Origin of the sequence: Mesorhizobium sp. WSM4313, from assembly GCF_002294725.1 — a bacterium.
GTDB lineage: Bacteria > Pseudomonadota > Alphaproteobacteria > Rhizobiales > Rhizobiaceae > Mesorhizobium.
Window position 1 is genome coordinate 1 of the sequence record NZ_NSFT01000001.1, and the last position, 55,191, is coordinate 55,191.

Below are 55,191 nucleotides of genomic sequence, written 5' to 3' on the forward strand. Positions count from 1 at the left end.
TAGTTCTGCATTATCATGTCCACGCCTCTTCCTGTGGTGCGGGGTCTGCTTGGAACAGCCCCGTGCAACTGTTCAGGTTGATGGTTCACCGGTGGGAAGGGACCGAGCCATGCCACGGCCTGTCCGAGAGGACGACCAGGATTCATTCGGTCTCCTTCCCACTTCAACCATACACCAGAACCAACACACAGGATTTCTATGGTCTGCGCCGCGTCGCTTCGCTCCTTGCTCCGCCATAGAATGACGAGGTTGGGGCAGCTTCGACAATCCCCTGCGTTTGCGCAGATTTCACGGAAATGAATGGAAAATCTTGCACCCTATGTCAGGGCACCGGTTGAATATTATCACGCCTAAGATTCTTCCTGGCGCGAAAGCAGACGCCGCAGCATTGGCTCGATGCGCGACAGCTCGTCGAGATGCGCGGCCGACAGTTCGGCCAGGCGATCGTCGGCCAAAGGGGTGAGCTGCAGCAAGACGCGGCGATGATCGCTCTTGTCCTGATCGCGGATGACCAGTCCTGCCTCGGCAAGGCGGTTCACCAGTTCCACCGCGCTGTGATGGCGGATGCGCAGCCGCTCGGCGAGATCGCCCACCGCCACCGGTCCGCCGCCTGGAAATCCCTTGATCGCCAGCAGCGCCTGGTGCTGGCGCGGCGTGAGGCCCGCCTCGTTGGCCTGGACCTGGCTGAATTCGAGAAAGCGGCGGATCAGATAACGGAACTGCGACAGCCGCTGGTAGTCGGCCTGGCTGATGGCGGGACGTTGTTTCGGCGGCGTCATTTCCCGACTTATGGTCTTTTCGTGCAAAAGCTCAACCGGCCGCCGCGATCCCCGTCCAAAATGACGCGGCGCAGCGATTGAAAACAGCCTTGCAGATTTATATCGTGTTACGATATGAGGCCACCTGAAACCGGCGGTCTACGTGCCGTCAGAAAGTTCAGGCTCCCAAAATGAAATCCGCTCACGCCGGCAACGGCCATCTTCGCGACTTCACGACCGATCCGCGCGTGCTGCTCATCGCGGCCATTGCCGTGGTGGTGGCGACCGCCGGGCTCTTCGCCGGCATCGTGCTCCTGCAGCTCATCCGTCTTGCCACCAACATCGCCTATTTCGGTCAGTTCTCGCTGGCCGACCTCAAGCTCGAGGATACGCCGCTTGGGCTTGCCGCGGTGCTCGTGCCGGTGATCGGCGCGCTGATCATCGGACTGATGGCGCGCTTCGGCAGCGAGAAAATCCGCGGCCACGGCATTCCCGAGGCCATCGAGGCGATCCTGCTCGGACGCTCGCGGCTCGATGCCAAGGTCGCGGTGCTGAAGCCGCTGTCGTCGGCGATTTCGATCGGCTCGGGCGGACCGTTCGGCGCCGAAGGCCCGATCATCATGACCGGGGGCGCCATCGGCTCGCTGATCGCGCAAATGCTTCCGGTCAGCGACAATGAGCGCAAGACGCTGCTGGTGGCGGGTGCCGCGGCCGGCATGACGACGGTGTTCGGCACGCCGATCGCCGCCATCATGCTCGCCGTCGAGCTGCTCCTGTTCGAATGGACGCCGCGCAGCTTCATCCCGGTCGCCGTCGCTGCGATCGTCGCGGAAGTCGAGCGCACCCTGCTGCACCTGCCGGGCCCGATCTTCCCGTTCTCCGGAACCATGGAGGCATCGATCGCCGGGCTGGGCGGCTGGGTGCTGGTCGGCATCGCCGCCGGGCTGCTTTCGGGGCTGCTGACGCAATTGGTCTATGCCTGCGAGGACGCCTTCCTGAAGCTGCCGATCCACTGGATGTGGTGGCCGATGATCGGCGGCCTGGTGGTCGGTATCGGCGGCTTGATCGAGCCGCACGCGCTCGGCGTCGGCTATGACAACATCGCCAACATGCTCGACGGCCGCACGGTCGCCACTGCCGCGCTGCTGCTTCTGGTGGTGAAGGCCGTCATCTGGTCGGTGGCGCTGGGTTCGGGAACCTCGGGCGGCGTGCTGGCGCCGCTGCTCATCATGGGCGGCGCGATGGGAGCGGTGCTCTCGGGTATCCTGCCCGAGGCAAGCCCCGGCTTCTGGCCGCTGCTGGCGATGGCGGCGACGATGGGCGGCACCATGCGCGCGCCGCTGACCGCGACCTTCTTCGCCACCGAGCTCACCGGCAACACGCATGTGCTGGTGCCGCTGATCGCGGCTTGCGCCACCGCGCATGCGGTCACCGTGCTGTTGATGAAGCGCTCGATCCTGACCGAGAAAGTGGCGCGGCGCGGACACCATCTCGTGCGCGAATACCGCGTCGATCCATTCGCCTTGACCAGGGTCAAGGAAGTGATGACGACCAAGGTCGAGAGCGTGCCGGCGACGATGACATTGCATGGCGCGGCGACCTTCCTGACCGCGCCGGACACGCGGCATCCGAGCTTCCCGGTGATCGATGAGGCGGGGCATGTGCTCGGCGTCATCGATCCGCCGGCGATCCTGCGCTGGCGCCGTAACGGCAAGCACCGCAAGGCGACGCTGAGGGAGCTGCTGGCCGGCAGCAAGATCACACTGGCCTATCCGGACGAATATCTGGAGGCGCTTTCCGACAAGCTGCTCACCGCCAATGTCTCGCATCTGCCGGTCGTCTCACGCGAGGATGAACGGCTCGTCGGCTATATCGGCTGGAAAGACATGATGCGGGTAAGGTCGAAAAAGCAGGCGGAGGAGCGCGACCGCACTGCATTGCTGAGCTTCGGCGCGAAGCGCAAGGCGCAACAAAACGTCAGCGATAGCGCGGCCTAGGTCGCGGCACCGCCGCGTTTTGCCCAGGCCAACACATAGAGCCTCAGCGCTGATGACAGGTTGGCGTCCCGCGTGCGCGTCTCGTCGATCTCGGCGACCAGAGCCGCGAGCGACAGCGAACGCTGCGCGGCGATGGCGATGAGGTCTTCATAGAAAGGCTGCTCCAGGGAAAAGCTGGTGCGGTGACCGCGGATCGTTACCGAACGTTTTTCGACCGCGGCCATTGCAGGACTCAGCGCTTGCCAGGGTCGTCGGGTTTTTCCCGGCGATGGCCGGCCACGAATTTCTCGGCCTTCTCCGACGTCAGCCGGTCACGCTCGCGCTCTGGCTTCGAGCGGCCGTACAGCGCCCGGTTCTCGCCGGCCCGGCGTTCCTTCTCGGTGCGCGCTTTCTGCTTGCGGGCCTGGCGGAGATTGATGACCTCGCCCATGGCGCCGGGCTACTTCTTGCGGAAGGCGTCGAGCGAAACGACGTCGGCGCCCTTGGCGCCGGTCTCGGCGACCGCCTGCTTCTTTTCGGCCTCGGCGGCCTTCTTCTTGTTTTCCGCCTTCTTCTCGGGAACGACGGCGACCGGTTCGGGGGCCGGAGCCGCGGCCTCGTCTTCGGCGCTTTCCGTCTTGACGTCGAATTCGAGCTCGAAATTGACCGACGGATCGTAGAAGCCGCGCACGGCGGAGAAGGGGATTTCGAGCTTTTCCGGCACGTCGGAGAAGGAAAGCCCGACCTCGAAGCCGGCATCCGTCACCTTGAGGTCCCAGTACTGGAACTGGATGACGATGGTCATCTGCTCCGGATAGCGCTCGCGCAGCCTGGACGAAATGCGCACGCCCGGCGCGCCGGTCAGGAAGGTGATGAAGAAATGATGATTTCCCGGGAGGCCGGTGCGCGCGACCTCGGCCAGGACCTTGCGCATGACACCGCGCAGAGCCTCCTGGGCCAGAATGTCATAGCGGATGTGGTCGTCGGCCATCTGATGGTCGGGTTCCGTTGAATCGTCCGCATAGCTGTAATCAAGCTTGAGCGCGGCGTAAACCGCATATAGGCGCAAAGCCGTGAGGCCAAGAGGGGTGCCGGCGATTTGATGGCTCAGGCGTGAGCGAGCGCAGCCTGCTTGGCGGCTGGCGATTTCCTTCTGGCGAAGGCGCCGAGAAAGGTCCGCACGCCGTTCGTGGCCGAGCGCAGCACCTCTTCCTCGGTGGGCACGCCGCCCAGCATGAAAGTGATCTGAAGCTCGGCGTTGACGAGGGCGAAGAACTGACGCGCCGCGACGTCGGGGTCGCCGATCGACAGGTGGCCGGCGAAGGCAAGCCGGGCAAAGCGCGCGGCAAGCGCCGACCAGGTACGGCCCGGGCCTTGCTCGCGCCATTCGGCAAACAGTTCCGGATAACGCTCGCCTTCGGCCTGGATCAGCTTGCGCAGGAAACGGCCGTCGCGGTTGCAGATGCAGTTGCGATTCATGCGCACGGCGAAGGCGATCAGGTCGGCTTCCAGGTCCGTGGGCTGATCGGGAAAGCTGGCGATGGTGGCGAAGATGCCGGCATTGCAGCGCTCCGTCAGGTCGCGTACGACCGCGACGAACAGCTTTTCCTTGTCGCCATGGTGGTTGTAGACGGTCTGCCGTGAAACGCCGGCCTCGGCCGCGATCAGGTCGATATTGGCGCCGGCATAGCCTTCGCGGCAGAAAACGGAAGCGGCGGCGTCGACCACCGACACGCGCTTGGCCTCGTGGCTGCGTGGCGGGAAAGTGTCAGGAGAAACGCCGTGCTTCATGAAAAATCTATATAGCGGTGATTGACGAATTGGACAAGCCTGTCTAAATTTGTGGACACAATAAAGGAAGCCCGCACGGAAAGGGCGAAGAAATTCGCCCTTGGACGTAGGATTTCCGCGGGATGGAACGTCCTGGGTTCAGACGCCGGCATTTTGCGGCCGCAACCAGATCCGAAAGAGCCTTATCATGAGTCCCAAATTCCTCCGCATTGCGGTCGTGCTCGGCTTGTTGTCCGCGATCGGCCCATTTGCGATCGATATGTATCTTCCCGCGCTGCCTTCGATCGGCCAGGACCTGCATGCCGGCACCGCCGCCGTACAGATGAGCCTTCTGATCTTCTTCCTGTCGATGGGTTTTGGGCAGATCGTCGTCGGCCCGATCTCCGACATGGTCGGCCGCAAGGCGCCGCTTTACGCCGGCCTGGCGCTGTTCATGGTCGGCGGCGTCGGCTCGGCGATGGCGCCGACCATCGAGTGGCTGATCGCCTTCCGCTTTCTGCAAGGTCTCGGCGCCAGCGCCGGCATGGCGGTGCCGCGCGCCATCGTGCGCGACCTGCACACAGGCAACGAGGCCGCCAAGCTGATGTCGCTTCTGATGCTGGTCTTCTCGGTGTCGCCGATCCTGGCGCCGCTGACCGGCAGCCAGATCATCGAGAGCTTCGGCTGGCGCGCCGTGTTCTGGACGGTGACGGGCGCGGCCGCTTTGGCCACTATCCTGCTTGCCACCTCCCTCAAGGAGACGCGGCCAGTCGAAGAGCGCGCCGGCTCATCCTTCGGCACGGCGCTTGCCGGCTACCGCTACCTGATGGGCGACCGCAACTTCCTCGGCCTCGTGGCGATTGCGGGCTTCGGCATTGCGAGCTTCTTCGTCTATCTGTCGAGCTCGTCCTTCATCCTGATCGACCATTACGGCCTGTCGCCGTCGGTCTACAGCGTCTTCTTCTCGATCAACGCGGTCGCGTTCATCGGCATGTCGCAGCTGACCGGGTTGCTGGCCGACCGCTTCGGGTTGAAGCGCGTCGTCTGGGTGGCGGTCACCGGCTATGCCACGGTGATGGTGGCGCTGTTCGCGATCATGGCCTCCGGCGTCGACCGACTCGACGTGATGGCCGCGCTGCTTTTTGTCGGCTACGGTTTCCTCGGCCTCGTCATCCCCACCACCTCGGTGCTGGCGATGGAAGAGCATGGCGAGATCGCCGGCACGGCCTCGGCGCTGATGGGCACGCTGCACTTCGCCATCGGCGCGCTGGCGATGGGCGTCGCCGGTATCTTCTTCGACGGCACGCCGCTGCCGATGGTGGCCGGCATCGCGCTGTGCGCCGTGATCTCCTTCACTCTGGCCAAGCTGACGCTCGGCCGCGCGCGCGAAGCGGTCGAAGCGCCGGCGGAGTAGGACAGCTGTTGAGAAGATAGAAAGGCCGGGTCGATCCCGGCCTTTTTCATGTTCCTGGCGAAGCTGTTTGATCGAGGACGAAGCGCACCCGTTCATCGACCGCAGCAAGGGGCAACGGCATCAGATCGTAGCCGAGCTCCGCATACACGCCCGTCAACGAACGGAATGTGCGCTCGGCTTCCTCGAGCGTTTGCCGGCGCTCCTCGTCCTGCGTGAAAATCTCCGGCCATGGCGGGGCGACGAAGACGCGGCGCGCGTAGCGGAATTTTCCAGCCGCGCTCGTGATGTGGTCCGGCACCGGCAGGCCGCAGAGCCTGAGATAGCCGATCGTGTCGGGCGCGCCGCGGTCGAAGAACACCCGGCCGGGTTCGGTATGCGCGGCGTGCCAGGAGCGCAGCTCCCAAGACAGCATCAGCTCGGCAAAGAACGCGCGCTCCCGCCAGGGAAGGGTAGGGCCGCCGATGGCCATCTGATCGCGGATGATGCCGCGCCCGGCTTCGGGCGCGGTCGCGAAGCCTTGGGCCCGCAGCGCCTCGATCAGCGTGGTCTTGCCGGAGCCGGGGCCGCCGGTCAGCACGAAAAATCGATCGGTATCGTCTTGCATCGCCTGTCCATGGATGATGGGCGGCAAGCCCGCGCATCAGGCGCCGGACGAGCCTTGGCCGTTCGGTTGATTGGGGAGAAGCAAGGAGGGGGAAGGTGGAGGTTTCTGTTGCCAGGTACCTCCGAACCCCGCCTAGAAGTGCGAACCCCTAGGGCTTGATTTGAAGCGTTCGCGCCGCATTAAGCAGCGAGACGAGCTTCCGCATAGTTGTCGTTGGCAACTATAAGTCTAGCCCGATAACGGTGGTACAATGCCGGGCAAAAGTACGATCTTTACACCTTCGTCGATCCTATTTCGCCCCCAGCAAAAGCCGCTCCGTCAGCCAGAGCGGTTTTTGGTGGAGGCGCCGGGTACCGCCCCCGGGTCCGAACGGCTTATTTCATCGCCTGTTTATCGCCATAGTCGGTCAAGCCGACGAACCGTATATAGGGAGCGGCGAGGGAAAAATAAAGGCCAAAACCGGCGCTTAACCGGTTGTGCCAAACGGCAGCCAAGGGTTGACTTGCGCGCCCACTCAATCAAATCTCGCTCCCGGTGAGGAGTCTCTGACCTGGCGCACAGGTTGCGGCGCGCCACAACCCTCATCGATCGGATCAGTGGCGCCGACGAGGGGAAGTTTGATGGCCGACTATCTTGCGGATGTGAAGAAATATGATGCCGGCGCCAGCGCCGACGCGGTCGATAAGATCGTCAAGCATCTGGGCATTGCGCTCAGGAACCGCGATTCCTCGCTGGTGTCCTGCACCGACCCGAAGGAACTCGATCGCGTGCGGGAGAACTGGATCGGCAAGAAGCTCGGCATCGCCGATGCCGCAAAGGCGAATGCCTCGATCGAGAAGACCTGCAAGGCGATGCAGGCCGACAACACCAAGAGCCGCGTGACCTTCTATTATCTGGTTGCCAAGGATCTCGGCAAACTCGGCTCGCTGTAGGGCATAGCCATTCCGGTGGCCGGCACGAAACAGTGCCGGCTCCGTGGGCTTTTGGCGCGATCCGCATTTGCCGCCCGCTTTGCGGTGTTCGACCGGCTGTCGGTCGGGTATGATTGCCTGTCATCCGAATCGAGGCGGAGCCGATGCGCCAATATCTCGACCTGTTGAAGCATGTGCTGGAGACCGGTGCCGACCGTGGCGACCGTACCGGGACAGGCACGCGCTCGGTGTTCGGCTACCAGATGCGCTTCGACCTTTCGCGCGGCTTTCCGGTTACGACCACCAAGAAGCTGCATCTGAAGTCGATCATCCACGAGCTTTTGTGGTTTCTGGCCGGCGACACCAACATCAAATATCTCAACGATCATGGGGTCACCATCTGGGACGAATGGGCCGACGAGAACGGCGATCTCGGACCGGTCTATGGCAAGCAATGGCGCTCATGGCCGGACGGGCGTGGCGGCGAGATCGACCAGATTGCGGGCCTTTTGAAGGAGATACGCCGGAATCCCAACTCGCGCCGGCTGATCGTATCGGCCTGGAACCCGGCCGAAGTCGAGGCGATGGCGCTGCCGCCCTGCCACTGCCTGTTCCAGTTCTATGTTTCGGAAGGCCGGCTCTCGTGCCAGCTTTACCAGCGCTCGGGCGATATTTTCCTCGGCGTGCCGTTCAACATCGCCTCCTATGCCTTGCTCACCCTCATGGTGGCGCAGGTCACCGGGCTGAAGCCCGGCGACTTCGTTCACACGCTGGGCGATGCGCATCTTTATTCGAACCATTTCGAGCAGGCGCGGGAGCAACTGCGGCGCACGCCCAAGGCCTTGCCGACGATGTGGATCAATCCGGAAGTGAAGGACCTCTTCGCCTTCCGCTTCGAGGATTTCCGCCTCGAGAACTATTTCGCGGACGCGAATATCAAGGCGCCTATCGCGGTATGAGCCAGTTTTCGGCCTAGTCGATGCCGACCATGACGTCCGAGGCCTTGATCACCGCATAACCCCCTGCTTGCCCTTCTCGAGCGCGAGGTCGGCGACCGCTTGGTGATTGACACGGTGACTAACGCGTCGCCGCCGATGTCGATCTGACATGCGAAGCGGTGGCTTCCGTTGCCGATCTCGGTCACCTTACCCTTGAGGTGTTGCAGGCGCTGATCTTCATGCGTCTCTCCTTGAGCTTCGCCCTTCCGTTTTGCATTCACCGTAGGCTGAGATCGCGCCGGCGCATAATGCCGCGACAGGTGAAAAGCCTTCCCTTGTTATGTTCATACGGATATATCGGTCCAAGGCCTTTGGCGGCACGGATTTGAAACCAGGGAGAGACTTCATGACGGGCAAGGGTTTCGGGTTGAAGACGATCGCCATTGGCGGTCTGGCGGCAATGCTGATGACGGCGGTGCCGGCGGCCCATGCCGACGACAAGGTCGTCGTGTTTGCCGCGGCCAGCCTCAAGGAAGCGCTCGACGCGGTCAACAAGGCCTGCGAGCCGGAAGTCGGCGAAGCAGCGACCATTTCCTACGCGGCGAGCTCGGCTCTGGCCAAGCAGATCGAAGGCGGCGCGCCGGCCGACATCTTCGTCTCGGCCGACCTCGACTGGATGAAATATCTCTCGGACAAGAAGCTGACCAAGCCTGATACCGAAGTGAAGCTGCTCGGCAACCAGCTCGTGCTGGTGGCACCGAAGGATTCCGCGGTCGAGACCAAGGTCGAGAAGGGCTTCGACCTCGCCAAGCTGATCGGCGACGGCAGGCTTGCCATGGGCGATCTCAAGGCCGTGCCGGCCGGCAAATACGGCAAGGCGGCGTTGGAATCGCTGGGCGTCTGGTCGTCCGTCGAGGGCAAGATCGCGCAGGCCGAGAATGTGCGTGCAGCTCTCAAGCTGGTGTCGACGGGCGAGGCGGCTCTGGGCATCGTCTACGCCACCGACGCGCATGCCGAAAAGGGCGTCAAGGTCGTCGGCACCTTCCCGGAAGATTCGCATCCGCCGATCATCTACCCGATTGCCCAGACCGCCGATTCGAAGGACAAGGATGCGGCGGCCTTCCTGAAATGCGTCGAGTCGGCCAAGGCCGCCGACCTGTTCAAGGAGCAGGGTTTCACGGTGCTCGCACCGAGCAACTGAGAAAGGCCGCGCAAACACAATCATGAACTGGCTGCTGGACCTCACTCCCGACGAATGGAATGCGGTGCGGCTGTCGATCAGGGTGGCGACGGTGGCGATGATCGCCAGCCTGCCGCCGGGCATCCTGATCGCGCTCCTGCTCGCGCGGGGGCGTTTCTGGGGCAAGACGCTGCTCAACGGGCTGGTGCATCTGCCTCTGATCCTGCCGCCGGTGGTGACCGGCTATCTGCTCTTGCTCACCTTCGGCCGGCGCGGCCCGGCCGGCGCCTTCCTTGCCGAGCATTTCGGCATCATCTTCTCGTTCCGCTGGACAGGCGCGGCACTGGCCTGCGGGGTCATGGGCTTTCCGCTGATGGTGCGGGCCATCCGGCTTTCGATCGAGGCTGTCGACCGCAGAATCGAAGCGGCGGCCGGCACGCTTGGCGCCAATCCGCTCTGGGTGTTCGCCACCATCACGCTGCCGCTGATCCTGCCCGGCCTGATCGCCGGCGCGATCCTTTCCTTCGCCAAGGCGATGGGCGAATTCGGCGCCACCATTACCTTCGTCTCCAACATCCCTAACGAAACGCAGACGCTGCCCTCGGCGATCTACACCTTCACACAGGTGCCGGGTGGCGATGAAGGCGCGCTCAGGCTGACGCTGATCTCGATCGTCATCTCGATGGTCGCGCTCATCGCCTCGGAAGTGCTGGCGCGGCGCGTCGGCCGGCGGATGGACATCGAATGACGCTCTCGGTCGACATCAGCCATCGCCTCGGCGATTTCGCCGTGGAAGCCCGTTTCGAGAGCGCCGGCCGGCTGACGGCGCTGTTCGGGCCCTCCGGCTCGGGCAAGTCGACGCTGATCAACCTGATCGCCGGCCTGATCCGTCCGGACAAGGGGCTTATCTCGGTCGATGGCAATGTGCTGGTCGACACCGCCGCGCGCATCTTCGTGCCCATGCACAAGCGGCGCATCGGCATGGTGTTCCAGGATGCGCGGCTGTTCCCGCATATGAGCGTCGCCGGCAATCTGCGCTACGGTCGCTGGTTCACGCCGGCGTCCGAACGCTACGCCAAGATGGATGCGGTGGTCGACCTGCTCGGCATCGGTCACCTGCTCGACCGTCGGCCGGCGAAACTGTCGGGCGGCGAAAAGCAGCGTGTCGCGATCGGCCGCGCGCTGCTTGCCAGCCCGAAACTGCTTCTGATGGACGAGCCGCTCGCATCGCTCGACGAAGCGCGCAAGGCCGAGATCCTGCCCTATATCGAACGGCTACGCGACGAGACGAAGATCCCGATCGTCTATGTCAGCCATTCCGTCGCCGAGGTGGCGCGGCTCGCGAGCGACGTCGTGGTGCTTTCGCAAGGCAAGGTCGCGGCCGCGGGGCCGACCGAGGCGATCATGCAGCGGCTGGATCTGCTGCCGGCGGAGGAGCGCGGCGAGGGCGGAGCGGTGCTCGACACCAAAGTCCTGCGTCACGACGAGGTCTTTGGCATGACGGTGCTTGCCTCGCAGGCCGGCGAGATCCGCGTACCGAAACTGGCGCGGGCGGCGGGTGCTCCGGTGCGCATTCGCATCCGCGCCCGCGACGTGATGGTCGCCGTCGAGAGGCCCGCCGGCCTCAGCGCGCTCAACATCCTGCCGGGAACCATCGTCAGCATGAAACCGGGCGAGGGACCCGAGGTGGAAATCGGCATCGATTGCCGCGGTGCCACTGTCGTCGCGCGGATCACCGAGCAATCGCGGCTGGCGCTTGGTCTCAAGCTGGGAAGCCAGGTCTTCGCGGTCGTCAAGACCGTGAGCTTCGATCGCGCAAACACGGGTGGCGGCTTGCCGGCTGAAGCCGACGTTTGAGGAGTCCGATCATGCCGCTATGTATATTTGGAATAGCGCTTGCTTTCGGCAGGGACTATTGTGGGGCCGTGACGTCCGAGGAGATGAAATGCCGTCGCTGAGCCTGCGGATAAATCTCGACCCCGACGGCCGGATCGGCCCGGGCAAGATCGAGCTTCTCGAGCAGATCGCCGCCTTCGGCTCGATCTCGGCCGCGGCGCGCGGCATGGAGATGTCCTACAAGCATGCCTGGGATCTGGTCGAGGACATGAACCGCGTGTTCGGCAAGCCGCTGGTCGCGGCGCAGACCGGCGGCCGCAAGGGCGGCGGCGCGCAATTGACATCGGCGGGTTTGGCGGTCGTCAGCCGGTTTCGCGCCATAGAGCGCGCCGCTTCGTCGGCCGCCGCCGTCCATATGCAGGCTCTGCAGGCGGAGATCGATGCTGGAGTAGGGAGTAGGGAGTAGGGAGTAGGGGAGTAGGGGAGTAGGGGAGTAGGATGTGACGTCCTGGCCGCCTGCGCATGCGATGTGCGCTCTCTATTGCCTTACTCCCCTACTCCCTTACTCCCCTGATTTTCTCAGCAGATAAATGTCCATGATCCAGCCCTTCTTTCGTCTGGCGTCTTCACGAACCCTTTCGATTTCGGCACCGACGTCGCCCAGGCGTCCGGAGATGACGATCTCGTCGGGCGTGCCGAGATAGGCGCCCCACTGGATAAGGACGTCCTTGTCGGCAAGCGTGTTGAAGGCGCATTTGCCGTCGAGCATGACGACGGTGGAGCCGGCATTGGCTGGCAGTCCTTCTTCGGTTAACCGGCGACCGGTCGTCACCAGGATCGAATCGCCGATGCGGTTGAGCGCGGTCGCGTGGGCGGCGGCCAGCGCCTGGATCGCGGTGATGCCGGGGATGACCTCGAGCTCGAAACCGACATTGCCTCTCAGGCGCACGCGCTCGAGGATGCGCAGCGCGCTGTCATAGAGCGACGGATCGCCCCAGATCAGGAACGCGCCGCAGCCGTCTTCGGCAAGCTCGTCGCGGATCAGCGCCTCATAGATCTCGGCGATCGCCTCGTGCCAGTCGTCGACTGTCACACGATAGGACGATGTCGGTTCGGCCCGAACCGGCACATCGAACTCGACCCGGCGCGATTTCGGATTGGTGACGAAGCGGTCGCAGATCTGCCGGCGCAGATCGGCAAGATCGTTCTTCTTCGCTCCCTTGTCGGGAATGAACAGCGCGTCGGCGCGGTTCAGGCCGTCGATGGCCTGGACCGTCATGTGGTCGGGATTGCCGGCGCCGATGCCGATGACGAGAAGCTTGCGCATGGCGATCTCCTGCCCGATCGGCGACGCGGTGTCCAGAAGTACCCGTATCCGGTGACGAAGGGCTTTGAAACGCTATCTTGAAACGGGTAGATGGAAGAGCGCATCCGGCTGATCCGGGTATCGCGGCACAGAGGAGGGGGTCCATGTTACGCACCGTAACGACCGCAGCGCTTGTAATAACGGCCGCTCCGGCCTTCGCCAATGATTCCGTCGCCGAGCTCGGCACAGGCGGGCTGATCCTGTCGCGCAGCGACGCCGTCGCCATGCAGAGCGAGGATCTTTTCATCTCGCCGGAGAAGGTGACGGTCGACTATGTCTTCCGCAACAACACCGACAAGGATGTCAGCTCCATAGTCGCGTTCCCGATGCCCGACATCGAGGGCGATCCGAACGAGATGCCGGCAATCCCGGAGGCTCAGAGCGATAATTTCCTCGGCTTCGAGGTGACGATCGACGGCGTCGATGCGAAGCCGCAGCTGGAGCAAAAGGCGCTGGCGCTCGGCATCGACATCACCGCTGACCTCAAGGCGCAGAACGTGCCGCTCTATCCATTCGGCGGCGCCGCCAAGGCGGCGCTGGCGAAGCTGCCCAAGGATATCGCCAAGGACTGGGAAGATCGCGGCATCATCATCGAAGATACCGCCGATGACGGCTCGGGCATGCAAACCACCTTTGCGCCGTTCTGGCAGCTGCGCTCGACCTACTGGTGGCGCTCGACCTTCCCAGCCAACAAGGAGGTCCATGTTTCGCACCGCTACAAGCCCAGCGTCGGCGGCACGTCCTCGGTCAGCTTCTTCTATGATGGCCAGTTCCAGGGTCAGTATGCGGCCTACAAGACCCGCTATTGCATGGATCAGACGTTCGAGAACGCGGTGCGCAAGGCGGCCAAGGCGAATCCGGACGGTTATCCGAAATATTACGAGAGCCGCATCGCCTATATCCTGACCACCGGCGGCAACTGGGCGGCCGGGACGATTGGCAATTTCAAGCTCACCATCGACAAGGGCAGCCCGAGCAATCTGGTGTCGTTCTGTGGTGACAATGTAAAAAAGGTCGGCCCGACGACATTCGAGATGACGGCCAAGGATTTCTATCCCGAGCACGATATCGACATCCTCCTGCTGGAGCCGTCGGACAATGGCGGGAACGGCGGCTGATGGATATCGCGATCTATGTCGCCATCGCCGAAAACGGCGTGATCGGCCGCGAAGGCGGCCTGCCGTGGCGGCTTTCCACCGATCTCAAGCGCTTCAAGGCCGACACGATGGGCAAGCCGATCATCATGGGCCGCAAGACCTATGAAGGCATCGGCCGGCCGCTGCCCGGCCGGCTCAATATCGTGGTGACGCGCGACAAGGCCTGGCGCGCCGAGGGCATCGAGGTGGCCCACTCGCTGGATGACGCGATCGCGCTGGCCAGGGTGCGCGGACGCTGCATGGCGGGAGCTGAGGAGGTCTGCGTGGTCGGTGGCGGCGAGATCTATGCCCAGGCCTTGCCGCTTGCCGACCGGCTGCATGTGACCCATGTGCTGGCCAGCGTCGATGGCGATGCGCATTTCCCGCCGATCGATCCAAGTATCTGGCAAGTCGTCAGCGCCGAGGATTTTCCTGCCGGCGAGAAAGACAGCCACGCCACGCGTTACACGGTTTACGAGCGCCGGCGCGACGATCGTTGACGACGACAAAGGGTCGCTACCCGTCCAAATCGCACGGGGACGATGGCACATCGCGTTGAAAGCGGGTCAAGGCGTCCCTATAGAAGAACGGTGTTGCAGCGGCGCGCGTCCAACCGGACGCGCAAGAGGCCGCCGTAATACTTTGATTTTGGGGCATGATTCCTTTTCGAAAACCGATATGGGTTTTCGTGGTCATGCGCTAGGATTGCGCCGCAAGGCCTGAGGGAACCGAAGCGAAAGGACATTCATGCCCTGGAACGACAAGAGCGGTGGCGGCGGCCCATGGGGCGGCGGCGGCAATCAGGGGCCCTGGGGGCAGGGACCGAAAGGGCCAAGCGGCCCGCAGGGTTCGCCCCCCGATCTTGAGGACATCATCCGCCGCGGCCAGGACAGGCTGCGGCGCGCGCTTCCGGGCGGCGGCGGCGCCAGTCCGGCCGTGCTCGGGCTGATCGCGCTGGCCCTCATCGTGCTGTGGGCCTTCAAGGCGATCTATACCGTGCAGCCCGACGAGGTTGCGGTCGAACTGCGCTTCGGCCAGCCGAAGTCCGAGCTTTCGCAGCCGGGCCTGCATTTCCACTGGTGGCCGATCGAAACGGTCGAGACCGCCAAGATCTCCGAGCAGCTCGTCAGCATCGGCGGCGGGTCGAGCAGCGGCTCCGGGCTGATGCTCTCCGGCGACCAGAACATCGTCAACGTGCAGTTCTCGGTCGCCTACCAGGTCTCCGATCCCAAAGCCTATCTGTTCGATGTTTCAGATCCCGACGGCATGCTGACCCAGGTCGCCGAGAGCGCCATGCGCGAAGTCGTCGGCCGGCGGCCGGCGCAGGACATCTTCCGCGACGACCGCCAGGGTATCGCAACCGGGGTGCGCGAGATCATCCAGGGCACGCTCGACGGCTACAAGACCGGTCTCCAGGTCAACGCAGTCTCGATCGAGGACGCAGCGCCCCCGCGCGAGGTGGCCGACGCGTTCGACGAGGTGCAGCGCGCCGAGCAGGACGAGGACAAGTTCGTCGAGCAGGCCAACCAGTATTCCAACCAGAAGCTCGGCCAAGCGCGCGGCCAGGCGGCTCAGGTCCGGGAGGACGCCGCCGCCTACAAGAACCGCGTCGTGCAGGAGGCGGAAGGCGAGGCGCAGCGCTTCATCTCTGTCTACAACGAATATGCCAAGGCGCCCGACGTCACGCGCAAGCGCCTCTACCTCGAAACCATGGAGAAGATCCTGAAGGACTCCAACAAGGTCGTCGTCGAGCAGGGGAACGGTCAGGGCGTGCTGCCTTACCTGCCGCTGCCGGCTTTGCAGCCGAAAGCGCAGCCGGCGCCGGCCCCGCTGGGCGGCGTCACGACGGGAGGCAACCAGTGATGGCCAACCGTCTTCCCATCGTCGCCGTCATCGCGGCTGTCCTTCTGTTCCTGCTCTACTCCGCGGTGTTCGTGGTCAATGCCGGCCAGCAGGCGATCGTGCTCAGGTTCGGCGAGATCATCGACGTCAAGAACGAGCCCGGCATCTACTTCAAGGCGCCGTTCGCCTTCTTCGATGCAGACAGCGTGCAGATGGTCGAGAAGCGGGTGATGCGCTTCGACCTCGACAACATCCGCGTCCAGGTCTCGGGCGGTAAGTTCTACGAGGTCGACGCCTTCATCGCCTACCGCATCTCGGATCCGCGCACGTTCCGCGCGGCGGTGTCCGGTCAGGTTGAACTGGCCGAGGCACGGCTGCGGACACGTCTCGATGCGGCGCTGCGCCGTGTCTATGGCCTGCGCGACTTCGAGGCCGCGCTTTCGGAGGAGCGCGGCGTCATGATGCGCGAGGTGCGTGATCAGCTTCGCCCCGATGCGACCTCGCTCGGCCTCGACATCGAGGATGTGCGCATCCGGCGGACCGACCTGACGGCGGAGGTCTCACAGCAGACCTATGACCGCATGAAGGCCGAGCGCCTGGCGGAAGCCGAGCGTCTGAGGGCGCGCGGCAACGAGGCCGCGCAGCGCATCAGGGCGCGGGCCGACCGCGAGGTCGTCGAGATCGTCGCCGAGGCGCAGAAAGAATCGGAAATCCTGCGCGGTGAAGGCGAGGCGCAGCGCAGCGCGACCTTCGCGGACGCCTATAAGCGCGATCCGGCCTTCTTCGATTTCTATCGCTCGATGAATGCCTACGGCACGGCGCTGGACAGCACCGGAACGACTATGGTGCTCTCGCCCGAATCCGAGTTCTTCCGCTACTTCCGCGATCCGGGCAGCAAGCCTCAGCCCGGACAGCCGGCCGCGCCCGCGACGTCTGCCGCACCGGCCGCGCAACCCAGCACCGCCCAGTAGCGGCGGTGCAGGACTTTGTCGCGGCGATCGGGCTGGTCCTGGTGATAGAGGGCCTGGTCTATGGCGGGTTTCCGGGCCTTGCCCGGAAACTGGCGAGCGAAATGCAGTCGATGCCCGAGAACGCGCTGCGGTTCGGAGGATTGGCGGCAATCGCGGTTGGCGTCGCCATTGTGTGGCTGGTTCGCGGCTGATGAAATTCATTGGTGCCGCGGCGACGGACGATTTATCCTGAGAAGACTGGCATAGCCGCAAACGTGCCGTATTTCTTACCAACATGAACCGAACAGGGCGTCTTTGCGGAAAACGCCTGTCCTTTTCAGACACACCGGGAGGCCACGATGATATCCGACACCCTGTTGCGCGCGGCGCGGCGCATGGTCTTCGCCGGCGCCACCGCATTCGCGGTCGGCATTGTTGCCGTCCCGTCCTTCGTCACGCCGACGATCGCCTCCGACGGGCCGCCCTCGGTCGCCGATCTCGCCGAGCGCCTGCTTGGCGCGGTGGTCAACATCTCGACCTCACAGACGGTGAAAGGCACGGAAGGGCCGGGCGCGGTGCCGATGCCGCAGCTGCCCGAGGGCTCGCCGTTCCAGGACTTCTTCGACGATTTCTTCAAGAACCGTGGCGGCGACAAGGGCGGCGCCGGGCAGAAGGTGCAGTCGCTCGGCTCCGGCTTCGTCGTCGACGCCGAGCAGGGTATTGTGGTGACCAACAACCACGTCATCGCCGATGCCGACGATATCGAGGTCAATTTCTCCGACGGCGTCACGCTGAAGGCGACGCTCGTCGGCACCGACACCAAGACCGATGTCGCGGTGCTGAAGGTCGACCCCAAGGGTCACAAGCTGACGGCGGTGAAATTCGGCGATTCCACCAAGATGCGCGTCGGCGACTGGGTGATGGCGATCGGCAATCCGTTCGGCCTGGGCGGCACGGTGACGGTCGGCATCGTCTCGGCGCGCAACCGCGACATCAATTCCGGCCCCTATGACGACTTCATCCAGACCGACGCCGCCATCAACCGCGGCAATTCCGGCGGCCCGCTGTTCAATGCCGAGGGCGAGGTCATCGGCATCAATACGGCAATCATCTCGCCGTCGGGTGGCTCGATCGGCATCGGTTTTTCCATCCCTTCGCAGCTTGCCGCCGGCGTCGTCGACCAGCTTCGCCAATATGGCGAGACGCGGCGCGGCTGGCTTGGCGTGCGCATCCAGCCGGTGACGGCGGACATCGCCGAAAGCCTCGGCATGGCGACCGCCAAGGGCGCGCTGGTGGCCGGCGTCATCAAGGGCGGGCCGGTCGACAACGGGTCGGTGCAGGCCGGCGACGTCATCATCAAGTTCGACGGCAAGGATATCCATGAAATGCGCGACCTGCCGCGTGTCGTCGCCGAAAGCCCGGTCGGCAAGGCGGTCGACGTCGTCATCGTGCGCAAGGGCGTCGAGCAGACCGTCAAGGTGACGCTCGGACGGCTGGAGGACGGCGAGAAGCTGGCCAGCGGCGAGAACGGCAACACCGACCATGATAAGGGCGACAAGGCGACGCCTCCGGTGTCGACGGCCTCGGTGCTCGGCATGACGGTCGGCGAGCTCAACGACCAGACACGGCAGAAGTTCGGCATCGCGGCCGATGTGTCCGGCGTGGTCATCACCGACGTCGCCAAGAATTCGGCGGCGGCCGAGCGCGGCATCCAGCCCGGCGAGGTGATCACCGAGATCGCGCAGGAATCGGTCGGCACGCCGAAGGACGTGATGGACCGGATCGGCGCGCTGAAGGAGCAGGGCCGCAAGAACGCGCTCTTGATGCTGGCGTCGAAGACCGGCGAACTGCGCTTCGTAACGATCCGGATGGATTGAGTCCGGAACGTCCGGTAACCGATTGGTGTTTCAATGAATAGGGCGGCTAGCGAGCCGCCCTTTTTCGTGCCTGCCAGTCGCGGCGCGACAGCCTGTAGAGGACATGCCGCTTGAGATGCGGATGGCTGTCGGGAACGCTCGGATGATCGAAATCGGCGCCCGCGTCGGCTTGCATGCCGAGTCGCTTCATGACTGCGACCGAACGATGATTGTCGGCGACCGCGAACGATACGATTTCGTCGACGCCAAGCGTTTCGAAGCCATAGGCGAGCCAGGCTTCAGCCGCTTCGGTGACATAGCCCTTGCCCCAGAATTCCGGCGACAGCCGCCAGCCGATCTCGATCGTGCCGTCCGGTAGCGATGGCACATCATCCGTATCCAGGAGACCGACGAAGCCGATGCATTCGCCGGTGGCCGCTATCTCGGCGGCGGCGAAGCCGTAGCCATCCTCCTCGATCCAGCCGCGGAATTCGTCCATCATGGCGTCGGCGGTCGCACGGTCGCGGCGGAACGGGAAGAATTCCATCACGCGCTCGTCGGAGTTGATGCGGTGGAAAAGCGCGCGGTCGCGCTCTTCCCAGTTGCGCAGGATCAGGTGCTCGGTGCGGATCGGCTTCATTCTGAAAACTCATCCCGGCGATAGCCCTGGAGATAGAGCAGCGCGGTCAGATCGCCGTGATCGATGCGGATGCGGGCCTGCTTGGCCACCGTCGGCTTGGCGTGAAGCGCGATGCCAGTGCCGGCAAGACGGATCATATCGAGGTCGTTGGCGCCGTCCCCAACCGAAATCGCGTCCTCGGTGGTCAGTCCGAGCCTCTTCGCGATATCGAGCAGCGCTTCGGCCTTGGCGGCGCGGCCGAGGATCGGCTCGGCCACCATGCCGGTGAACGTGCCGTCTTTCTCGATCAGGTGGTTGGCGCGGTTTTCCTGGAAGCCCAGCATGGCGGCAATGCGGCTGGTGAAGACGTCGAAGCCGCCGGAGACCAGCGCCGTCCAGGCGCCATGGGCGCGCATCGTTTGCACCAGCGCGCGACCGCCGGAGGCGAGCGTCAGCCGGTTGGCGACGATGCGGTCGACCACGGCTGTGTCGAGGCCTTTCAGCAAGGCGACGCGCTCCCGCAAGGCGGGCTCGAAGGCGATCTCGCCATTCATCGAGCGCGCGGTGATCGCCGCCACATGATCCTTGACGCCGATCTCGTCGGCAAGCTCGTCGATGCATTCCTGGTCGATCATGGTCGAATCCATATCGGCGAGCAGGATCTTCTTGCGCCTGCCTTCGGCCGGTTGGACGATGACGTCGACCGGCTCGGAAGCCAGCGCCGCGCGCAGATTGGCGGTCATTTCGCCGATATCCGGCGTCTGCGGCAAAACGAGGTCGCAGGCGACGTCCTCAGCCAGCCAATGAACGGCGCTTGCGCCGGCGGCCCGCAAGGCCATATTCGCAAGCGAGGCCGGCACGGCGCGGGCTTCTGGACGGGACACTAAAGTGGCGATCAGCGGCATCGAAGATTCCGGCAGGCAGGCGGGCGAAGGCCGCATCAAGAACGCGACCCTGATAGCCGGGCCAACCGCCAGCGGCAAGTCGGCGCTGGCGCTCGATCTCGCCGAACGCAATGGCGGGGTCATCGTCAACACCGATTCCATGCAGGGCTATTCGGTGCTCGATGTCCTGACGGCGCGGCCGAGCGCCGCCGAAATGGCACGCGTTCCGCATTTCCTTTACGGCCATGTCCATCCCGCCACCGCCTATTCCACCGGCGCCTGGCTGCGCGACGTGACAAGGCTGATCGACGACGGCGTGCTGTCTGGCCGTCCGGTCGTTTTCGCCGGCGGCACCGGGCTCTATTTCCGTGCGCTGGCCGAAGGTATCTCGGATATGCCGGACATTCCGGCGTCCGTCCGCGAGCGCTGGCGCTACGAGCTCAAGGAGCAAGGGGCCGAAAGGCTGCATCGCCTGCTGATGCACGAGGATTCGGCTATGGCCATGCAACTCAGGCCGACCGACGGCCAGCGTATCGTGCGGGCGCTCGAAGTGCTCGACGCCTCCGGGCGCTCGATCCTCGAATGGCAGGCGGTGCGCGGCCGGCCGCTGATCGATCGCGACAGCGCGCGCTTCCTGGTCATCGAGCCGGACCGCGAGCAACTGGTCCGGCGCATCGAGGCGCGCTTCGACCAGATGCTCGACAAGGGCGCTCTCGACGAAGTGCGTCGACTCACCGCGCTCGGCCTCGACCCGGACCTGCCGGCGATGAAAGCGATCGGCGTGCGGGAGCTGCAGGCGGCGATGGCCGGACAATCGGATTTTCCCGAAGCCATTGAGCGCGCCAAGATCGCGACCCGGCAATATGCCAAGCGTCAGTCGACTTGGTTCAGGCATCAGCTGGGCACGGAGTGGCGCAGGCTGCGGCCGGGCGACGAACCGGCTGTTCAGGACTGATTAAAAGCTTTTTCAATCAGCGCCTTAAAATCGCCGGCTCCAATTCTCGCCAGGGTTGTTCGGATTAACGGTCCGTAAGGTCGGCCGTGCCATAACCTTTGGGGCTACAGTGCGCGGGGAGTTGATGCGTTTCCATAAGGCGGAATCCGCATTTTTCGTCTTTATTTTTGTGATCCTGGCCGCGGGCCTGGTGACCTTCCATGCCTATGGCCAGTTGCAGGACATCGCCGCCGACCTCGATGCCGCATCGCGCGTCGACAAAATCGTCTATCTCAACAAACTTCTGTTCGTCACCGGGGCGCTGCTGGCAACCGCGCTGTTCTTCGGCACCTTCTTCATCTACCCGCTGATCCGCGGCCAGGTGCGGGAAGAAGGCAAGCTCAGGGCCATGACGGTTTCGCTCAGTGCCCGCTCGCAGACGCTCGAGCAGGCGGCGCTCACCGACAGTCTCACCGGAATGCAGAACCGCCGCTATTTCGATGATGCGCTGCGCGAATATCTCCACGAGTTTCGCCGCATCGACAGGCCGGTCGGGCTGATGATCCTCGATCTCGACCATTTCAAGCAGGTCAACGATACGCATGGCCATGACGTCGGCGACGAGGTGCTGAGGGCCGTCGCCACCTGCCTGCGGGGCATGACGCGCTATCACGACGTGGTGGCGCGGCTGGGCGGCGAGGAGTTTGCCGTCGTCACCCCCAACATGGATGTCGAATTGCTCGCCAGGTTCGCCGAGCGCATCCGCAAGGCGGTCGCCAACATGTCGATCATGTCGGGCAATGTGCGGCTGAAGGTCACCACCAGCGTCGGCCTCGCCGTCTGGGACCACAAGGAGAGCGCGGAGGATTTCTACCGCCGCGCCGACCGCCAGCTCTATGAGGCGAAGAAGCAGGGTCGCAACCGCGTCTGCGCCTAAAATTCCGACATGAATTCATGAGGCCGGTCAACTGACGCGCCTTTCTCGACTTCCGGTGCTCACGGACTACATGTCCGCTCCGCTCCGGCTTCTCGAAAGTCACGTCATTCGATCCGGCCTGATGAATTCCTGTTCGGAATTTGGCTGTGCTTGCGAAGTTGGTCGTTCAATCGTTGAGCTGGCGCATGCCGAAGGTCGAGGGCTTCAGGCCGTAGCGCGTGTCGAAGTCGTCGTCCGGCTGCACGCGCGCGGCGGTGGCCGGCTTCTTGTAGTCCGGGTCGCCGGCCTGGCGGGAGGAATCCACAGCCTCAGCGAAGGCCATGGCCTGCTGCGGCTTCGGCACGTTGCGCAGCCGCTCGACGATCATGGCGAGATCGACGTCGTTGCCATCCACGGAAGACTCGACCTTCTCGCCCTTAGCGGTGCCCGGGATGAACTCCTGCGGCAGCTTCTCGAACTTCAGCCGCATGGTGGTCGCCACGCCTTCGCCGAAAGCGATGGCTTCGCGCTGCCCCATCGAGGAGAGGAACGCCAGGGTCGAGGCCGAGGAATCGGCGATTGCCGAGCGGATGATGGCCTGATCCTGCTCGTTGGCAAGCCGCATGGCGAAGAAGGTCGAGCATTGCGACAGGATGGTCGGATCGAGCTCGCCCGGGCGCTGGGTGACGACGCCGAGATAGCAGCCATATTTGCGGCCTTCCTTGGCGATGCGCGACAGCGCGTGCCTTGTCGGCGCGAAGCCGAGACGCGGATCGGCCGGCATGTAGCGATGGGCTTCCTCGCAAAGCAGCAGCAGCTTCAGCCGGCCCTCGCTCCACAGCGCCAGGTCGAAGGCCAGGCGTGCCAGCACCGAGCAGACCGAATTGACGACTTCCGAAGGCATGCCCGCCATCTCGAAGCAGGTGACCGGGCGTCCATGGTTGGGGACGCGGAAAATGTTGCCGATCGTTTCGTGGATGGTGTCCTCGATCAGCCGCGAATTGAACATGAAGCGGTAGCGCGGATCGGCTGCCGCCGATTCGATGCGCGTTTTCAGCGACTTCAAGGTCGGGCGGTCGTTCTTGCTTTCGAGCATGCCCATGCGCTCGTCGATCTGCTTGATGAGATCAGCGACACGGTAGGGCACCGGCGTGTCCGCCGTCAGCGCGTCGCTGCCGCGCCTGACATAGGTGCCGGAATTCGGGTTGCGATAAAGGTTCTTGGCGGCGGGGATTAGGTCGCGCAGGACATCCACTTCCTCGGGCACCGTCTCGCGGCCGCGAAACAGCACTTCGGCGAACTCCTCCAGCCTGAACATCCAGAACGGCAGGTCGAGCGTCTTGGAATCGACCTTCACGCAATATTCCGGCAGCGAGGCGGCGAACTCGTTATGCGGGTCGAGGATGAGCACGCGCAGATCGGGACGCGCCTCGATCGTCTTGCGCAACAGCAGCGAGACAGCTGTCGACTTGCCGACACCGGTGGTGCCGACGATGGCGAAATGACGCGCCAGCGTGTCGTCGATGGCAATATTGGCATCGATCGATTCATCCTGCGACAGGGTACCGATGGTCACCGAATGGCGCCCGGCCAGATCGTAGACCGCCTGCAGGTCGCGGGTTCGGATGCGGTGAGCAATGGCGCCGATATGCGGGTAGGTGGTGATACCACGGTCGAACACCGGCTTGGCGCCGGGCTCGACGCCGTCGCGAACCTCGCCGACCAGTTCGACGCTGACTTCGATCGGATTCTGCCCTTCGTGGTTCCAGGCGCGATCCGATTTACCGATGGCATAGACAAGGCCGACCGTTCGTGTCGAACCGAGATTGATGGAAATCATCTTACCGACCGTCCAAAGGCCGCTGATCGCGCCTTCGGTATCTTCGGCATGGGCACTGATGGTGGCGCGCGCGCCGTCGCATTGCACGACATTGCCCAGAATCCGCTTGTCGTTCTGCTGGATGTTGCGGCGCTCCTGCGAAGTCGGTTCGCCAACGGAGGCTTCGCGTTCGACAAACATGGCTGACCTGATCCCATTCCCCTGAAGCCCCGACCCTACCCAATCGGGGTTAAAGTCAGGTGAGGTCGGATGGTGTAGGCAGCGTTAAGCCCGCCGTGACAATTCGATCGACTGGCCTCTTTCCAGGCTGAGAAAATCCGATATATTGGACGGATGGATGATATATCGAATAGCATTACCGCCACGATCGGCAGGCGGATACGCTCCGAAAGAACGCTGAGGGGCTGGTCGCTTGCCGAATTGGCAGAGCGCTCGGACGTTTCGAAGGCGATGCTGAGCGCCATCGAACGCGGTACGACCAGTCCGACCGCAGCGCTTCTGGTGCGCATCGCGGCGGCCTTCGGCATGACGCTGTCGACGCTGATCGCGCGGGCCGAGATGCAAGGCGGCGGTATTTCGCGCCGGGACGAGCAGCCGATCTGGCAGGATCCGGCAACCGGGTACATCAGGCGGCATCTATCGCCGGCATCGCAGATGCCGCTGGAACTGGTCAGGGTCAGCCTTCCGGCAGGTGCCAAGGTCATTCTGCCGGCGGCGTCCTACGCCTTCATCAAACAGCAGATATGGCTGATCGACGGAAGGCTGGATTTCACCGAGGGCGATGTGGTGCACCGGCTCGAGCCTGGCGACTGCCTGGCGCTGGGCGCGCCCTCGGATTGCGTCTTTCATGCTCCCGGACCGGATGCGGCGGAGTATCTCGTGGCGCTGGTCAGGGACTGACTCCGATGTCTCGCCGGCCAAAACGCTCGCACAACGGCGGGCCGCCGCTCGACGACTATGACGGCCCGCCCTGGGGCAAGGGCGATGCCTACATTTTCCTCGCCTGGCGCGCCGCCCACGACAAGGCTTGGAAGGCGCCAAGCCACGCCGTCATGCTGATGCGGCTGGAGAGAGCCGAACGGCTCGGTCTGACCTACGAGGAATATACGCTCGAGATCCTGGAGCGTGGCCGCCATCTCGGCGAGGACGACGCCGACCGTATCGCCGAAATCAGGCGGGCGCGACGACGCAAACGCATCAGCCATTTCGAATGACCTCGCCAACGACATATCATCACCTGGAGAGCACCAGCATGAACTCCCTTGAAATCCGGGCGCTGAGCGACGATGCGGCGACCATCGCTATGCTCACCGATCTGTTGATCGAGACGGTCGCCGCCGGCGGATCGGTGAGCTTCATGCATCCATTGTCGGCGGAGGCCGCGCGGGAATTCTGGCGCAAGTCGCTTGCCGCGGCGGCGCGCGGCGAAAGGGCGGTGCTGGGCGCATGGCAGGGCGAGGTGCTTGCCGGCACCGTCACGTTGTTGCTCGACTTCCCGCCCAACCAACCGCACCGCGCCGAGATCGCCAAGCTGATGACCGGCCGGAACCATCGCGGCAAAGGCATCGCGACCGCCCTGATGCGGGCGGCGGAGAAACTGGCCGTCGACAAGGGCCGTACGCTGCTGGTGCTGGACACCGCCAGCGAAGAGGGCGCGGCCGGGCTTTATGAGAAACTTGGTTTCACATTGGCCGGTGAGATCCCCGATTTCGCGCTTAAGCCACACGGCGGGCTCACCGGCACCCTCATCTACTGGAAACGGATCGGGGCAGCGGCCGACGCGCTATCCTCAACTTCCGGCCACATGCGACAGAAGCCAACGGCGGAAATCCTGCTCGGCGCCGGAGAGTCGCGACGATGAGGGTCTCGTCAGGAAATGGCCAGACGGGCTCGAAAGCTCGAAATCCGAAAGCCTGACGAGAACCTTGTCCTTGAGGGCCGCGTCGATCAGCGGCCGCGAGCCGAGCAGCGCCCCGGCGCCGACCTTCGCGGCTTCCATAGCGGCGACGAAACTGTCGAAGCGGTGCGAGCGCCGGGGATGGCCGGCAACTCCCGCGGCTGCGAACCATTCCGCCCACATCTCGCGCGCGCCCGCCACCAGGAGAAGCGGCAACGACGTCCACTCGCCACCTTGGGCGAGCGGCGGAGCCGCGACCGGGACAAGCCGCTCGACGGTCAGCCGGTCGGCCTCGCGCCCGGGAAAGGATCCGTTGCCGAAACGTATGTCGAGCGCCGAGCCCGGCTGGTCGTAGTCGGTCGGCCGATGGATGGTCACCAGATCGAGCCGGATCTGCGGCAGCACCTTTGCCAGGTCCGGAAGAGCCGGGACCAGCACCAGCATCGCGAAAGAGATGGGGACGCGGATGCTGACGATCTGCACGGCACGCGGCTCGAACAGCTCGTTCGTGCTGTTGCCGATGGTCGCGAATGCCGACTGGATGTGCGGGAGATAGGCCGCACCTTCCGGCGACAGAGCCACGCCGCGCGCCAGACGCGCGAACAATCGCGTCTTGAGCCGCTCCTCCAGAAAACGGATGTGCTGGCTGACGGCGGCTTGCGTGAGTCCGAGCTCGGCGGCCGCGGCAGTGAAGTTCGACAGGCGGGCGGCCGCCTCGAAACTGCGCAGCCAGTCGAGCGGAGGCATCGTATCGAGAGCTCTTCCAGCCATCAGAAATTTAGCGCCAATACCCGTAAAACGATAATTTGAATTATGCCTCTGGTGAAGCCACCATGCAATCCATGCTCGCGGTAATGATAGAGAATGGGAGCTTCCGGGATATGCTGACGACGGCAAGGCTGAGCGACGACGGGCGAGTGATCGAGCTTGGCTGGAAAGACGGAAGGGTGAGTCGCTTCCATGCCATATGGCTGCGCGACAATGCGCTGGACGACAAGACGCGCAGCGCCGGCAACGGACAGCGGCTGATCACCATCCTCGACATTCCGGCCGAGACGCGGATCGGCGCGGCTACGATCAACGGCGGAGTGCTGGAGGTCACATTCGCTCCTGAAGGCAAGGCCGTCAGCTTTCCCTCAAGCTGGCTCCGCGCTCATGCCTATGATCGCCAGCAGGCGCGCGAACCCGGCTGGACGGGAGGCGACATAGAGCGCTGGACGAAAGCCACGATGCAGGATTCCGTGCCGCGCGCGACCTATGCGGAGGCCAGCCGCGACAGCGATGTGCTGCGGCGCTGGCTGGCCGCGGTCCGCAGCTTCGGCTTTGCCGTGATGGATGGCCTGCCTGCCGAATCCGGCGCGCTGTGCAAGGTGGCGGACCTGTTCGGCTACATCAGGGAAACCAATTACGGGCGCTGGTTCGAGGTGCGGGCCGAGGTCAATCCAAACAATCTCGCCTACACCAATCTCGGGCTGCAGGCGCATACCGACAATCCCTATCGCGATCCAGTGCCGACGCTGCAGATCCTCGCCTGCATCGAGAACACGGTGGAAGGCGGCGAATCCAGCGTCGTCGATGGGTTCGCGGTGGCGGCGGCGCTTCAGGTGGAGAACCCGGACGACTTCCGGCTGCTCTCTTCCTATCCGGCGCGCTTCGAATATGCCGGCTCGTCGGGCGTGCGGCTGCAGTCCAAGCGGCCGATGATCGAGCTCGGGCCCGATGGGGAGCTCATCTGCATCCGCTTCAACAACCGCTCGCTGGCGCCGGCGGTCGACGTGCCCTTCGCCGCGATGGACAAATACTATGCGGCCTACCGCCGGTTTGCCGAGCTGATCGAGGATCCGGCTTTCGAGGTGACGTTCAAGCTCGAGCCGGGGCAATCCTTCATCGTCGACAACACCCGCGTCATGCATGCGCGCAAGGCGTTTTCCGGCAGCGGTAAGCGCTGGCTGCAGGGCTGCTACGCCGACAAGGACGGCCTGCTGTCGACGCTTGCGGCGATCGAGCATGGTTTCAAGGAGGCGGCGGAATGAAGCCCAACGAATTGAACGCAGGCAACATCGTCGAATTCATCGCCGATATTTTCGAGCGCCGCGGCGCCGAATCCTACCTCGGCGAGCCGGTCACCATGTCGGAGCATATGCTGCAGGGCGCGTGGCTGGCCGAGCAGGACGGCGCGCCGCAGGAGCTTGTGGCGGCGGCGCTGCTGCACGACATCGGCCACTACACCAGCGAGTTCGGCACCTATTCGCCCGACGACGTCGAGGACAAGCACCATGACGAGGCGGGCGGTGAGGTGCTGGCGCCCTTCTTCCCGCCGGTCATCGTCGAATGCGTCAGGCTGCATGTCTCGGCCAAGCGCTATCTCTGCGCCACCGATCCGACCTATTTCAGCAAACTGTCGCCGGCCTCGGTGCATACGCTGTCGCTGCAGGGCGGGCCGATGAGCGCGAAGGAGGTGGCTGAGTTCCGCAGCAATCCCTTCCACGACGAAGCGGTGCGCGTGCGCATCTGGGACGAAGGCGGCAAAATCGCCGGCATGAAGACGCGGGCCTTTCGCGACTACGTGCCGTTGCTCGAGCGAGTGGTGAAGAAGTTCGCGGCTGAGAAGGCGGCATAGATGGCAGAAGCCCGGCCCGTTGGGCTTCTGCCATCCGCGAGAGCGCCGTGCGTCAGCTCTTGTGGTACACCTCCTGCAGCCCGTAGACAGGCGTCGGCAGGCCAACTTGGCGCGCCTTCAGCTGCAGCGACAGATATTGCGAATAGTGGCGCGACTGGTGCAGGTTGCCGCCGTGGAACCAGAGCGCTTCCTGCTGCGTCGGCTTCCACATGTTGCGCTGCTCGCCTTCCCAGGGACCCGGATCCTTGGTGGTGGCGGAGCCGAGGCCCCAGACCTTGCCGACCTTGTCCGCCACCTCTTGCGAGATGAGGTCGGCGGCCCAGCCGTTCATAGAGCCGTACCCGGTGGCATAGATCACCAAGTCAGCCGGCAATTCGGTGCCGTCGACGAACTTGACACCGGTTTCGGTGAGTTCCTGCACAGCGGCGCCCGGTCCGCTCTTCAGTTTGATCGAGCCGTCGATGACGAGGTCGCAGGCGCCGACATCGATATAGTAGCCGGAGCCGCGGCGCAGATATTTCATGAACAGGCCCGAGCCGTCGTCGCCCCAGTCGAGCATGAAGCCGGCCCTTTCCAGGTCGCCGTAGAATTTCGCGTCGCGCTCCCTCATCTGCCGGTAAAGCGGGATCTGGAACTCATGCAGGATGCGGTAGGGCAATGAAGCGAAGATCATGTCGGCCTTGCCCGTCGTCATGCCGTTCTCCACCGCCTGCTCGGAGTAGAGCGCGCCAAGCCCGATATCCATCAGCGTGTCCGACTTGACGATGTGGGTCGACGAGCGCTGCACCATGGTCACGTCGGCGCCGCCTTCCCACAGCGCCGCGCAGATATCGTGGGCCGAGTTGTTGGAGCCGATGACCACCACCTTCTTGCCGCGGTATTTGTCCGGTCCGGGATGGGTCGAGGAGTGCTGTTGCTCGCCCTTGAAGATGTCCTGGCCTTTGTATTTCGGCCAGTTCGCCTTGCCCGACATGCCGGTCGCCAGCACCAGTTGCTTCGGCTTGAGCACGATCTGCTTGCCGTCGCGCTCGACGACGACGGTCCATTCCTTGGCCTTCTCGTCGTATTTGGCGGATTTCGCTGATGTGGAGCTCCAATAGTTCAGCTCCATTACCTTGGTGTACATTTCCAGCCAGTCGCCGATCTTGTCCTTGGGCGCGAAGACCGGCCAGTTCTTCGGGAAGTCGATATAGGGCAGGTGATCGTACCAGACCGGGTCGTGCAGGCAGAGCGACTTGTAGCGCTTGCGCCAGGAGTCGCCCGGACGCTCGTTCTTCTCGACGATGATGGTGGGCACGCCGAGCTGTTTCAGCCGGGCGCCGAGCGCGATACCGCCCTGGCCGCCGCCGATGATCACCACATAGGGTTGCTTGGTGTGGCCGAGCTCGGCGATCTCGTCGTCGCGCTCCTCACGCCACGTCTTGCGGCCCTTGCCGTGGCCATGCTTGGCGCCGAGCGGGCGGGTGAAGCCTGCTTTCTCCTCATGGCCTTTCAGCTCCGCCATGGTGGTGAGCAGGGTCCAGATCAGGTCGCCCTTGAACCGCACGAGGCCAAAGCCGCGCGCCACACTCGTCTCAAAGGTGATCCAGGCGGTGGTGACCCCGCCGTCCTCGCTCGCTTCCTCGCCCTTGGCCACCGCCCAGCCGGAGGGCTTGGTGCTGGCCAGCGTCGCCTGCAGCATGCCGCGGATCTGGTCCTGGCCCTCCATCGTCTTCAGGTTCCAGGTGAAGGTGACGAGATCGCGCCAGTAGCAATCGGCCTGGAAGCAGTTGACGGCGCTGTCGATGTCGCCGGCTTCCAGCGCCTTGCCGAACTTGTCGAGCAACGCCTGCGCCTTGGTGGTGGGTGTTCTCTCGAGCATTTGTTCTCCTCCACTTTGCTAGAGTCCGGCATGAGCAGTAAGCAGCCTGCCAACCGCGATGCTCATGAGCGATTGCAATGAAATCAATCTGTTAGGACGATATGGGCTTCGATCGGCCGTGCCGGGTCGAGTCGATGGGTATCGATGCAGCGCAGCCAGGATTGAACTATGACATCGTCGCGAGACGATCGCACGCCGGACAGGACCTGTTCGATCTCGCATATGTGCTCGCCAGCCATGCGTCCTCCTCGCACGTCTTTTGCCAGCGTATAGTGGTGCGTCGGAGAGCGACGCTCAACTGTACTATGGTAGCTGTGGGGTGGTTGCGCGCAGGCGCCGTCTCTCACAGGCGAGTGAATTCGCGCTGGACCCCATTGACGAGCCCGCGTTTTGGCCCTTATTGTCCGCGCCCATGAAAACGGCACTCATTCTCGTAGGCTGGCGCGTGGGCAAGGCGGTGTAACCGCCGGGCGAAAACCTCCCATGCGCATCACACAGGCTCCCTCGGGGGCCTTTTTTATTGCCTTGAACACGACTAAACGACCAGCAAATCGCCAGGCGGCGAACATTACGGGACCAGACCGATGAGCAACGGACAGAACGAGCGGCGCGAAATGACGGGCGCTGAAATGGTGGTGCAGGCGCTGAAGGACAACGGCGTCAAGCATGTGTTCGGCTATCCGGGCGGCGCCGTGCTTCCGATCTACGACGAGATTTTCCAGCAGGACGAGGTCGAGCACATTCTGGTGCGGCACGAGCAGGGCGCCGGCCACGCGGCCGAAGGCTATGCGCGCTCGACCGGCAAGGCCGGCGTGCTTTTGGTGACGTCCGGTCCCGGGGCCACCAATGCGGTGACGCCGCTGCAGGACGCGCTGATGGATTCGATCCCACTGGTCTGCCTCACCGGCCAGGTGCCGACCTCGCTGATCGGCTCCGACGCCTTCCAGGAATGCGACACGGTTGGCATCACGCGACCCTGCACCAAGCACAACTGGCTGGTGAAGGACGTCAACGAGCTCGCCGCCACCATCCATGAGGCGTTCCATGTCGCGACGACCGGCCGACCCGGCCCGGTCGTGGTCGATATTCCGAAGGACGTGCAGTTCGCCAAGGGCATCTACGTGCCGCCGCAGACGGCGCCGCGCACCAGCTACCAGCCGAAGGTCCAGGGTGACCTGGAAAAGGTGAAGGCCGCGGTCGAGCTGATGGCCGGCGCGAAGAGGCCGATCATCTATTCGGGCGGCGGCGTCATCAATTCCGGTCCGGAAGCCAGCCATCTGCTGCGCGAGCTGGTCGATCTCACCGGTTTTCCGATCACCTCGACGCTGATGGGCCTCGGCGCCTATCCGGCCTCCGGCAAGAACTGGGTCGGGATGCTCGGCATGCACGGTACCTACGAAGCCAACATGGCCATGCATGACTGCGACGTGATGGTCTGCATCGGCGCGCGCTTCGACGATCGCATCACCGGCCGGCTCAACGCATTCTCGCCGGGATCGAAGAAAATCCACATCGATATCGACCCGTCGTCGATCAACAAAAACGTTCACACAGAGGTGCCGATCATCGGCGATGTCGGCCGGGTGCTCGAAGATATGGTGCGGCTGTGGCGGGCGACCGCCAAGGTCGACAAGAAGGCGCTCTATCCCTGGTGGGAGCAGATCGCGAAATGGCGGGCGCGGGATTCGCTCGCCTACAAGATGAACAACGACGTCATCATGCCGCAATACGCGATCCAGCGGCTCTACGAACTGACCAAGGATAAGGACACCTACATCACCACCGAGGTCGGCCAGCACCAGATGTGGGCGGCGCAGCACTATCATTTCGACAAGCCGAACCGCTGGATGACGTCGGGCGGCCTCGGCACGATGGGCTATGGCCTGCCGGCCGCGCTCGGCGTGCAGATCGCGCATCCCGACGCGCTGGTCATCGACATTGCCGGCGACGCCTCGGTGCAGATGACCATGCAGGAGATGAGCTCGGCTGTGCAGTATGAAGCGCCGATCAAGATCTTCATCCTCAACAACCAGTATATGGGCATGGTGCGCCAATGGCAGCAGCTGCTGCACGGCAACCGGCTGTCGCATTCCTACACCGAGGCGATGCCGGATTTCGTCAAGCTGGCGGAAGCCTATGGCGGCCACGGCATACGCTGCGACAAGCCGGACGAGCTCGACGACGCGATCAAGGAGATGATCTCGGTCAAGAAGCCGGTGCTGTTCGACTGCCGCGTGGCGACCTTGGCCAACTGCTTCCCGATGATCCCGTCGGGCAAGGCGCACAACGAGATGCTTCTGCCCGACGAAGCGACCGACGAGGCGGTGGCCAACGCCATCGACGCCAAGGGCAGGGAACTGGTGTAGGCAGCCATCAAGGCGGGGCTGTCGCGAGAAAGCCGTGCGCAAACAGAGAATTAGCTCAAAAGTTTGAAATCGAGATTCACGTCATGAACGCACAGCACCTTCAACCGACCGGCTCCGCCTATTTTATCGCCAAGGAAACCGAAAAGCCGGAAACGCACACGCTTTCAGTGCTGGTCGACAACGAGCCGGGCGTGCTTGCCCGCGTCATCGGCCTGTTCTCAGGCCGTGGCTACAACATCGAAAGCCTTACCGTTTCCGAGACCGAGCATGAGAAACATCTGTCGCGCATCACCATCGTGACGCGCGGCACGCCGCATGTGATGGAGCAGATCAAGCACCAGCTCGAGCGCATCGTGCCGGTGCACCGGGTGGTTGACCTGACCGTGCGCTCGCATGAGCTTGGGCAGGAGCGGCCGCTGGAGCGGGAGCTGGCGCTGGTCAAGGTCGCCGGCACCGGCGACGCCCGGGTCGAGGCGCTGAGGCTCGCGGATGCTTTCCGCGCCTCGGTCATCGACGCCAACACCGAGCATTTCATCTTCGAGATCACCGGCAAGGGGTCCAAGCTCGACCAGTTCATCGCCATCATGAAGCCGCTCGGCCTGGTCGAGATCTGCCGCACCGGCGTCGCCGCGATGAACCGCGGCCCGCAGGGAATGTGAACAGGGCGACCGTCCTGTTTCAAAACTTTGGCCCGGCGGTTGCCCGCTTCTGGCTTTTGCGCATTTGCTAAAAGGACAGTAAGGCTGACATATCTGGAAGGATAACATGTCGCTCGACACATTCCTTGCCCTGTTGGTCTATGCCTTCGTGACTTCGATCACGCCGGGGCCGAACAACCTCATGCTGCTCGCTTCCGGCGTCAATTTCGGCATCGCCAGGACGGTTCCGCATATGCTGGGCATCAGCATCGGCTTTCTGGTCCTGCTGCTGGCCGTCGGCTTCGGGCTCGGCGCGGTGTTGACCGCGGTGCCGGCGCTGCATACGGCGCTGAAGATCGCCGGCGCCGCCTACCTGCTCTACCTCGCCTGGAAGATCGCCATGTCGCGCTCGATAAGCGACGGAAAGGGGGCGCAGGGACGGCCGATGCGCTTCATCGACGCCGCCGCATTCCAGTGGGTCAATCCCAAGGCATGGGTGATGGCGATCACCGCGATGGCCGTCTACACCAATGCCGATCACCCGTTCGTCTCGGTGGCGCTCATCTCGATCGCCTTCACCATCGTCAACCTGCCCAGCGTTTCGGTATGGGCCGGCTTCGGCACGGCGCTGCGCGGCTTCCTGTCGGATCCGGTGCGGCTGAAATGGTTCAACATCGCCATGGGCGTGCTCTTGGCGGCGACGCTGTGGCCGATGCTCCGTTAGATGTGCCGATATTCAGGTGAGGCCGGCCTGCAAACGCTGGCTTTCTGCGCCTCAGGTGCTCACGTACGAAAAGTACGCTCCGCTCCGGTTCTCGAAAACCATCGTTTTCGATTCGGCCTGACCTGAATCTCAACACATCTGACAGTTTTCGGACTGGTCGCAGAGGCGTTCGTTGGGTTCGTTTGCCGGCTGCCTAGCCATTGTGCAGTGCACATTAAATCTTCGTAATGCCCCGTTTTGGCCCTTTTCGGCCAAAGCCTTGTCCTATCTACTCCACGAAAATCGCGGCACGAGGTCGTGAAGCGAGCTAGAATGGACCACCGGGATCGGCGTGTCGGGTAGAAGGCTTATTTGTCGATGCGCGGAAAAATCGCCTTTGCAGTTGTTGCGGTCGCCTGTCTGGCGGGCGCCGGGCTCTATCTTTCGCCCACGACGTCGGCCAAGGTCCAGCAGCTGATTTCGGGCAAGCAGGAAAGCGCGGCCGCCACGGACAAGACGGCGAGCGGCGATAAAGCGGCCGGTGCCCCGGACAATGCGAAAAGCGACAATGCGAAAGGCGGCGGTCCGCGTTCGGCCTCGATCGTCTCCGCCACCGCCACGACAGCCGATTTTCCGATCCGCCGCTATGCCATCGGCTTCGTCTCGTCACCGGAGGTGGTCAATATCAATGCCCGTGTCTCCAGCCAGATCGTGTCGATCGCGGTCAAGGACGGGCAGATGGTCAAGGCCGGCGATCTGCTCATTTCGCTCGATGACCGCGCGCTGAAGGCGCAGCTCGCCAAGGATCAGGCGCAGCTCGCCAAGGACCAGGCGATGCTGGTAAGCGCCCAGGCCGATCTGCAGCGCGCCAAGGACCTCGTAGCCAAGCAGGCCGGCACGCAGCAGACCTACGATCAGGCGCTGGCGGCGCAGAAGGCCGCGGCCGCCACGATCGATGCCGACAAGGCGACCATCGATGCCGACACGGTGCAATTGAGCTATGCAACAATTACCGCGCCGATCTCGGGCCGGCTTGGCGCCATCAATGTGTCGGTCGGCGATCTCGTCACTACCAGCAACGGCAACTCGAGCAGCTCGACGCCGCTGGTCACCATCACGCAGATGGATCCGCTGCAGGTGAACTTCACGCTGCCCGAGAGCAACCTTGCCCTGTTGCACAAGGCGCTCGCCGATCCACAGCAAGGCGACGTGACGCTGACCAAGACCGGCGATCCCACGCCGATCGGCAAGGGCACACTCGATTTCGTCGATTCCAGCGTCGATACGGCCTCCGGCACCATCGCCACGCGGGCGAGCATACCGAATCCGGATCTTTCGCTGTGGCCTGGGCAGTATGTGAACGTCGTGCTCGAGGCCGGCATGATGCCGCAGATGACCTCCGTTCCGACGGTCGCGGTGCAGCCCAGCCAGAAGGGGCCGTTCGTCTATGTCGTCAAGCCGGACAGCACCGTCGAGATGCGGCCGGTGCAGGTGGCGCTGACGGAAGGCCAAAACAGCGCCATCAGCGACGGGCTCAAGAGCGGCGAGAAGGTCGTCGTCGAAGGCCAGACACGGTTGAAAAACGGCGCGGCGGTGCATGAAGGCAAAGCCGCCGCGGGATCCGGTGAACAGGCATCGCCCAAGGTGGCGGAGGCCGACAAGGCCGGCGGGGCGAGCCAATGATCTCCGAATTCTGCATCCGCAAGCCTGTCGCCACCCTTCTGATGTCGTTCGCCCTCATTCTGGGCGGTATTTTTGCCTACAAGTTCCTGCCGGTGGCGGCGCTGCCCAGCGCCGAATTTCCGGTGGTCAACGTTTCGGCCAGCCTGCCCGGCGCGTCGCCGGAGACGATGGCGACATCGGTGGCGACGCCGCTGATCAAGCAATTCGCGACGATCGCCGGCATCGATTCGATCTCGACCACCAATTCGCTTGGCCAGACCTCGATCGCCATCCAGTTCGTGCTCAACCGCGACATCGATGCCGCGGCCGCGGATGTCCAGGCAGCGATCGCGCGAACGCAAAGATCGCTGCCGCCGGAAATGACCTCGCCGCCAAGCTATCGCAAGGTCAATCCGGCCGACGCGCCGATCCTCCTGATGTCGCTGGTCAGCGACACGGTCCCGCTGACCGACCTCGACGCCTTCGCGGAAAACGTCATGTCACCGTCGCTGTCGACCATCGACGGCGTGGCCCAGGTCTCGATCTTCGGCCAGCAGAAATACGCCGTGCGCATCCAGATCGATCCGACCGCGCTGGCCGCGCGCGGTATCTCGATCGATCAGCTGCAGGCCGCCATCACCTCGGCCAACAGCAACACTCCGCTCGGCGTGCTGCAGAACAACAAGCAGCAGCTGACGATTACCGCCAACACGCAGCTTACCGACGCCGCAGGCTTCTCCAACCTCATCATCGCCACCAAGAACGGCCGCCCGGTGCGGCTGGGCGACGTGACGCGCGTCGTCGATTCCGTGCAGACCACGACGACGGCGAGCTGGTATGACGGCACGCGCGCGATCATCATGGCCGTGCAGCGCCAGCCCGACGCCAACACCGTCGACGTCGTCGACAAGGTAAAGGCGATGCTGCCGTCCTTCCAGGACCAGATGCCGGGCGCCGCCCAGATCAAGCTGCTCAATGACCGCTCGACATCGATCCGCCAGGCCGTCGACGACGTCCAGTTCACGCTGCTCTTGACCATCGCGCTTGTGGTGCTGGTGATCTTCGTATTCCTGCGCCGGGTGACGGCGACGATTATCCCGGCGGTGGCGGTGCCGATCTCGCTGATCGCCACGCTTGGCGCGATGTTCCTGTTCGGCTTCTCGATCGACAATATCTCGCTGATGGGATTGACTTTGGCTGTCGGTCTTGTCGTCGACGACGCCATCGTCATGCTGGAAAACATCTTCCGCCATATGGAAGAGGACGGGCTGTCCGCCTTCGATGCTTCGTTGAAGGGAGCGCGCGAAATCGGCTTCACCATCATCTCGATCTCGATCTCGCTTGTGGCGGTGTTCATTCCCGTGCTTCTGATGGGCGGCGTCATCGGCCGCATCTTCAACGAATTCGCCGTCGTGGTGACCGTCGCCATCCTGGCCTCGATGTTCGTGTCGCTAACGCTGACGCCGATGCTCTGCTCGCGCCTGTTGTCGGTGACCAAGGCCGATCGCGAAAAGCACGCCCCCGGTCATAAGCCGGACCTCATCACGCGCGGCTATGACCGGATCCTGGGCTTCTGCCTGCGAAACACTTTCCTGGTGTTCCTCGTCTTCGTCGCAACCGCCGCAGCGTCGGTGTGGCTGATCCAGGTTTCGCCTAAAGGCTTCTTTCCGCAGGAGGATATCAGCCAGATCTCGGTGTCCACACTTGCGCGCCAGGACATCTCGTTCGACGCCATGGCGAAGCTGCAAGGGCAGGTGGCCAGCGTGTTTTCGAAGTCACCCTATGTCGACCATGTGGCCTGGTCGGCGGGCAGCGGCAACAACGCGCTCAACCAGGGCCAGCTCTTCGTCCAGCTCAAGGGCAAGGATCAGCGACCCAATATCGAGAAGGTGCTTTCGGATCTCAGACGCCAGCTGGCCGGCGTGGCGGGCATCGAGACCTATATGCAGCCCGTGCAGAACCTGCGGCTCGGCTCGCGGTCGTCGGCCAGCGCCTATCAGCTCGTGGTGCAGGGCCTGGACACCGGCCAGACCGACATATGGGCGCAGAAGCTGAACGATGCGATGGCCGCGGACCATACGAAATTCATCGACGTCACCAGCGACCTGCAGAACAACGCATTGCAGGCCTCGCTGGTAATCGACCGCGACAAGGCCGCCCAACTCGGCATCGACACCGAAACGCTGCGTTCCGCCCTCTATGGCGGCTTCGGCACCGACCAGGTTTCGACGATCTTCGGTTCGGCCGACAGCTATGAGGTCATCACCGAGCTTGATCCCAAGATCGAATGGTCGCCCGAGCGGATGCTCGCCATCCAGATGCGGACGGCGAGCGGCAGCCTGGTGCCTCTCGGCGCCTTCGCCCATGTCGACCGCACGGCCGGCGCGCTGACGATCAATCAGCTCGGTCAGCTTCCGGCGGTGACGATCTCCTACAACCTGCCGCAAGGCGTATCGCTCGGCGACACGGTGACCCGCATCGACCAGCTCAAAGAACAGATCGGCATGCCGAAGGAGATCTCGACGAGCTTTGCCGGCACGGCCAAGACCTTCCAGGATTCGCTGGCCAATCAGGGGCTGCTGATCGGCGGCGCGATCCTGACGATCTATATCGTGCTTGGCATGCTCTATGAGAGCTTCATCCACCCGCTCACCATCCTCACCGGCCTGCCGTCGGCGGTGCTGGGCGCCGTGGTGGCGCTGCGCTTCGCCGGCATGGATCTGTCGGTGATCGCGGTGATCGGCATTCTGATGCTGATCGGTATCGTCAAGAAGAACGGCATCATGATGGTCGACGTCGCGCTGGAGCTCAGGCGGCAGGGCATGTCGGCGAGGGACTCCATCCACAAAGCCTGCCTGATGCGCTTCCGGCCGATCATGATGACGACGCTTGCGGCGTTGATGGGCACGTTCCCGATAGCGCTCGGCACCGGCGCCAGCGCCGAATTGCGCCAGCCGCTCGGCGTTGCCGTGGTCGGCGGCCTGCTCGCCTCGCAGGCGCTGACGCTGTTCGTCACGCCGGTGATCTACGTCTATTTCGAGAATTTCTCGGGCTGGCTGCTCAGCTTCTCGTCGAAGAAGAGCCGGCCGGCGCTGCATGTGGTGGAAAGCGGCGAGCAAGCCTCGCTGTTCGACGGCGAACCCGAGCCGCAGAAGACGGCAGCCGAGTAGATCGCTCCGACTGGCCCAAGCCGTGGCGCTTGCGGCCAGCCGCAGCCGATCCTAGTCTGTGACCATGTCCCACGATCATGACCACGACAACGAGCTCGATCCCTTCGCGGCGCGCGTGCGCGCGCTGGAGACGATCCTGACCCAAAAGGGCTTGATCGACCCTGCGGCCATCGACGTCATCGTCGACACCTATGAGACGAAGATCGGCCCGCGCAACGGCGCGCGGGTGGTGGCGAAGGCCTGGAACGATCCTGACTATGCCGAATGGCTCAAGCGCGACGCGACCGCGGCGATCGCGTCGCTGGGCTACACCGGCCGGCAGGGCGAGCACATGCAGGCCGTGTTCAACACCGAGGAGACGCACAACCTCGTCGTTTGCACGCTCTGCTCCTGCTATCCGTGGCCGGTGCTCGGCCTGCCGCCGGTCTGGTACAAGGCGCCGCCTTACCGCTCGCGGGCGGTCATCGATCCGCGCGGCGTGCTGGAGGAGTTCGGACTGATACTGCCGGCGGACAAGAAAATCCACGTCTGGGATTCGACGGCAGAGCTTCGCTACCTGGTGGTGCCGATGCGTCCCAAGGGGACCGAGGGCTGGAGCGAAGAGCAGCTCGCCGGACTGGTCAGCCGCGATGCGATGATCGGCACCGCGCTTGCCAAAGAGCCGGAAGGGGAACCGGCATGAACGGACCGCAGGATCTCGGCGGTCAAATGGGTTTCGGGCCGGTCGCGCCCGAGAAGGACGAGCCCTATTTCCACGCGGCGTGGGAGCGGCGGGCGCTGGGCGTGACGCTCACCGCCGGCGGCATGGGCGCCTGGAATATCGACGAAAGCCGGCATGCGCGGGAATCGCTGCATCCCGCCGACTATTACTCATCGAGCTACTACCAGATCTGGATCAAGGCGCTGGAAACGCTCCTGAAACGCCACGGCTTCGTCACCGAGCGCGACCTTGCCGCCGGCAAGGCCGTGGATGCGGCCACGGTGCCGAAAAGAGTGCTGAAGGCGGCGGATGTGCCGGCGGTGCTCGCCAAGGGCGGGCCTTGCAACCGGCCGGTCGCTACCCCGGCGCGTTTCCGAGCGGGCGACCGGGTGCGCACAAAGAATTTCAACCCGACCGGCCATACGCGCCTGCCGCGTTATGCGCGCGGCAAGAACGGCAGGATTGAGGCGGTGCGCGACAGCTTCGTCTTCCCCGACAGCAATGCGCACGGCAAGGGCGAGAACCCGCAATGGGTCTACACCGTGGTGTTCGACGGGGCCGAAATCTGGGGCGAAGGCGCCGATCCGACGCTCAGCGTCTCGATCGACGCCTGGGAGAGCTATCTTGAGCCGGCATGAAGGTGCGTTGCCGGCCGGTTTCGACGAGCCGGTCTTTGCCGAGCCGTGGCAGGCGGAAGCTTTCGCCCTGACGGTTGCGCTGCACGACAAGGGCCTGTTCTCGTGGAGCGAATGGGCGGAGGCGCTTTCGGCCGAGGTGAAGCAGCCGGGCGCGGCAAGCGACGGGCACGATTACTACAAGCATTGGCTGGCGGCGCTGGAGAAGCTGTTGTCGCGAAAAGGGGTCGCCGGCAAGGGCCAGGTCGATGAACTCGCCGCCGCCTGGGAACGCGCCGCGCGTGCCACGCCGCATGGCAAGCCTATCCTGCTGGAGAATGATCCGGGCGCAGGCCGATAGATCGTCTTTGTTCTCTTTACGTTCCGGTTTGCGACTGATAGCCTGAGTTGTCGGAGGCGTTTGCGCCCGCAGCCGACAACGGTCGATACAGCGGCCAATCTTGTCTTTCGCCTGCGAATCCGGTCTGTCGCACTGATGGAATTTTCTCCCCAGCAGGATGAGGCTTTGAAAGCGGTCGGGCGCTGGCTCAAGGAGGGCCGGCCGCAGGTCTTTCGGCTGTTCGGCTATGCCGGCACCGGCAAGACGACGCTGGCGCGCTATTTCGCCGAGCATGTCGACGGCCAGGTGCAGTTCGCCGCCTTCACCGGCAAGGCGGCGCAGGTGCTGCGCTCGAAGGGGGCGACCAACGCCCGCACCATCCATTCGTTGATCTACAGGCCGAAAGGCGAGGAATCGGTCGAGGACGAGGTGACCGGCAAGACCTCGATGTCGCCGACCTTCTCGCTCAACCGGCAAAGCCCGATTTCGCGCGCCAAGCTTGTCGTCATCGACGAATGCTCGATGGTCGACGAGCAACTCGGTCGCGACCTGCAGAGTTTCGGCACGCCGATCCTGGTGCTCGGCGACCCGGCGCAGCTGCCGCCGATCTCGGGCGGCGGCTTCTTCACCGAGCATGAGCCGGACGTTCTGTTGACCGAGATCCATCGCCAGGCGCGCGACAATCCGATCATCCGGCTGGCGCTCGACGTGCGCGAGGGCCGCGAATTCATGCATGGCGACTACGGCACGGCGCAGGTGATCGGCAGGGAAGCAGTCAACCAGGAGCTGGTTCTCAAGGCCGATCAGGTGCTGGTCGGCACCAACCGCACGCGCCGGCGCTACAATCAAAGGCTGCGCGAGCTGAAGGGGTTCAACGCCGACTTCCCGCAAGCCGGCGACAAGCTGGTCTGCCTGCGCAACGACCCGGCCAAGGGGCTGCTCAACGGTTCGCTGTGGAAGGTGATGACCTCGTCGCGCGAGACGGTGAAGCCCGGCATCAACCTTTTGGTCTCGCCGGAAGAGGACGACCCCGACCGCGGCGTCGCCAAGATCAAGCTGCTCAAGGCGGCATTCGAGGATCCGGATGCCGAAATCCCCTGGCAGCAGAAGAAGCGCTTCGACGATTTCGATTACGGCTATGCGCTGACCGTGCACAAGGCGCAGGGCTCGCAGTGGAACGACGTGGTGCTGTTCGACGAGAGCTGGGCGTTCAAGGAAACCAGGCAGCGCTGGCTCTACACCGCCATCACCCGCGCCGCCGAGCGGCTGACGGTCGTGCGCTAGGGTTGTTGGGATTCAGGTGAGGCCGGCCTGCAAATGGCGGTTTCCTGCGCTTCCGGTGCTCACATACGTCAAGTACGCTCCGCTCCGGCCTTCGCCGGCCGAAGCTCTCATAAGCGTCTCCGCTCTATGAAGGCTCCGGCCGGCGTAGGCCGGTTCCCGGAAACCATCCAGTTTGGTCGCTTCGCGCCCGTCTTCGACTCCGGCTCGGCCTGACCTGAATCTCAACAACCCTAGTCCGTTGGTCTTGCGCCAAGCCATTGCCAGGCGGCTTCCTCATCGTCGACGCCAAAGCTCCTGAATTCGAAAGGCAGCGTCTTGGGGAAAAGGCCGGCGACGAGGGGGGCCCAGCTCGGCTCGCCGATGGCCGCGCAGCGCACGACATGTTGCATCGCGTCGGCCACGCCCTGCTTGAGCGTGTCTTGCTTGATATTGGCCCAGTCGACGCTTTCCTCGTCGGTCAACCTGACCAGCACGTCGATCCTGGGATGCAGCGCGTAGGCGGCCTCCAGCAGGCCGAACAGGTTTTCCGCGTCGGCCGGCGAGACATCGCCGACGACGTCGATGGCGAAAAGCGCATCGCGATTGGTCTCGATGCGGCGGATCGCCGGCACGGCTTCGAGGAAATTCACTGGCAAATCCTTATCTTAGCCTCCATCTATCCCCTGGAACACGCGAAACCCTCTATCTGTTCCCGTCAAAGGCGCTATAGATGCGCGCCGATCCACTGGACCCCAGCTCATGCCCGCCAAGCTTTCGGTCAATCTCAACGCCGTCGCCATGCTGCGCAACCGTCGCGACCTGCCATGGCCGAGCGTGACCGGACTTGGCCGCATAGCGCTTGCCGCCGGCGCGCACGGGCTGACGGTCCATCCGCGCCCTGACGAGCGGCACACCAGGCATTCCGACCTGCCGGAGATCAGGGCGCTGATCGATGATGAGTTTCCGGGCGCGGAGTTCAACATCGAGGGCTATCCGACCGAGGATTTCCTGGCGCTTGTCGAAAAGAACCAGCCCGAGCAAGTGACGCTGGTGCCGGACGACCCTGCGCAGGCGACTTCTGACCATGGCTGGAACTTCGTCGCCCAGGCGGCGTTCCTCACTCCGATCGTCAAGCGGTTGAAGAAGGGCGGGTTTCGCGTGTCTTTGTTTTCCGACGCGGATCCGGACGCGGTCAGTGCGGCTCGCGACACCGGCGCCGACCGCATCGAGCTCTATACCGGGCCATATGGAGGTTACCATTCTGATTCCGCAAAGGCGGCGAAAGAACTGGAAAGGTTGGGAAAAACCGCTGATGCGGCGTTCGCGGCCGGGCTCGGTGTCAATGCCGGCCACGATCTGACCGTGAAGAACCTGCCGCCGCTGGCCAAACGCATTCCGGCATTAGCCGAAGTATCGATCGGACATGGGTTGACAGCGGATGCGCTGGAGTATGGCATGGCCGGCACTGTCGGGCGGTTCTTGAAGGCCTGCGGATGGTAGGGCGCCTTGCGTAACTCCGGCAGTTTCGGTGCGTCCCGCGCGTTGCGGCGACCTCGAAGCGTGGCGAATCTGATGAAATGGGGTTCATGGTGCTAGCCAACGCCAGCGAGACGGAATCCCTCGAACGCTCGGGCCATGCCGAAACCGAGCGGCAGCACAGCACCAAGGTTCTCATGCTTGGCGCGCTGGGCGTCGTCTACGGCGATATCGGCACGAGCCCGATCTACGCCTTCCGCGAGGCGCTGCATGCCTCGTCAAGCTCGGTCGCCCGCCATGACGTGCTCGGCGTGCTGTCGCTGATCGTCTGGGCGCTCACCATCATCGTCACGATCAAATATGTCGCCTTCGTGCTCAGGGCCGACAACAAGGGCGAAGGCGGCACGCTGTCGCTGATGTCGCTGGCGCGCAGCGCCTACCCCCCGGGCTCGCGTTTCATCCTGGTTATCGGCCTTTGCGGCGCGGCATTGTTCTTCGGCGATTCGATCATCACGCCGGCGATCTCGGTGCTTTCGGCGGTTGAGGGCCTGAAAGTCGTCACCCCGGCGCTCGATGCCTATGTGGTCCCGATCACGCTGGTCATCCTGGCCGTGCTTTTCGCCGTGCAACGCTTCGGCACGGGCAAGGTGGCGGCGGTGTTCGGACCGGTGACGGCGACATGGTTCGTGGCCATCGGAGCGGCTGGGGTCTATCATATCGTCGACGACCCGTCCGTCTTCCTGGCGATCAATCCATATTACGCGATCTATTATCTCGCCACCACGCCGACGGGCGCCTTCGTCACCGTGGGTGCCGTGTTCCTGGCCGTCACCGGCGCCGAGGCGCTCTATGTCGACCTCGGCCATTTCGGCCGCAAGCCGATCGTGATGGCCTGGTTCGCAATCGTTTTCCCTTGCCTGCTCCTGAATTATTTCGGGCAGGGCGCCTTCGTGCTCTCGCATGGCGGCAAGCCCACCAACCCGTTCTTCCAGATGCTGCCCGAATGGGCGCTGATGCCGATGGTGGGTCTGGCGACCGCGGCCACCGTCATCGCCAGCCAGGCCGTCATTTCCGGCGCCTTCTCGCTGACAAGGCAGGCCGTGCAGCTCAACCTTCTGCCCCGTATCGAGGTGCAGCATACTTCCGAGATGCAGAGCGGCCAGATCTATATGCCGAGGGTCAATCTCCTGGTCGCGCTCGGCGTCATGCTTCTGGTCGTCGGTTTCGGCAGCTCGAGCGCGCTCGCCTCGGCCTATGGCATTTCGGTGACCGGCGAGATGCTGATGACGACGATCCTTTTGTTCGTCGTCATGCGCTGGCTCTGGAAATGGCAGGTTGCGGCCGCACTGGCGCTGGCATTGCTGTTCGGCGTCATCGATCTCGGCTTCTTCTCGGCCAACGTTGTCAAGATCGTCGAAGGGGGCTGGGTGTCGATCACCGTCGCCTGCCTCATGGGCCTGATCATGTGGACCTGGATCCGCGGAACCCGCTACCTTTTCGACAAGACGCGCCGCAACGAGATCCCGCTCGATTTCCTCGCGGCGAACCTGTTGAAGAAGAAGCCGCAGCTCGTCTCGGGCACCGCCGTGTTCCTGACCAGCGATCCGCTGAGCGCCCCCACGGCGCTGATGCACAGCCTCAAGCACTACAAGGTGCTGCACGAAAAGAACGTCATCCTGTCGGTGGTGACGGCGCCGCAGCCGGTCGTGCCGGACAGCGAGCGCGTGAAGCTGGAGACAGTCAACGAGCTGTTCATGCGGGTGACGCTGACCTTCGGCTACATGGAGCAGCCCAACATTCCACGCGCCTTGGCCATCTGCCGCAAGCAGGGCTGGAAGTTCGACATCATGACGACGTCCTTCTTCCTGTCGCGTCGTTCGCTTAAGGCCTCACCCAATTCCGGCATGCCGGTCTGGCAGGACCGGCTGTTCATCGGCCTTGCGCGGACGGCAGCGGATGCGACAGAGTATTTCCAGATTCCCACCGGACGCGTGGTCGAGATCGGCACGCAGGTCGCTATCTGACGAGGCCGTTTCTATCGGATGACGATGCAGGCGCGCTCCGTGCACAGTGAAGCCGTGCGTCGGCGGCATGGGAGCCCTCACGCTAGGGCACTTGATATTGCACTGCAGCAAGCGTAGAGCACCGCGCGTTTTATCGGAGTGTGGTCCATGGCCCTTGCCAATGGTGCTGAGGCAGAACCCGTCGACCAATCGAGCCATCCAGAGATCGAACAGCACAGCGCCAAGGTGCTGATGCTGGGGGCGCTTGGCGTCGTCTATGGTGATATCGGCACGAGCCCGATCTACGCCTTCCGCGAGGCGCTGCACGCCTCGTCGGGCGGCGACGTGGCCAACCGCGCCGACATTCTCGGCGTGCTGTCGCTGATTATCTGGTCGCTCACCATCACGGTGACGGTGAAATACATCATGTTCGTGCTGCGCGCCGACAACCGCGGCGAGGGCGGCGTGCTGTCGCTGATGGCGCTGGCGCGCGGTACTTTTCCGACACGCTCGGCGATCGTGCTCGGCATCGGCATCGTCGGCGCGTCGCTGTTCTTCGGCGATGCCGTCATCACGCCCGCCATCTCGGTGCTGTCGGCGGTCGAGGGCATGAACGTCGTCACCCCCACCTTCCAGCCCTATGTGGTGCCGCTGACATTGCTCATTCTCGCAGCCGTGTTTGCGGTGCAGCGTTTCGGCACGGGCGGTGTGGGCCTGGTGTTCGGGCCGGTCACCGCCATATGGTTCCTTGCCATCGGCGTTTCCGGGCTGAAGCACATCATCTCGGACCCGGAAATCCTGTGGGCCATAAGCCCGCACTACATCGTGGCCTTCTTCATCAATTCGCCCGACGTGTCCTTCGTCACGGTCGGCGCCGTCTTCCTGGCCGTCACCGGCGCCGAGGCGCTCTATGCCGACCTCGGCCATTTCGGCCGCAAGCCGATCGTGCTGGCCTGGCTTGCAATCGTGTTTCCCTGCCTGCTTTTGAACTACGCCGGGCAGGGCGCCTATGTGCTTGCCAAGGGGGGCACGGTCGGCCACCCGTTTTTCGAGATGAATGAGGGCTGGGCGCTCATCCCCATGGTGGTCCTTGCGACCGCAGCGACCGTGATCGCCAGCCAGGCCGTCATCTCCGGAGCCTATTCGCTGACTAGGCAGGCGGTGCAGCTCAACATGCTGCCGCGGCTTGAAATCCTGCATACGTCGGAGAAGCAGTCCGGCCAGGTTTATATGCCGCGCGTCAACATGCTCCTGGCGCTGGTGGTGATGCTATTGGTGGTTGGCTTCGGCGAATCCAGCAGGCTCGCCTCGGCCTATGGCATTTCCGTCACAGGCAACATGCTGGTGACGACGACGCTGCTGTTCATCGTCATGACACGCATCTGGAAGTGGAATATCTGGCCGGCGATCGGCCTGACGGCGGTGTTCGCCCTGATCGACATAGGCTTCTTCGCCTCCAACATCGTCAAGGTGTTCGAGGGGGGCTGGGCCTCTCTCGCGGTCGCCTTCGCCATCATCCTGGGCATGTGGACCTGGGTGCGCGGCAGTCGCTACCTCTTCGACAAGACGCGGCGCAACGAGATCCCGCTCGATTTCCTGGCGGGAAACCTGTTGAAGAAGAAGCCGCAGCTGGTCTCGGGCACCGCCGTGTTCCTGACCAGCGATCCGCTGAGCGCGCCGACGGCGCTGATGCACAGTCTCAAGCACTACAAGGTGCTGCACGAAAAGAACGTCATCCTGTCGGTGGTGACGGCGCCGCAGCCTGTGGTGCCCGACAGCGAGCGCGTCAAGCTGGAGACGGTCAACGAGCTTTTCATGCGCGTGACGCTGACCTTCGGCTACATGGAGCAGCCGAACATTCCGCGCGCCTTGGCCATCTGCCGCAAGCAGGGCTGGAAGTTCGACATCATGACGACGTCGTTCTTCCTGTCGCGGCGCTCGCTTAAGGCCTCGCCCAATTCCGGCATGCCGATCTGGCAGGATCGGCTGTTCATCGGCCTGGCGAAGACCGCGTCGGACGCGACCGAGTATTTCCAGATTCCCACCGGACGGGTGGTGGAGATTGGCACGCAGGTCGCGATCTGAGGCTGGGCGATGCCTGCCGCGGCTGGACATCGCATCTCGGAAAGGCGCGCTTGTCGCGACCGGTGAAAGCCCGATCCGGCTCGGATGCCCAAGAAGTCGAAGTGAAGCGCGCCGGGGGGACGACCTCCCAGGCGCGCCAGACTTCAGCCGAGCAATGCGGCCTTGTTCGCTTCGAGGAACTGCTTCAGCGTCCGCGGCTTGCGGCCTGAGAGCTTCTCGACCGCATCGGTCACCTCGCCTATGCGGCCGGCGCGGGTGTTGGCATCGAAGGAGACGATGATGCGGGCGAAGTCCTCGGGAACGCCCGCCGCTTTCACCCCTTCGGTCAGCGCCTCGTCCGGCAGTTGGATGACCTCCAGCGGCTTGCCGGTCACTTCGCTTACCAGCGCCGCAATTTCATTCGTGGTATAGGCCTGCGGGCCGGTCAGCGTGTAGATGTGGCTTTCCTTGGAGTCGGATGCGAGGCCGGCGGCGATGGCGGCCGCCATATCGTCGCGCGCGCCGTGAGCGATGCGCCCGTCGGCGGCCGAGCTGTACCACTTGCCCGACGAAATGGCGTGCGGCAGCGACATGAACAGGTTCTCCTGGTACCAGCCGTTGCGGAAGATGGTGTAGGGGATGCCGCTCGCCTTGATCGCCTCTTCGGTGCCGTAATGGTCGCCGGCAAACAGCACCGGCGAGCCGGGCTCCGGATTGGGCATCGAGGTATAGAGCAGGTGCGAGACCTTGGCCGCCTTGGCGGCGGCCACCGCTGCCTGGTGCTGCTTCAGGCGCCGGTCGCTTTTCAGGTCGAGCTCGCCGGTCGAGATGACAAGCACCCGGTCGGCGCCCGTGAACGCTGCTTCCAGCGAAGCCTTATCGTCGAAGTCGGCGGCTCTCACAGCGACGCCCCGCGCAGCCAGATCGGCGAGATTTTCCGGGTTGCGTGTAGTGGCGATGATATTGGCTGGCGCGACTTCCCGTTCGCCAAGCAGATGATTGATGACGGCGCGGCCAAGATGGCCGGAAGCACCGGTTACGAGAAGGGTTTCGGTCATCGGGTATCCCTTGAAAATGCCAATGGCGGGTCTGATCGGTGGTCTCAAAAAGAGACCAGCGCTAAAATAGGAATTGACCGCAGGCCGTAAAGAAGGCAGTTTTTCGGGAGGTAGGCACTGCCAGGGAACCACCCCGGCCGGCCTAAAGCGCGTCGCGATCTTTCAGATTCGCTCCATGCGCTTTAGGTTTGATTTTACGCATGTCTTTATTCCGAAACCGGTTCCCGCTTTCGGGAGACATGCTTTAGTTTCGATCAGCGGATGTCGTGATGGACAGCAAGATCTTCAATCTGAAAGCCAAGCTCGAGGTCTACAAGGCCATGACGAACGGCGCCAATTTCGCCGATTGTCCGGTCCGCGACGTGATCCAGGGCATCAGCGGCAAATGGAGCTCGCTGCTGGTGATGGCACTGGCCGAGAAGCCCTATCGCTTTGGCGAGCTGCGCCGGCTGGTTCCCGACATCTCGCAGCGCATGCTGACGCAGACGCTCCATGATCTGCAGCGGGACGGCTACGTGCACCGCGAGGTGTTCCCGACCAAGCCGCCGAGCGTCGAATACAGCCTGACCGATCTTGGACGTTCGATGTTCCTGCCTCTGCAACAGCTCGTTCAATGGGCCGAACTCAATCATGACGCGGTGCGCGATGCGCGCGCCGCCTTCGACACCGCCCAGGGCTGATCTCTCGACACAAGCGTCAAAGCGCCCGATTGATCCGGCGCGTTCCAAGCGGGATTGTCCCCGCAGGGTCGGGTTGGGGGACGATGGGCAAGTCTTACGAGATCGCGATTGCCGGCGCTGGTCCGGCCGGGCTGGCGGCAGCGCTTTACCTCAAGCGGGCCGGACACAAGGTCACCGTTTTCGAGCGTTTCGACGCGCCGAGACCTGTCGGCTCAGGCCTCATCCTGCAGCCGACCGGGCTGACAGTGCTCGCCGATCTCAGCCTGCTCGATGAGATCCTTTCACTTGGCAGCCGCATCGAGCGGCTGCACGGCACTGACGCCGGCAGCGGGCGCACGGTGCTCGAAGTCCGCTATGACGCGCGGCGAGGCCGCCGCTTCGGCCTCGCCGTGCATCGGGCGGCGCTGTTCGGGGTGCTCTACCGCGCCGCCTTGCGCAAAGCGATCGCCATCGAAACCGATGTCGAGGTCGAAACGCTGGAAGTCGGCGAGCGCGCGACGCTGGTCTGCGGCAACGGCAGGCGGCTCGGGCCGTTCGACCTCATTGTCGATGCCAGCGGCGCGCGCTCGAAACTGCGGTCATATCTCGGCGATAACGCCATGCCACGGCCGCTCGCCTATGGCGCATTCTGGGCGTCGCTCGGCTGGCGGGACGGCTTTGACAGAAGCGCGCTGCTGCAGCGCTACGACAAGGCAAGCATAATGGTCGGCGTGCTGCCCATCGGCCGGCCCGAGCCTGGCGCGCAAGACATGGCGGCTTTCTTCTGGAGCCTCAAGCCGGCCGATGCCGAACAGATAAAGGCGAAGGGCCTCTATGCCTGGAAGGCGAGGGTAGTCTCTGTGTGGCCAGAGTGCGAGGCTTTCACCAGCCAGATCGACAGTTTCGAGCAGCTCTCGCTCGCCCGCTATGGCCACCATACGATGACATTGCCAGCCGGCCGGCGGCTTGCCGTCATCGGCGATGCCGCGCATTCGACCAGCCCGCAGCTCGGGCAAGGCGCGAACATGGCGCTGCTCGACGCCGCGGCGCTCAGCCACACGCTGGAGCACGCGAGGGGAGTCGACGACGCGCTCGACACCTACGCGAAGGCAAGACGCTGGCATGTGCGCATGTTCCAGGCGCTGTCCCTGTCGCTGACACCCTTCTACCAGTCGGACTCCGTGGCCTTGCCCTTTGTCCGCGACCGTGTGGTCGCGGCGCTGGCGAGAGTTCCGCCAGGGCCGCAACTCCTTGCGGCCATGGTCGCCGGTACGGTAATCGACCCGTTCAGGCGGATCGGGCTTGCGGAGTTGCAATGGCCTGCAGCCGGATGATCTCGGACAGGTAAGACCCCTTTGCCCGCAGGAAGGCGTGCAGCCGCCACGGATAGTCCGGGCTGACGGCTTCCTTCACCGATTTCCGTTCGCTCAACGCCTCGCGCCAGGCTTGGACGAGCGGCTTGCCGTCCAGAATGCCGAAGTCGCCGATGCGGTCGAACGTGTCGAAATAGCGGAAGACCGGTCCGTAGACGGCGTCGACCAGCGAGAAACGATCCCCGGCGAACCACGGACCGCTTTGCCTTGCCGCGAGTTCTGCTTCCACACGCGCGAACATCCCGGACAAGCCTCTGCTTTCACGGAGGAAAGCGGCTTCATCGGCAGCGGAATAGAAGCGGCCGATGGCATTGAGGATCGCCGAGCCGAATTCGATCCAGGCGCGATGCCTGGCCCGCAGCAGCGGATCGGCAGCGTGCAACGGATTGGCCTCCGTCTCCTCGAGAAATTCGAGGATGACGGCGGATTCGAAAATGACTTCCTGCGCGTCGCCATGCCGGACGCGCAGCAGCGGCACCTTGCCGAGCGGCGAGACCGCCTTGAACCAGTCGGGCTTGTTGGCAAGGTCGACATCGACCCGTTCGAACGGCACGCCTTTCTCGGCAAGCGAGATCGCGGCGCGCTGGACGTAGGGGCAGAGGTGATGGCTGACGAGGGTGAGCCTGGCGGTCATCTCATTCCCCCCAGACATAGTTCAGCGCGCCGTCTTCGACGCGGGTCGACAGGAACATCAGGCGGGAGCCCTTCGGCGCCGGGCCTTCCAGGCGCTCGCCGCTTGTCATGTCGAATTTCGCGCCATGCCATTGGCAGACAAGTGAGCCGTCCTTGCATTCCAGCGGCCCGCCGAAATGCAGGCAGACATTGGCCGCGGCGCGGATGCGCTCGCCGCTGCGCCAGACATGTATCTCGCGGCCGAAGAACGGCGCCATCAGGCTGCCGGTTTGCGGGATATCGGCGATCTTGCAGATTTCATGTTTCATCGGAGAACTCCATATCGATGCGTTTGCATCTATATGAATGCATTTGCATCGATCGTCAAGCTTGATGCAATTGCATCTATCCGCTAGGCTGCGCCGATGACGAAGAAATCCCCATCGCCCGAAGCCGTCACCGCCTGGGCGCGCCTCATGCGCGTCTCGCGCCAACTGGTCGAAAAGACCGAGGACGCGCTGAAGGCCAGCGGGCTGCCGCCGCTAGGCTGGTATGACGTGCTGCACGAGCTGGCGGAAGCGGGCGAGGGAGGGCTGCGGCCGTTCGAGCTGATCGATCGCGTTCTGTTGGCACAGTACGGCGTTTCAAGGCTGCTGGCCCGGCTGGAAGCGAATGGCCTGGTCGAAAAGCTGCCGGTCTCCGATGACGGCCGGGGCCAGACCGTGCGCATCACGCCAAGCGGTCGGGACATGCGCCGCCGCATCTGGGCTGTCTATGGCGCTTCGATCGCGGACCAAATGGGCGACAGGCTTTCAGCCCAGGATCTGAAGACATTGGCTAGCCTTCTCGGACGGCTGCGTGATCCCCCGATAAGCGATTAGCGGGCGAGCCCTTCGCTGTTCTGCCGGATCGTTTTTCGCCGCGGCCCCTTGCATCCGAAACCGGAATGCGCAATAAGCCGAACCGTAACGTACGGTACGCATCCGAGCGACCGGAAAAACAGGACAGAACGTGCTGCAGGCAGGCGCCGACATCGACAACAGCGAGACGCTCACCGAGCGCCAGCAGGCCGTTCTGGATGCGGCGCTTCGTCTGCTGGTCGAGGAGGGCGACAACCTGACCATGACTGCGGTGGCGCGGCGGGCAAGCTGCTCCAAGGAGACGCTATACAAGTGGTTCGGAGACCGTGACGGGCTGCTGACGGCTACAGTGCAGTGGCAGGCGTCCAAAGTGCGCGTGGCGCCGGTCGATCGCGAAGGGCTCGACCTTGCTTCGCTCACCGCGAGCCTCGAACGCTTCGCATCAGACTGGCTCAAGGTGATTTCCAGCGACACCTCGATCGCGCTCAACCGTGTCGCGGTCAGCCATGCCGGCTCGGGCAAGGACGATCTCGGCGCCGTCGTGCTGCAGAACGGCCGCTTTGCCTTGGCGAAGCGCCTGAAGCCTGTGCTCGAAGCCGGACGCCAGGCAGGACTGCTCGATTTCGAGGACGCCGAGACGGCGTTCCGGACCTTTTTCGGCTTGGTCGGCCGGGACGTGCAGATACGTCTGCTGCTCGGCGATCGGGTGGAATTGACTGGGGCGACGATCGGCGGCGATGCCCGCCGCGCGACGCAACAGTTTCTCGCTCTTTTCGGAGCAAAAACCGGGCCGCAGGCCCTCTGATCTTCAAACGGGAAGGAAGACCACAATGCGTGTCTATTACGATCGTGACGCCGATCTCAATCTGATCAAGGGCAAGAAGGTCGCCATCATCGGCTATGGCAGCCAGGGCCGGGCGCACGCGCTCAACCTCAAGGATTCCGGCGTCAAGGAGATCGCCATCGGCCTGAAGGCCGGCTCGGCGACCGCCAAGAAGGTCGAGGCCGACGGGCTCAAGGTGATGAGCGTGGCCGACGCTGCCAAATGGGCCGACCTGATGATGATGGCGACGCCCGACGAATTGCAGGCCGACATCTACAAAAACGAGATCGCGCCGAACATCCGCGACGGCGCCGCGATCGCCTTCGCGCACGGCCTCAACGTGCATTTCGGCCTGATCGAGCCGAAGGCCTCGGTCGACGTCGTCATGATCGCGCCGAAGGGCCCGGGCCACACGGTGCGCGGCGAATACCAGAAGGGCGGCGGCGTGCCGTGCCTGGTGGCCGTCAACCAGGACGCTTCGGGCAACGCACTCGACCTCGCGCTCTCCTACGCCTGCGGCGTCGGCGGCGGCCGTTCGGGCATCATCGAGACCAATTTCCGCGAGGAATGCGAGACCGACCTGTTCGGCGAGCAGGTGGTGCTGTGCGGCGGTCTGGTCGAGTTGATCCGCGCTGGTTTCGAGACGCTGGTGGAAGCCGGCTACGCGCCGGAAATGGCCTATTTCGAGTGCCTGCACGAGGTGAAGCTGATCGTCGACCTGATCTATGAAGGCGGCATCGCCAACATGAACTACTCGATCTCGAACACCGCCGAATGGGGCGAATATGTCTCGGGTCCGCGCATCATCACCGCCGACACCAAAGCCGAGATGAAGCGCATCCTGAAGGACATCCAGACCGGCAAGTTCACCTCGGAATGGATGCAGGAATATCGCGCCGGCCTGTCGCGCTTCAAGGGCATCCGCCGTGGCAACGACAGCCACCAGATCGAAGAGGTGGGCTCTAAGCTCCGCGCGATGATGCCGTGGATCGCCAAGAACAAGCTGGTCGACAAGGCGAAGAACTAAGGCGATCCACGTCTTTTTGCCTGCGCGTCCTCGGGCTTCGCCCTGCGGTCGCGCGGGTGATCGCCAAGAACAAGCTGGTCGACAAGGCGAAGAACTAAGGCGATCCACGTCTTTTTGCCTGCGCGTCCTCGGGCTTGCCCTGCGGTCGCGCGGGCGATCGCCAAGAACAAGCTGGTCGACAAGGCGAAGAACTGATCTTCGATTTCACCGTTGCATCCCAAAGGCCGGCGGAGCGATCCGCCGGCCCTTTCTTTGCCAAGCAAGCTGGTCGGGTCCGGGATCTAGCCGTAGTGCCAGTGCGGCTTGGGCTCGGTGCCGGTGAACTCGACGCCGATGCGGTCCTCGCGGCGCCAACGGACCACCGCCCTGTAGCCGATGCCGTCGATCGGCACATAGAGAAGGAATTCGTCCGGCACGCGCGCATCGATCGGCACTTTCAACTCTGCGCCGTTAGCATGCATGTTGCGCACCGTGCATCTGACCTCGGAATTGTTGATGCCGGTCAGGATCGCCGCGCCTTTGAGCACGCGTTGCCTGTGTTGGTTTCTGTGTTCGTTTTCGGCCATGGCGTGCACGTCTCGCACCCCGTTCGCGCGAATCGTCATATTGAATAGCCGCCGCCGATGAATTTAGGGTTATCGGCCGATGGCGGACACAGGTTCGGCAAAATAAAACGGCGCCGCGAAGGGCGCCGTCTCATCCTTCCTGCCGAAGGGCTCAGATATAGGGCGAGATGCACTGCCGGCGCGGGCCGTAGTTGGGCTGGAACGTGTTGTCCCAGGCCCGATAGGACCGGTAGCGGTCGTAGCACCATTGGACATGGGCCCTGGAAAGCCGCTCGGTCCGGTAGATGCGCCGCGGCTGAACGTAGCGCGGGTAAGGGTCGTAATAATATGGATCGTAGTAGTTGTTGTAGGCGAGGCTACCCAGGCCCAGGCCTAGCCCAAGCCCCAGAAGGGCGGCGTCACCATTGTCGAAACGCCGATGATGGCGATGATGCCGCCAGCGCCAGTCGCCATCCCCATCCCAGTTGCGGGAGAAATGACGAGAGCGGAAGTCGTCGCCGCGCCATCTGAAATCCCGGCCCCGCCAGTCGCCACCGCGCCGCCAGCGCCAGTCATACATCCCCCGCCGGTCGTTGCCGCCGGCCCAGCTGTCGCGGATGGGTATGATGGTTGCCGCCGTGCTGGTTGCGGTCGACAGATCGGGTTGCAGGATTGGGCCGGCCACCGACGGCGCCGTCACGCCGGCAACGAAACCGAGGGCCAGGAGCCCGGATCGAAGGGAAGAGAAAAGCGGTTTCATTTCACTCTCCAAGGAGCAAAGGCCCCACGCCCAGCACACCCCGGGAAGAGGCCCATTGTTGGAACTTTCCGTCTGAACGGAAGATGAACGGAAAGGTTCCATCAACCATAACGAGTATCGCGCCTGGCTCTTGTTTTCGTCCCCGCTTGCGGGCAAAGGTCACGGCCATGTCGCTTCGGCTTGCCACCTTCAACGTCGAGAACCTGATGAGCAGGTTCGATTTCTCGGGCTATCGCAACCAGCTCAATGAAGACCGCACGCTGGCGCTGTTCGATATCCAGAGCGAGGCCGAATACCGGTTTCTCGAGCAGGCCCGTGCCATCGCCCAGTCCGACGACACGCGCCAGCTGACGGCGCTCGCCATAGC

Annotated in this window: 57 protein-coding genes and 1 other RNA gene (1 of these 58 only partly in view); 39 read left to right on the top strand and 19 right to left on the bottom strand. The window is 63.7% G+C overall.

Translation table 11 applies throughout. The features are described 5' to 3' along the window. Window positions 1-350: 350 nt before the first annotated feature. Window positions 351-779 carry a helix-turn-helix domain-containing protein gene (locus tag CK219_RS00005; protein ID WP_095764760.1) on the bottom strand — a complete coding sequence of 143 codons (429 nt, stop codon included), beginning with the start codon at window positions 777-779 and terminating at the stop codon, window positions 351-353. A 170-nt stretch (window positions 780-949) separates the two neighbouring features. Between CK219_RS00005 and CK219_RS00010 the strand changes: the two genes are divergently transcribed. Continuing rightward, window positions 950-2,755, top strand: coding sequence for a chloride channel protein (locus CK219_RS00010; protein WP_095764761.1), 1,806 nt, complete (start codon window positions 950-952; stop codon window positions 2,753-2,755). Here the strand turns inward: CK219_RS00010 and CK219_RS00015 are convergent. The 4 genes from CK219_RS00015 to CK219_RS00030 form a co-directional block, all read right to left on the bottom strand. Continuing rightward, on the bottom strand, window positions 2,752-2,979 hold the full coding sequence (locus tag CK219_RS00015) for a ribbon-helix-helix domain-containing protein (RefSeq protein ID WP_095764762.1): 228 nt from the start codon (window positions 2,977-2,979) through the stop codon (window positions 2,752-2,754). The genes CK219_RS00010 and CK219_RS00015 overlap by 4 nt on opposite strands. A gap of 8 nt (window positions 2,980-2,987) precedes the next feature. After that, window positions 2,988-3,185, bottom strand: a complete 198-nt coding sequence (locus tag CK219_RS00020; RefSeq protein ID WP_095764763.1) for a DUF4169 family protein — start codon at window positions 3,183-3,185, stop codon at window positions 2,988-2,990. Between the two features lie 9 nt (window positions 3,186-3,194). Beyond that, complete coding sequence (locus tag CK219_RS00025) at window positions 3,195-3,725, bottom strand: SspB family protein (RefSeq protein WP_095765528.1); 531 nt, start codon at window positions 3,723-3,725, stop codon at window positions 3,195-3,197. A gap of 116 nt (window positions 3,726-3,841) precedes the next feature. Further along, a complete protein-coding gene (locus tag CK219_RS00030) occupies window positions 3,842-4,525 on the bottom strand; it encodes a TetR/AcrR family transcriptional regulator (RefSeq protein WP_095764764.1) in 684 nt (227 codons plus the stop codon). A gap of 187 nt (window positions 4,526-4,712) precedes the next feature. On the opposite strand from CK219_RS00030, the gene CK219_RS00035 reads away from it, so the two are divergent. After that, entirely contained in the window at window positions 4,713-5,918 is a 1,206-nt protein-coding gene (locus CK219_RS00035) for a multidrug effflux MFS transporter (RefSeq protein ID WP_095764765.1), read from the top strand. A 46-nt stretch (window positions 5,919-5,964) separates the two neighbouring features. Here the strand turns inward: CK219_RS00035 and CK219_RS00040 are convergent, their stop codons facing one another. Then, window positions 5,965-6,522 (bottom strand): AAA family ATPase, encoded by a 558-nt coding sequence (locus tag CK219_RS00040; protein WP_095764766.1) that lies wholly within the window; start codon window positions 6,520-6,522, stop codon window positions 5,965-5,967. A 94-nt stretch (window positions 6,523-6,616) separates the two neighbouring features. Continuing rightward, window positions 6,617-6,977: a transfer-messenger RNA gene (gene ssrA / locus CK219_RS00045) on the bottom strand. Window positions 6,978-7,142: 165 nt separating this feature from the next. On the opposite strand from ssrA, the gene CK219_RS00050 reads away from it, so the two are divergent. The 6 genes from CK219_RS00050 to CK219_RS00075 all read left to right on the top strand — a co-directional run bounded on the left by CK219_RS00050 (window position 7,143) and on the right by CK219_RS00075 (window position 11,853). Further along, entirely contained in the window at window positions 7,143-7,454 is a 312-nt protein-coding gene (locus tag CK219_RS00050) for a DUF2853 family protein (protein WP_042644091.1), read from the top strand. A gap of 143 nt (window positions 7,455-7,597) precedes the next feature. Further along, window positions 7,598-8,392, top strand: a complete 795-nt coding sequence (locus CK219_RS00055; protein WP_095764767.1) for a thymidylate synthase — start codon at window positions 7,598-7,600, stop codon at window positions 8,390-8,392. A gap of 385 nt (window positions 8,393-8,777) precedes the next feature. Beyond that, a complete protein-coding gene (gene modA / locus CK219_RS00060) occupies window positions 8,778-9,572 on the top strand; it encodes a molybdate ABC transporter substrate-binding protein (protein ID WP_095764768.1) in 795 nt (264 codons plus the stop codon). 22 nt (window positions 9,573-9,594) lie between these two features. Beyond that, window positions 9,595-10,299, top strand: a complete 705-nt coding sequence (modB, locus tag CK219_RS00065; RefSeq protein WP_095764769.1) for a molybdate ABC transporter permease subunit — start codon at window positions 9,595-9,597, stop codon at window positions 10,297-10,299. Further along, window positions 10,296-11,408: a molybdenum ABC transporter ATP-binding protein gene (gene modC, locus CK219_RS00070; RefSeq protein ID WP_095764770.1), complete on the top strand. Its 1,113-nt coding sequence runs from the start codon at window positions 10,296-10,298 to the stop codon at window positions 11,406-11,408. The genes modB and modC overlap by 4 nt, the downstream gene beginning before the upstream one ends. An 88-nt stretch (window positions 11,409-11,496) precedes the next feature. Then, the gene (locus CK219_RS00075) at window positions 11,497-11,853 is read left to right on the top strand and encodes a winged helix-turn-helix domain-containing protein (protein ID WP_095764771.1); all 357 of its coding nucleotides are present in this window, start codon (window positions 11,497-11,499) and stop codon (window positions 11,851-11,853) included. 96 nt (window positions 11,854-11,949) lie between these two features. On the opposite strand, the gene cobF is transcribed toward CK219_RS00075, so the two are convergent. Then, entirely contained in the window at window positions 11,950-12,714 is a 765-nt protein-coding gene (gene cobF / locus CK219_RS00080; RefSeq protein ID WP_095764772.1) for a precorrin-6A synthase (deacetylating), read from the bottom strand. A gap of 143 nt (window positions 12,715-12,857) precedes the next feature. Here cobF and CK219_RS00085 point away from each other — a divergent pair, with 143 nt between their 5' ends. From CK219_RS00085 to CK219_RS00110, 6 genes are all read left to right on the top strand, one after another. Then, window positions 12,858-13,871: a DUF4424 domain-containing protein gene (locus tag CK219_RS00085; protein ID WP_095764773.1), complete on the top strand. Its 1,014-nt coding sequence runs from the start codon at window positions 12,858-12,860 to the stop codon at window positions 13,869-13,871. Then, on the top strand, window positions 13,871-14,389 hold the full coding sequence (locus CK219_RS00090; RefSeq protein ID WP_095764774.1) for a dihydrofolate reductase: 519 nt from the start codon (window positions 13,871-13,873) through the stop codon (window positions 14,387-14,389). The genes CK219_RS00085 and CK219_RS00090 overlap by 1 nt, the downstream gene beginning before the upstream one ends. Window positions 14,390-14,636: 247 nt before the next feature. Next, a complete protein-coding gene (hflK, locus tag CK219_RS00095; RefSeq protein ID WP_095764775.1) occupies window positions 14,637-15,752 on the top strand; it encodes an FtsH protease activity modulator HflK in 1,116 nt (371 codons plus the stop codon). Further along, window positions 15,752-16,702, top strand: a complete 951-nt coding sequence (locus CK219_RS00100; RefSeq protein WP_095764776.1) for a protease modulator HflC — start codon at window positions 15,752-15,754, stop codon at window positions 16,700-16,702. The genes hflK and CK219_RS00100 overlap by 1 nt, the downstream gene beginning before the upstream one ends. A gap of 5 nt (window positions 16,703-16,707) precedes the next feature. Continuing rightward, the gene (locus CK219_RS00105; RefSeq protein ID WP_095764777.1) at window positions 16,708-16,893 is read left to right on the top strand and encodes a DUF2065 domain-containing protein; all 186 of its coding nucleotides are present in this window, start codon (window positions 16,708-16,710) and stop codon (window positions 16,891-16,893) included. A gap of 147 nt (window positions 16,894-17,040) precedes the next feature. Next, window positions 17,041-18,558 (top strand): DegQ family serine endoprotease, encoded by a 1,518-nt coding sequence (locus tag CK219_RS00110; protein ID WP_095764778.1) that lies wholly within the window; start codon window positions 17,041-17,043, stop codon window positions 18,556-18,558. Window positions 18,559-18,604: 46 nt separating this feature from the next. Here the strand turns inward: CK219_RS00110 and CK219_RS00115 are convergent, their stop codons facing one another. Further along, window positions 18,605-19,177: a GNAT family N-acetyltransferase gene (locus tag CK219_RS00115; protein ID WP_095764779.1), complete on the bottom strand. Its 573-nt coding sequence runs from the start codon at window positions 19,175-19,177 to the stop codon at window positions 18,605-18,607. Then, the gene (gene serB, locus CK219_RS00120; protein WP_095765529.1) at window positions 19,174-20,061 is read right to left on the bottom strand and encodes a phosphoserine phosphatase SerB; all 888 of its coding nucleotides are present in this window, start codon (window positions 20,059-20,061) and stop codon (window positions 19,174-19,176) included. Before serB ends, CK219_RS00115 begins: the two co-directional genes overlap by 4 nt. Here serB and miaA point away from each other — a divergent pair. Together miaA and CK219_RS00130 are read left to right on the top strand one after the other, a co-directional pair. Beyond that, the gene (miaA, locus tag CK219_RS00125; RefSeq protein WP_095765530.1) at window positions 20,051-20,995 is read left to right on the top strand and encodes a tRNA (adenosine(37)-N6)-dimethylallyltransferase MiaA; all 945 of its coding nucleotides are present in this window, start codon (window positions 20,051-20,053) and stop codon (window positions 20,993-20,995) included. The genes serB and miaA overlap by 11 nt on opposite strands. A gap of 124 nt (window positions 20,996-21,119) precedes the next feature. After that, window positions 21,120-21,911 carry a GGDEF domain-containing protein gene (locus CK219_RS00130; RefSeq protein WP_095764780.1) on the top strand — a complete coding sequence of 264 codons (792 nt, stop codon included), beginning with the start codon at window positions 21,120-21,122 and terminating at the stop codon, window positions 21,909-21,911. A 166-nt stretch (window positions 21,912-22,077) separates the two neighbouring features. Here CK219_RS00130 and CK219_RS00135 read toward each other — a convergent pair whose 3' ends face one another. Continuing rightward, entirely contained in the window at window positions 22,078-23,910 is a 1,833-nt protein-coding gene (locus CK219_RS00135; RefSeq protein ID WP_095764781.1) for an ATP-binding protein, read from the bottom strand. 153 nt (window positions 23,911-24,063) lie between these two features. On the opposite strand from CK219_RS00135, the gene CK219_RS00140 reads away from it, so the two are divergent. The 3 genes from CK219_RS00140 to CK219_RS00150 are packed head-to-tail and all read left to right on the top strand — an operon-like array spanning window position 24,064 to window position 25,591. Continuing rightward, on the top strand, window positions 24,064-24,630 hold the full coding sequence (locus CK219_RS00140; RefSeq protein WP_095764782.1) for an XRE family transcriptional regulator: 567 nt from the start codon (window positions 24,064-24,066) through the stop codon (window positions 24,628-24,630). A 5-nt stretch (window positions 24,631-24,635) separates the two neighbouring features. Continuing rightward, window positions 24,636-24,944: a hypothetical protein gene (locus CK219_RS00145; protein WP_095764783.1), complete on the top strand. Its 309-nt coding sequence runs from the start codon at window positions 24,636-24,638 to the stop codon at window positions 24,942-24,944. A gap of 38 nt (window positions 24,945-24,982) precedes the next feature. Continuing rightward, the gene (locus tag CK219_RS00150; RefSeq protein WP_095765531.1) at window positions 24,983-25,591 is read left to right on the top strand and encodes a GNAT family N-acetyltransferase; all 609 of its coding nucleotides are present in this window, start codon (window positions 24,983-24,985) and stop codon (window positions 25,589-25,591) included. Here the strand turns inward: CK219_RS00150 and CK219_RS00155 are convergent. After that, window positions 25,520-26,398: a LysR family transcriptional regulator gene (locus CK219_RS00155; protein ID WP_176476892.1), complete on the bottom strand. Its 879-nt coding sequence runs from the start codon at window positions 26,396-26,398 to the stop codon at window positions 25,520-25,522. The two genes, CK219_RS00150 and CK219_RS00155, sit on opposite strands and share 72 nt — an antisense overlap. A gap of 62 nt (window positions 26,399-26,460) precedes the next feature. Between CK219_RS00155 and CK219_RS00160 the strand changes: the two genes are divergently transcribed. Beyond that, window positions 26,461-27,660 carry a gamma-butyrobetaine dioxygenase gene (locus tag CK219_RS00160; RefSeq protein ID WP_245340355.1) on the top strand — a complete coding sequence of 400 codons (1,200 nt, stop codon included), beginning with the start codon at window positions 26,461-26,463 and terminating at the stop codon, window positions 27,658-27,660. Beyond that, window positions 27,657-28,247, top strand: a complete 591-nt coding sequence (locus CK219_RS00165) for an HD domain-containing protein (protein ID WP_095764786.1) — start codon at window positions 27,657-27,659, stop codon at window positions 28,245-28,247. The genes CK219_RS00160 and CK219_RS00165 overlap by 4 nt, the downstream gene beginning before the upstream one ends. Window positions 28,248-28,299: 52 nt before the next feature. Here CK219_RS00165 and CK219_RS00170 read toward each other — a convergent pair whose 3' ends face one another. Further along, window positions 28,300-30,108 carry an NAD(P)/FAD-dependent oxidoreductase gene (locus CK219_RS00170; protein WP_095764787.1) on the bottom strand — a complete coding sequence of 603 codons (1,809 nt, stop codon included), beginning with the start codon at window positions 30,106-30,108 and terminating at the stop codon, window positions 28,300-28,302. A gap of 584 nt (window positions 30,109-30,692) precedes the next feature. Between CK219_RS00170 and CK219_RS00175 the strand changes: the two genes are divergently transcribed. From CK219_RS00175 to CK219_RS00215, 9 genes are all read left to right on the top strand, one after another. After that, the gene (locus tag CK219_RS00175) at window positions 30,693-32,474 is read left to right on the top strand and encodes an acetolactate synthase 3 large subunit (RefSeq protein ID WP_095764788.1); all 1,782 of its coding nucleotides are present in this window, start codon (window positions 30,693-30,695) and stop codon (window positions 32,472-32,474) included. Window positions 32,475-32,557: 83 nt separating this feature from the next. Further along, the gene (gene ilvN, locus CK219_RS00180; protein ID WP_027169049.1) at window positions 32,558-33,133 is read left to right on the top strand and encodes an acetolactate synthase small subunit; all 576 of its coding nucleotides are present in this window, start codon (window positions 32,558-32,560) and stop codon (window positions 33,131-33,133) included. A gap of 106 nt (window positions 33,134-33,239) precedes the next feature. Further along, window positions 33,240-33,836: a LysE family translocator gene (locus CK219_RS00185; protein WP_095764789.1), complete on the top strand. Its 597-nt coding sequence runs from the start codon at window positions 33,240-33,242 to the stop codon at window positions 33,834-33,836. 357 nt (window positions 33,837-34,193) lie between these two features. Beyond that, window positions 34,194-35,498, top strand: a complete 1,305-nt coding sequence (locus CK219_RS00190) for an efflux RND transporter periplasmic adaptor subunit (RefSeq protein WP_095764790.1) — start codon at window positions 34,194-34,196, stop codon at window positions 35,496-35,498. Then, the gene (locus CK219_RS00195) at window positions 35,495-38,647 is read left to right on the top strand and encodes an efflux RND transporter permease subunit (protein ID WP_095764791.1); all 3,153 of its coding nucleotides are present in this window, start codon (window positions 35,495-35,497) and stop codon (window positions 38,645-38,647) included. The genes CK219_RS00190 and CK219_RS00195 overlap by 4 nt, the downstream gene beginning before the upstream one ends. A 64-nt stretch (window positions 38,648-38,711) precedes the next feature. Next, window positions 38,712-39,329: a nitrile hydratase subunit alpha gene (gene nthA, locus CK219_RS00200; RefSeq protein ID WP_095764792.1), complete on the top strand. Its 618-nt coding sequence runs from the start codon at window positions 38,712-38,714 to the stop codon at window positions 39,327-39,329. Then, window positions 39,326-39,985: a nitrile hydratase subunit beta gene (nthB, locus tag CK219_RS00205; RefSeq protein ID WP_095764793.1), complete on the top strand. Its 660-nt coding sequence runs from the start codon at window positions 39,326-39,328 to the stop codon at window positions 39,983-39,985. Before nthA ends, nthB begins: the two co-directional genes overlap by 4 nt. After that, window positions 39,972-40,322: a nitrile hydratase accessory protein gene (locus CK219_RS00210; RefSeq protein ID WP_095764794.1), complete on the top strand. Its 351-nt coding sequence runs from the start codon at window positions 39,972-39,974 to the stop codon at window positions 40,320-40,322. Before nthB ends, CK219_RS00210 begins: the two co-directional genes overlap by 14 nt. A 135-nt stretch (window positions 40,323-40,457) precedes the next feature. Further along, window positions 40,458-41,585 (top strand): ATP-dependent RecD-like DNA helicase, encoded by a 1,128-nt coding sequence (locus CK219_RS00215; RefSeq protein ID WP_095764795.1) that lies wholly within the window; start codon window positions 40,458-40,460, stop codon window positions 41,583-41,585. A gap of 230 nt (window positions 41,586-41,815) precedes the next feature. On the opposite strand, the gene CK219_RS00220 is transcribed toward CK219_RS00215, so the two are convergent. Beyond that, entirely contained in the window at window positions 41,816-42,214 is a 399-nt protein-coding gene (locus CK219_RS00220) for an STAS/SEC14 domain-containing protein (protein ID WP_095764796.1), read from the bottom strand. Window positions 42,215-42,323: 109 nt separating this feature from the next. On the opposite strand from CK219_RS00220, the gene CK219_RS00225 reads away from it, so the two are divergent. From CK219_RS00225 to CK219_RS00235, 3 genes are all read left to right on the top strand, one after another. Next, on the top strand, window positions 42,324-43,064 hold the full coding sequence (locus CK219_RS00225) for a pyridoxine 5'-phosphate synthase (protein WP_095764797.1): 741 nt from the start codon (window positions 42,324-42,326) through the stop codon (window positions 43,062-43,064). Between the two features lie 86 nt (window positions 43,065-43,150). After that, window positions 43,151-45,064, top strand: a complete 1,914-nt coding sequence (locus CK219_RS00230) for a potassium transporter Kup (RefSeq protein ID WP_095765532.1) — start codon at window positions 43,151-43,153, stop codon at window positions 45,062-45,064. 147 nt (window positions 45,065-45,211) lie between these two features. Then, a complete protein-coding gene (locus tag CK219_RS00235) occupies window positions 45,212-47,128 on the top strand; it encodes a potassium transporter Kup (protein ID WP_095764798.1) in 1,917 nt (638 codons plus the stop codon). A 143-nt stretch (window positions 47,129-47,271) separates the two neighbouring features. Here CK219_RS00235 and CK219_RS00240 read toward each other — a convergent pair whose 3' ends face one another. Next, window positions 47,272-48,165: an SDR family oxidoreductase gene (locus CK219_RS00240; RefSeq protein WP_095764799.1), complete on the bottom strand. Its 894-nt coding sequence runs from the start codon at window positions 48,163-48,165 to the stop codon at window positions 47,272-47,274. Between the two features lie 269 nt (window positions 48,166-48,434). On the opposite strand from CK219_RS00240, the gene CK219_RS00245 reads away from it, so the two are divergent. Together CK219_RS00245 and CK219_RS00250 are read left to right on the top strand one after the other, a co-directional pair. After that, window positions 48,435-48,845, top strand: coding sequence for a helix-turn-helix domain-containing protein (locus tag CK219_RS00245; protein WP_095764800.1), 411 nt, complete (start codon window positions 48,435-48,437; stop codon window positions 48,843-48,845). A gap of 83 nt (window positions 48,846-48,928) precedes the next feature. Beyond that, entirely contained in the window at window positions 48,929-50,158 is a 1,230-nt protein-coding gene (locus CK219_RS00250) for an NAD(P)/FAD-dependent oxidoreductase (protein WP_095764801.1), read from the top strand. Here the strand turns inward: CK219_RS00250 and CK219_RS00255 are convergent. Then, on the bottom strand, window positions 50,112-50,831 hold the full coding sequence (locus CK219_RS00255) for a glutathione S-transferase family protein (RefSeq protein ID WP_176476893.1): 720 nt from the start codon (window positions 50,829-50,831) through the stop codon (window positions 50,112-50,114). The two genes, CK219_RS00250 and CK219_RS00255, sit on opposite strands and share 47 nt — an antisense overlap. Before the next feature lies 1 nt (window position 50,832). Next, a complete protein-coding gene (locus CK219_RS00260; RefSeq protein WP_095764803.1) occupies window positions 50,833-51,138 on the bottom strand; it encodes a Rieske (2Fe-2S) protein in 306 nt (101 codons plus the stop codon). Window positions 51,139-51,234: 96 nt separating this feature from the next. Here CK219_RS00260 and CK219_RS00265 point away from each other — a divergent pair, with 96 nt between their 5' ends. The 3 genes from CK219_RS00265 (at window position 51,235) to ilvC (ending at window position 53,519) form a co-directional block, all read left to right on the top strand. After that, window positions 51,235-51,690, top strand: coding sequence for a MarR family winged helix-turn-helix transcriptional regulator (locus CK219_RS00265; RefSeq protein WP_095764804.1), 456 nt, complete (start codon window positions 51,235-51,237; stop codon window positions 51,688-51,690). Window positions 51,691-51,820: 130 nt separating this feature from the next. Then, on the top strand, window positions 51,821-52,474 hold the full coding sequence (locus CK219_RS00270) for a TetR/AcrR family transcriptional regulator (protein ID WP_095764805.1): 654 nt from the start codon (window positions 51,821-51,823) through the stop codon (window positions 52,472-52,474). 25 nt (window positions 52,475-52,499) lie between these two features. Beyond that, window positions 52,500-53,519 (top strand): ketol-acid reductoisomerase, encoded by a 1,020-nt coding sequence (ilvC, locus tag CK219_RS00275; RefSeq protein ID WP_095764806.1) that lies wholly within the window; start codon window positions 52,500-52,502, stop codon window positions 53,517-53,519. Window positions 53,520-53,800: 281 nt separating this feature from the next. Here the strand turns inward: ilvC and CK219_RS00280 are convergent, their stop codons facing one another. Together CK219_RS00280 and CK219_RS00285 are read right to left on the bottom strand one after the other, a co-directional pair. Continuing rightward, window positions 53,801-54,085 carry a PilZ domain-containing protein gene (locus CK219_RS00280; protein ID WP_095764807.1) on the bottom strand — a complete coding sequence of 95 codons (285 nt, stop codon included), beginning with the start codon at window positions 54,083-54,085 and terminating at the stop codon, window positions 53,801-53,803. 151 nt (window positions 54,086-54,236) lie between these two features. Beyond that, a complete protein-coding gene (locus CK219_RS00285; RefSeq protein WP_095764808.1) occupies window positions 54,237-54,824 on the bottom strand; it encodes a BA14K family protein in 588 nt (195 codons plus the stop codon). Between the two features lie 167 nt (window positions 54,825-54,991). On the opposite strand from CK219_RS00285, the gene CK219_RS00290 reads away from it, so the two are divergent. Beyond that, window positions 54,992-55,191 carry the 5' portion of an endonuclease/exonuclease/phosphatase family protein gene (locus CK219_RS00290; protein WP_095764809.1) on the top strand. Its footprint extends 913 nt past the window's final position, so 200 of the gene's 1,113 nt are visible here — the first part of the coding sequence; its start codon is at window positions 54,992-54,994; the stop codon falls past the right edge of the window.

Excerpts from the sequence above, each read along its gene's own strand:
- CK219_RS00265 (WP_095764804.1), top strand. The coding sequence starts at position 51,235 with ATGACGAAGAAATCCCCATCGCCCGAAGCCGTCACCGCCTGGGCGCGC.
- cobF (WP_095764772.1), bottom strand. The coding sequence starts at position 12,714 with ATGCGCAAGCTTCTCGTCATCGGCATCGGCGCCGGCAATCCCGACCAC.
- CK219_RS00130 (WP_095764780.1), top strand. The coding sequence starts at position 21,120 with ATGCGTTTCCATAAGGCGGAATCCGCATTTTTCGTCTTTATTTTTGTG.
- ilvC (WP_095764806.1), top strand. The coding sequence starts at position 52,500 with ATGCGTGTCTATTACGATCGTGACGCCGATCTCAATCTGATCAAGGGC.
- CK219_RS00115 (WP_095764779.1), bottom strand. The coding sequence starts at position 19,177 with ATGAAGCCGATCCGCACCGAGCACCTGATCCTGCGCAACTGGGAAGAG.
- CK219_RS00160 (WP_245340355.1), top strand. The coding sequence starts at position 26,461 with ATGCAATCCATGCTCGCGGTAATGATAGAGAATGGGAGCTTCCGGGAT.
- modA (WP_095764768.1), top strand. The coding sequence starts at position 8,778 with ATGACGGGCAAGGGTTTCGGGTTGAAGACGATCGCCATTGGCGGTCTG.
- CK219_RS00015 (WP_095764762.1), bottom strand. The coding sequence starts at position 2,979 with ATGGCCGCGGTCGAAAAACGTTCGGTAACGATCCGCGGTCACCGCACC.
- CK219_RS00250 (WP_095764801.1), top strand. The coding sequence starts at position 48,929 with ATGGGCAAGTCTTACGAGATCGCGATTGCCGGCGCTGGTCCGGCCGGG.
- CK219_RS00215 (WP_095764795.1), top strand. The coding sequence starts at position 40,458 with ATGGAATTTTCTCCCCAGCAGGATGAGGCTTTGAAAGCGGTCGGGCGC.
- modC (WP_095764770.1), top strand. The coding sequence starts at position 10,296 with ATGACGCTCTCGGTCGACATCAGCCATCGCCTCGGCGATTTCGCCGTG.
- modB (WP_095764769.1), top strand. The coding sequence starts at position 9,595 with ATGAACTGGCTGCTGGACCTCACTCCCGACGAATGGAATGCGGTGCGG.
- CK219_RS00140 (WP_095764782.1), top strand. The coding sequence starts at position 24,064 with ATGGATGATATATCGAATAGCATTACCGCCACGATCGGCAGGCGGATA.
- CK219_RS00145 (WP_095764783.1), top strand. The coding sequence starts at position 24,636 with ATGTCTCGCCGGCCAAAACGCTCGCACAACGGCGGGCCGCCGCTCGAC.
- CK219_RS00085 (WP_095764773.1), top strand. The coding sequence starts at position 12,858 with ATGTTACGCACCGTAACGACCGCAGCGCTTGTAATAACGGCCGCTCCG.
- hflK (WP_095764775.1), top strand. The coding sequence starts at position 14,637 with ATGCCCTGGAACGACAAGAGCGGTGGCGGCGGCCCATGGGGCGGCGGC.
- CK219_RS00170 (WP_095764787.1), bottom strand. The coding sequence starts at position 30,108 with ATGCTCGAGAGAACACCCACCACCAAGGCGCAGGCGTTGCTCGACAAG.
- ilvN (WP_027169049.1), top strand. The coding sequence starts at position 32,558 with ATGAACGCACAGCACCTTCAACCGACCGGCTCCGCCTATTTTATCGCC.
- CK219_RS00005 (WP_095764760.1), bottom strand. The coding sequence starts at position 779 with ATGACGCCGCCGAAACAACGTCCCGCCATCAGCCAGGCCGACTACCAG.
- CK219_RS00225 (WP_095764797.1), top strand. The coding sequence starts at position 42,324 with ATGCCCGCCAAGCTTTCGGTCAATCTCAACGCCGTCGCCATGCTGCGC.
- CK219_RS00185 (WP_095764789.1), top strand. The coding sequence starts at position 33,240 with ATGTCGCTCGACACATTCCTTGCCCTGTTGGTCTATGCCTTCGTGACT.
- CK219_RS00055 (WP_095764767.1), top strand. The coding sequence starts at position 7,598 with ATGCGCCAATATCTCGACCTGTTGAAGCATGTGCTGGAGACCGGTGCC.
- CK219_RS00135 (WP_095764781.1), bottom strand. The coding sequence starts at position 23,910 with ATGTTTGTCGAACGCGAAGCCTCCGTTGGCGAACCGACTTCGCAGGAG.
- CK219_RS00035 (WP_095764765.1), top strand. The coding sequence starts at position 4,713 with ATGAGTCCCAAATTCCTCCGCATTGCGGTCGTGCTCGGCTTGTTGTCC.
- CK219_RS00285 (WP_095764808.1), bottom strand. The coding sequence starts at position 54,824 with ATGAAACCGCTTTTCTCTTCCCTTCGATCCGGGCTCCTGGCCCTCGGT.
- nthA (WP_095764792.1), top strand. The coding sequence starts at position 38,712 with ATGTCCCACGATCATGACCACGACAACGAGCTCGATCCCTTCGCGGCG.
- CK219_RS00175 (WP_095764788.1), top strand. The coding sequence starts at position 30,693 with ATGAGCAACGGACAGAACGAGCGGCGCGAAATGACGGGCGCTGAAATG.
- CK219_RS00235 (WP_095764798.1), top strand. The coding sequence starts at position 45,212 with ATGGCCCTTGCCAATGGTGCTGAGGCAGAACCCGTCGACCAATCGAGC.
- serB (WP_095765529.1), bottom strand. The coding sequence starts at position 20,061 with ATGCCGCTGATCGCCACTTTAGTGTCCCGTCCAGAAGCCCGCGCCGTG.
- CK219_RS00280 (WP_095764807.1), bottom strand. The coding sequence starts at position 54,085 with ATGGCCGAAAACGAACACAGAAACCAACACAGGCAACGCGTGCTCAAA.
- nthB (WP_095764793.1), top strand. The coding sequence starts at position 39,326 with ATGAACGGACCGCAGGATCTCGGCGGTCAAATGGGTTTCGGGCCGGTC.
- CK219_RS00040 (WP_095764766.1), bottom strand. The coding sequence starts at position 6,522 with ATGCAAGACGATACCGATCGATTTTTCGTGCTGACCGGCGGCCCCGGC.
- CK219_RS00025 (WP_095765528.1), bottom strand. The coding sequence starts at position 3,725 with ATGGCCGACGACCACATCCGCTATGACATTCTGGCCCAGGAGGCTCTG.
- CK219_RS00245 (WP_095764800.1), top strand. The coding sequence starts at position 48,435 with ATGGACAGCAAGATCTTCAATCTGAAAGCCAAGCTCGAGGTCTACAAG.
- CK219_RS00100 (WP_095764776.1), top strand. The coding sequence starts at position 15,752 with ATGGCCAACCGTCTTCCCATCGTCGCCGTCATCGCGGCTGTCCTTCTG.
- CK219_RS00075 (WP_095764771.1), top strand. The coding sequence starts at position 11,497 with ATGCCGTCGCTGAGCCTGCGGATAAATCTCGACCCCGACGGCCGGATC.
- CK219_RS00150 (WP_095765531.1), top strand. The coding sequence starts at position 24,983 with ATGAACTCCCTTGAAATCCGGGCGCTGAGCGACGATGCGGCGACCATC.
- CK219_RS00010 (WP_095764761.1), top strand. The coding sequence starts at position 950 with ATGAAATCCGCTCACGCCGGCAACGGCCATCTTCGCGACTTCACGACC.
- CK219_RS00255 (WP_176476893.1), bottom strand. The coding sequence starts at position 50,831 with ATGACCGCCAGGCTCACCCTCGTCAGCCATCACCTCTGCCCCTACGTC.
- CK219_RS00020 (WP_095764763.1), bottom strand. The coding sequence starts at position 3,185 with ATGGGCGAGGTCATCAATCTCCGCCAGGCCCGCAAGCAGAAAGCGCGC.
- CK219_RS00240 (WP_095764799.1), bottom strand. The coding sequence starts at position 48,165 with ATGACCGAAACCCTTCTCGTAACCGGTGCTTCCGGCCATCTTGGCCGC.
- CK219_RS00190 (WP_095764790.1), top strand. The coding sequence starts at position 34,194 with ATGCGCGGAAAAATCGCCTTTGCAGTTGTTGCGGTCGCCTGTCTGGCG.
- CK219_RS00195 (WP_095764791.1), top strand. The coding sequence starts at position 35,495 with ATGATCTCCGAATTCTGCATCCGCAAGCCTGTCGCCACCCTTCTGATG.
- CK219_RS00030 (WP_095764764.1), bottom strand. The coding sequence starts at position 4,525 with ATGAAGCACGGCGTTTCTCCTGACACTTTCCCGCCACGCAGCCACGAG.
- CK219_RS00260 (WP_095764803.1), bottom strand. The coding sequence starts at position 51,138 with ATGAAACATGAAATCTGCAAGATCGCCGATATCCCGCAAACCGGCAGC.
- CK219_RS00165 (WP_095764786.1), top strand. The coding sequence starts at position 27,657 with ATGAAGCCCAACGAATTGAACGCAGGCAACATCGTCGAATTCATCGCC.
- CK219_RS00155 (WP_176476892.1), bottom strand. The coding sequence starts at position 26,398 with ATGGCTGGAAGAGCTCTCGATACGATGCCTCCGCTCGACTGGCTGCGC.
- CK219_RS00050 (WP_042644091.1), top strand. The coding sequence starts at position 7,143 with ATGGCCGACTATCTTGCGGATGTGAAGAAATATGATGCCGGCGCCAGC.
- CK219_RS00230 (WP_095765532.1), top strand. The coding sequence starts at position 43,151 with ATGGTGCTAGCCAACGCCAGCGAGACGGAATCCCTCGAACGCTCGGGC.
- CK219_RS00090 (WP_095764774.1), top strand. The coding sequence starts at position 13,871 with ATGGATATCGCGATCTATGTCGCCATCGCCGAAAACGGCGTGATCGGC.
- CK219_RS00110 (WP_095764778.1), top strand. The coding sequence starts at position 17,041 with ATGATATCCGACACCCTGTTGCGCGCGGCGCGGCGCATGGTCTTCGCC.